The organism is Streptomyces sp. NPDC002888, assembly GCF_042888465.1.
In the GTDB taxonomy this organism is placed as follows: Bacteria; Actinomycetota; Actinomycetes; order Streptomycetales; family Streptomycetaceae; genus Streptomyces.
The window spans coordinates 57,672-113,782 of record NZ_JBIAPU010000026.1; the positions used below are offsets into that span (position 1 = coordinate 57,672).

General features: G+C 72.2%; 52 protein-coding genes and 2 pseudogenes (2 of these 54 cut by a window edge). 24 read left to right on the forward strand and 30 right to left on the reverse strand.

All coding sequences use genetic code 11. The annotated features are described in order from the left end of the window. Both ACFYWX_RS34400 and ACFYWX_RS34405 read left to right on the forward strand, forming a co-directional pair. On the forward strand, window positions 1-59 hold the 3' portion of the coding sequence (locus ACFYWX_RS34400; protein WP_389428746.1) for a SpoIIE family protein phosphatase. 2,023 nt of this gene lie to the left of the window's left edge; the window shows 59 of its 2,082 coding nt (coding positions 2,024-2,082); the start codon falls outside the window, past its left edge; it ends in the stop codon at window positions 57-59. Between the two features lie 75 nt (window positions 60-134). After that, the gene (locus ACFYWX_RS34405) at window positions 135-998 is read left to right on the forward strand and encodes an Fpg/Nei family DNA glycosylase (protein WP_389428747.1); all 864 of its coding nucleotides are present in this window, start codon (window positions 135-137) and stop codon (window positions 996-998) included. 1 nt (window position 999) lies between these two features. On the opposite strand, the gene ACFYWX_RS34410 is transcribed toward ACFYWX_RS34405, so the two are convergent. The 4 genes from ACFYWX_RS34410 to ACFYWX_RS34425 form a co-directional block, all read right to left on the reverse strand. Continuing rightward, complete coding sequence (locus tag ACFYWX_RS34410; RefSeq protein WP_389428748.1) at window positions 1,000-1,206, reverse strand: hypothetical protein; 207 nt, start codon at window positions 1,204-1,206, stop codon at window positions 1,000-1,002. A gap of 54 nt (window positions 1,207-1,260) precedes the next feature. Next, window positions 1,261-1,923, reverse strand: coding sequence for a zf-HC2 domain-containing protein (locus ACFYWX_RS34415; RefSeq protein ID WP_389428749.1), 663 nt, complete (start codon window positions 1,921-1,923; stop codon window positions 1,261-1,263). A gap of 140 nt (window positions 1,924-2,063) precedes the next feature. Next, window positions 2,064-2,579, reverse strand: coding sequence for a hypothetical protein (locus ACFYWX_RS34420; RefSeq protein WP_389428750.1), 516 nt, complete (start codon window positions 2,577-2,579; stop codon window positions 2,064-2,066). Between the two features lie 137 nt (window positions 2,580-2,716). Then, window positions 2,717-3,271 (reverse strand): sigma-70 family RNA polymerase sigma factor, encoded by a 555-nt coding sequence (locus ACFYWX_RS34425; RefSeq protein WP_389428751.1) that lies wholly within the window; start codon window positions 3,269-3,271, stop codon window positions 2,717-2,719. Between the two features lie 211 nt (window positions 3,272-3,482). On the opposite strand from ACFYWX_RS34425, the gene ACFYWX_RS34430 reads away from it, so the two are divergent. Then, window positions 3,483-4,637, forward strand: coding sequence for a CapA family protein (locus ACFYWX_RS34430; RefSeq protein WP_389428752.1), 1,155 nt, complete (start codon window positions 3,483-3,485; stop codon window positions 4,635-4,637). Between the two features lie 54 nt (window positions 4,638-4,691). Here the strand turns inward: ACFYWX_RS34430 and ACFYWX_RS34435 are convergent, their stop codons facing one another. Further along, entirely contained in the window at window positions 4,692-5,153 is a 462-nt protein-coding gene (locus tag ACFYWX_RS34435; RefSeq protein WP_389428753.1) for a universal stress protein, read from the reverse strand. 104 nt (window positions 5,154-5,257) lie between these two features. On the opposite strand from ACFYWX_RS34435, the gene lysX reads away from it, so the two are divergent. Both lysX and ACFYWX_RS34445 read left to right on the forward strand, forming a co-directional pair. Further along, window positions 5,258-8,536, forward strand: coding sequence for a bifunctional lysylphosphatidylglycerol synthetase/lysine--tRNA ligase LysX (lysX, locus tag ACFYWX_RS34440; protein WP_389428754.1), 3,279 nt, complete (start codon window positions 5,258-5,260; stop codon window positions 8,534-8,536). 92 nt (window positions 8,537-8,628) lie between these two features. Further along, window positions 8,629-9,552: a polysaccharide deacetylase family protein gene (locus ACFYWX_RS34445; protein WP_389428755.1), complete on the forward strand. Its 924-nt coding sequence runs from the start codon at window positions 8,629-8,631 to the stop codon at window positions 9,550-9,552. A 43-nt stretch (window positions 9,553-9,595) separates the two neighbouring features. Here the strand turns inward: ACFYWX_RS34445 and ACFYWX_RS34450 are convergent, their stop codons facing one another. Continuing rightward, window positions 9,596-10,264, reverse strand: coding sequence for a class F sortase (locus ACFYWX_RS34450; protein WP_389428756.1), 669 nt, complete (start codon window positions 10,262-10,264; stop codon window positions 9,596-9,598). Window positions 10,265-10,886: 622 nt separating this feature from the next. On the opposite strand from ACFYWX_RS34450, the pseudogene ACFYWX_RS34455 reads away from it, so the two are divergent. Beyond that, a pseudogene (locus tag ACFYWX_RS34455) lies at window positions 10,887-11,506 on the forward strand (hypothetical protein). 114 nt (window positions 11,507-11,620) lie between these two features. On the opposite strand, the gene ACFYWX_RS34460 reads toward ACFYWX_RS34455, so the two are convergent. The 3 genes from ACFYWX_RS34460 to ACFYWX_RS34470 form a co-directional block, all read right to left on the reverse strand. Next, the gene (locus ACFYWX_RS34460) at window positions 11,621-12,145 is read right to left on the reverse strand and encodes a hypothetical protein (RefSeq protein WP_389428757.1); all 525 of its coding nucleotides are present in this window, start codon (window positions 12,143-12,145) and stop codon (window positions 11,621-11,623) included. Between the two features lie 225 nt (window positions 12,146-12,370). Beyond that, the gene (locus ACFYWX_RS34465) at window positions 12,371-13,135 is read right to left on the reverse strand and encodes a hypothetical protein (RefSeq protein WP_389428758.1); all 765 of its coding nucleotides are present in this window, start codon (window positions 13,133-13,135) and stop codon (window positions 12,371-12,373) included. Window positions 13,136-13,150: 15 nt separating this feature from the next. Beyond that, window positions 13,151-13,279 (reverse strand): hypothetical protein, encoded by a 129-nt coding sequence (locus ACFYWX_RS34470; RefSeq protein ID WP_389428759.1) that lies wholly within the window; start codon window positions 13,277-13,279, stop codon window positions 13,151-13,153. Window positions 13,280-14,030: 751 nt separating this feature from the next. Between ACFYWX_RS34470 and ACFYWX_RS34475 the strand changes: the two genes are divergently transcribed. The 4 genes from ACFYWX_RS34475 (at window position 14,031) to ACFYWX_RS34490 (ending at window position 18,697) form a co-directional block, all read left to right on the forward strand. After that, window positions 14,031-15,017, forward strand: a complete 987-nt coding sequence (locus tag ACFYWX_RS34475) for an SCO0930 family lipoprotein (RefSeq protein ID WP_389428760.1) — start codon at window positions 14,031-14,033, stop codon at window positions 15,015-15,017. Between the two features lie 289 nt (window positions 15,018-15,306). Next, on the forward strand, window positions 15,307-16,119 hold the full coding sequence (locus tag ACFYWX_RS34480) for an SAM-dependent methyltransferase (RefSeq protein WP_389428761.1): 813 nt from the start codon (window positions 15,307-15,309) through the stop codon (window positions 16,117-16,119). Beyond that, window positions 16,116-18,260, forward strand: coding sequence for a putative bifunctional diguanylate cyclase/phosphodiesterase (locus tag ACFYWX_RS34485; RefSeq protein ID WP_389428762.1), 2,145 nt, complete (start codon window positions 16,116-16,118; stop codon window positions 18,258-18,260). Before ACFYWX_RS34480 ends, ACFYWX_RS34485 begins: the two co-directional genes overlap by 4 nt. A gap of 50 nt (window positions 18,261-18,310) precedes the next feature. Further along, window positions 18,311-18,697: a DUF4440 domain-containing protein gene (locus tag ACFYWX_RS34490; RefSeq protein WP_389428763.1), complete on the forward strand. Its 387-nt coding sequence runs from the start codon at window positions 18,311-18,313 to the stop codon at window positions 18,695-18,697. 67 nt (window positions 18,698-18,764) lie between these two features. Here the strand turns inward: ACFYWX_RS34490 and ACFYWX_RS34495 are convergent, their stop codons facing one another. After that, window positions 18,765-19,607, reverse strand: coding sequence for a LysR family transcriptional regulator (locus tag ACFYWX_RS34495; protein ID WP_389428764.1), 843 nt, complete (start codon window positions 19,605-19,607; stop codon window positions 18,765-18,767). A gap of 128 nt (window positions 19,608-19,735) precedes the next feature. Between ACFYWX_RS34495 and ACFYWX_RS34500 the strand changes: the two genes are divergently transcribed. Then, a complete protein-coding gene (locus tag ACFYWX_RS34500) occupies window positions 19,736-20,629 on the forward strand; it encodes an NAD(P)H-binding protein (protein WP_389428765.1) in 894 nt (297 codons plus the stop codon). A 7-nt stretch (window positions 20,630-20,636) separates the two neighbouring features. On the opposite strand, the gene ACFYWX_RS34505 is transcribed toward ACFYWX_RS34500, so the two are convergent. Beyond that, window positions 20,637-21,521: a LysR family transcriptional regulator gene (locus tag ACFYWX_RS34505; RefSeq protein WP_389428766.1), complete on the reverse strand. Its 885-nt coding sequence runs from the start codon at window positions 21,519-21,521 to the stop codon at window positions 20,637-20,639. A 120-nt stretch (window positions 21,522-21,641) separates the two neighbouring features. Here ACFYWX_RS34505 and ACFYWX_RS34510 point away from each other — a divergent pair, with 120 nt between their 5' ends. From ACFYWX_RS34510 to ACFYWX_RS34530, 5 genes and pseudogenes are all read left to right on the forward strand, one after another. Beyond that, window positions 21,642-22,313, forward strand: coding sequence for a succinate dehydrogenase (locus tag ACFYWX_RS34510; protein ID WP_389428767.1), 672 nt, complete (start codon window positions 21,642-21,644; stop codon window positions 22,311-22,313). A gap of 2 nt (window positions 22,314-22,315) precedes the next feature. Then, window positions 22,316-24,268, forward strand: a complete 1,953-nt coding sequence (locus ACFYWX_RS34515; RefSeq protein ID WP_389428768.1) for a fumarate reductase/succinate dehydrogenase flavoprotein subunit — start codon at window positions 22,316-22,318, stop codon at window positions 24,266-24,268. Next, on the forward strand, window positions 24,265-25,011 hold the full coding sequence (locus ACFYWX_RS34520) for a succinate dehydrogenase/fumarate reductase iron-sulfur subunit (RefSeq protein ID WP_389428769.1): 747 nt from the start codon (window positions 24,265-24,267) through the stop codon (window positions 25,009-25,011). The genes ACFYWX_RS34515 and ACFYWX_RS34520 overlap by 4 nt, the downstream gene beginning before the upstream one ends. 286 nt (window positions 25,012-25,297) lie before the next feature. Beyond that, window positions 25,298-26,071, forward strand: a complete 774-nt coding sequence (locus tag ACFYWX_RS34525; RefSeq protein ID WP_389428770.1) for a GNAT family N-acetyltransferase — start codon at window positions 25,298-25,300, stop codon at window positions 26,069-26,071. Then, window positions 26,071-26,589, forward strand: a pseudogene (locus tag ACFYWX_RS34530) (lysophospholipid acyltransferase family protein); the annotation flags it as partial. The gene ACFYWX_RS34525 and the pseudogene ACFYWX_RS34530, both read left to right, overlap by 1 nt. Before the next feature lie 246 nt (window positions 26,590-26,835). On the opposite strand, the gene ACFYWX_RS34535 reads toward ACFYWX_RS34530, so the two are convergent. After that, window positions 26,836-27,576, reverse strand: coding sequence for a hypothetical protein (locus tag ACFYWX_RS34535; protein WP_389428771.1), 741 nt, complete (start codon window positions 27,574-27,576; stop codon window positions 26,836-26,838). Between the two features lie 48 nt (window positions 27,577-27,624). Here ACFYWX_RS34535 and ACFYWX_RS34540 point away from each other — a divergent pair, with 48 nt between their 5' ends. After that, entirely contained in the window at window positions 27,625-28,713 is a 1,089-nt protein-coding gene (locus ACFYWX_RS34540; protein WP_389428772.1) for an NAD-dependent epimerase/dehydratase family protein, read from the forward strand. Between the two features lie 41 nt (window positions 28,714-28,754). Next, window positions 28,755-28,952 carry a hypothetical protein gene (locus tag ACFYWX_RS34545; RefSeq protein WP_389428773.1) on the forward strand — a complete coding sequence of 66 codons (198 nt, stop codon included), beginning with the start codon at window positions 28,755-28,757 and terminating at the stop codon, window positions 28,950-28,952. A gap of 30 nt (window positions 28,953-28,982) precedes the next feature. Here ACFYWX_RS34545 and ACFYWX_RS34550 read toward each other — a convergent pair whose 3' ends face one another. From ACFYWX_RS34550 to ACFYWX_RS34585, 8 genes are all read right to left on the reverse strand, one after another. Continuing rightward, window positions 28,983-31,340 carry an ATP-binding cassette domain-containing protein gene (locus tag ACFYWX_RS34550; protein ID WP_389428774.1) on the reverse strand — a complete coding sequence of 786 codons (2,358 nt, stop codon included), beginning with the start codon at window positions 31,338-31,340 and terminating at the stop codon, window positions 28,983-28,985. A gap of 120 nt (window positions 31,341-31,460) precedes the next feature. Beyond that, entirely contained in the window at window positions 31,461-32,648 is a 1,188-nt protein-coding gene (locus ACFYWX_RS34555; RefSeq protein WP_389428775.1) for a DUF2716 domain-containing protein, read from the reverse strand. 80 nt (window positions 32,649-32,728) lie between these two features. Then, window positions 32,729-33,748, reverse strand: a complete 1,020-nt coding sequence (locus tag ACFYWX_RS34560; protein WP_389428776.1) for an LLM class flavin-dependent oxidoreductase — start codon at window positions 33,746-33,748, stop codon at window positions 32,729-32,731. Window positions 33,749-33,782: 34 nt separating this feature from the next. Further along, entirely contained in the window at window positions 33,783-35,168 is a 1,386-nt protein-coding gene (locus ACFYWX_RS34565; RefSeq protein ID WP_389428777.1) for an FAD-binding oxidoreductase, read from the reverse strand. A 130-nt stretch (window positions 35,169-35,298) separates the two neighbouring features. Next, window positions 35,299-36,969, reverse strand: a complete 1,671-nt coding sequence (locus ACFYWX_RS34570; RefSeq protein ID WP_389428778.1) for a LuxR C-terminal-related transcriptional regulator — start codon at window positions 36,967-36,969, stop codon at window positions 35,299-35,301. 166 nt (window positions 36,970-37,135) lie between these two features. Then, entirely contained in the window at window positions 37,136-38,734 is a 1,599-nt protein-coding gene (locus ACFYWX_RS34575) for a cation acetate symporter (protein ID WP_389428779.1), read from the reverse strand. Further along, window positions 38,728-39,162: a DUF485 domain-containing protein gene (locus ACFYWX_RS34580; RefSeq protein ID WP_389428780.1), complete on the reverse strand. Its 435-nt coding sequence runs from the start codon at window positions 39,160-39,162 to the stop codon at window positions 38,728-38,730. Before ACFYWX_RS34580 ends, ACFYWX_RS34575 begins: the two co-directional genes overlap by 7 nt. A 178-nt stretch (window positions 39,163-39,340) precedes the next feature. Further along, a complete protein-coding gene (locus ACFYWX_RS34585) occupies window positions 39,341-40,552 on the reverse strand; it encodes a right-handed parallel beta-helix repeat-containing protein (RefSeq protein ID WP_389428781.1) in 1,212 nt (403 codons plus the stop codon). Between the two features lie 197 nt (window positions 40,553-40,749). Between ACFYWX_RS34585 and ACFYWX_RS34590 the strand changes: the two genes are divergently transcribed. After that, window positions 40,750-41,241 (forward strand): hypothetical protein, encoded by a 492-nt coding sequence (locus tag ACFYWX_RS34590; RefSeq protein WP_389428835.1) that lies wholly within the window; start codon window positions 40,750-40,752, stop codon window positions 41,239-41,241. 14 nt (window positions 41,242-41,255) lie between these two features. Here ACFYWX_RS34590 and ACFYWX_RS34595 read toward each other — a convergent pair whose 3' ends face one another. Beyond that, entirely contained in the window at window positions 41,256-41,471 is a 216-nt protein-coding gene (locus tag ACFYWX_RS34595; protein ID WP_389428782.1) for a dodecin, read from the reverse strand. A gap of 212 nt (window positions 41,472-41,683) precedes the next feature. On the opposite strand from ACFYWX_RS34595, the gene ACFYWX_RS34600 reads away from it, so the two are divergent. Continuing rightward, on the forward strand, window positions 41,684-42,958 hold the full coding sequence (locus tag ACFYWX_RS34600) for an extracellular solute-binding protein (RefSeq protein ID WP_389428783.1): 1,275 nt from the start codon (window positions 41,684-41,686) through the stop codon (window positions 42,956-42,958). Window positions 42,959-42,967: 9 nt separating this feature from the next. On the opposite strand, the gene egtD is transcribed toward ACFYWX_RS34600, so the two are convergent. The 4 genes from egtD to egtA are packed head-to-tail and all read right to left on the reverse strand — an operon-like array spanning window position 42,968 to window position 47,356. Then, complete coding sequence (gene egtD, locus ACFYWX_RS34605; protein WP_389428784.1) at window positions 42,968-43,930, reverse strand: L-histidine N(alpha)-methyltransferase; 963 nt, start codon at window positions 43,928-43,930, stop codon at window positions 42,968-42,970. Then, window positions 43,927-44,718 carry an ergothioneine biosynthesis protein EgtC gene (gene egtC / locus ACFYWX_RS34610; RefSeq protein WP_389428785.1) on the reverse strand — a complete coding sequence of 264 codons (792 nt, stop codon included), beginning with the start codon at window positions 44,716-44,718 and terminating at the stop codon, window positions 43,927-43,929. Before egtC ends, egtD begins: the two co-directional genes overlap by 4 nt. Then, window positions 44,718-46,052, reverse strand: a complete 1,335-nt coding sequence (gene egtB / locus ACFYWX_RS34615) for an ergothioneine biosynthesis protein EgtB (RefSeq protein ID WP_389428786.1) — start codon at window positions 46,050-46,052, stop codon at window positions 44,718-44,720. The genes egtC and egtB overlap by 1 nt, the downstream gene beginning before the upstream one ends. Next, window positions 46,049-47,356 carry an ergothioneine biosynthesis glutamate--cysteine ligase EgtA gene (gene egtA, locus ACFYWX_RS34620; RefSeq protein ID WP_389428787.1) on the reverse strand — a complete coding sequence of 436 codons (1,308 nt, stop codon included), beginning with the start codon at window positions 47,354-47,356 and terminating at the stop codon, window positions 46,049-46,051. Before egtA ends, egtB begins: the two co-directional genes overlap by 4 nt. Before the next feature lie 287 nt (window positions 47,357-47,643). On the opposite strand from egtA, the gene ACFYWX_RS34625 reads away from it, so the two are divergent. Continuing rightward, complete coding sequence (locus ACFYWX_RS34625) at window positions 47,644-48,483, forward strand: TIGR02452 family protein (RefSeq protein WP_389428788.1); 840 nt, start codon at window positions 47,644-47,646, stop codon at window positions 48,481-48,483. On the opposite strand, the gene ACFYWX_RS34630 is transcribed toward ACFYWX_RS34625, so the two are convergent. The 4 genes from ACFYWX_RS34630 to ACFYWX_RS34645 all read right to left on the reverse strand — a co-directional run bounded on the left by ACFYWX_RS34630 (window position 48,468) and on the right by ACFYWX_RS34645 (window position 52,476). Then, complete coding sequence (locus tag ACFYWX_RS34630; RefSeq protein WP_389428789.1) at window positions 48,468-48,914, reverse strand: type II toxin-antitoxin system PemK/MazF family toxin; 447 nt, start codon at window positions 48,912-48,914, stop codon at window positions 48,468-48,470. The genes ACFYWX_RS34625 and ACFYWX_RS34630 overlap by 16 nt on opposite strands. Before the next feature lie 79 nt (window positions 48,915-48,993). After that, on the reverse strand, window positions 48,994-50,475 hold the full coding sequence (locus ACFYWX_RS34635; protein ID WP_389428790.1) for an SPFH domain-containing protein: 1,482 nt from the start codon (window positions 50,473-50,475) through the stop codon (window positions 48,994-48,996). A gap of 133 nt (window positions 50,476-50,608) precedes the next feature. Next, entirely contained in the window at window positions 50,609-50,827 is a 219-nt protein-coding gene (locus ACFYWX_RS34640; RefSeq protein WP_389428791.1) for a hypothetical protein, read from the reverse strand. 35 nt (window positions 50,828-50,862) lie between these two features. After that, window positions 50,863-52,476, reverse strand: a complete 1,614-nt coding sequence (locus tag ACFYWX_RS34645; protein ID WP_389428792.1) for a chloride channel protein — start codon at window positions 52,474-52,476, stop codon at window positions 50,863-50,865. A 321-nt stretch (window positions 52,477-52,797) separates the two neighbouring features. Between ACFYWX_RS34645 and fxsA the strand changes: the two genes are divergently transcribed. From fxsA to ACFYWX_RS34660, 3 genes are read left to right on the forward strand one after another with little or no spacing between them, the layout of a single operon-like run. Then, complete coding sequence (fxsA, locus tag ACFYWX_RS34650; protein WP_389428793.1) at window positions 52,798-52,977, forward strand: FxSxx-COOH cyclophane-containing RiPP peptide; 180 nt, start codon at window positions 52,798-52,800, stop codon at window positions 52,975-52,977. Then, a complete protein-coding gene (locus ACFYWX_RS34655; RefSeq protein WP_389428794.1) occupies window positions 52,974-54,191 on the forward strand; it encodes an FxsB family cyclophane-forming radical SAM/SPASM peptide maturase in 1,218 nt (405 codons plus the stop codon). Before fxsA ends, ACFYWX_RS34655 begins: the two co-directional genes overlap by 4 nt. After that, window positions 54,188-55,405, forward strand: a complete 1,218-nt coding sequence (locus ACFYWX_RS34660) for an aKG-HExxH-type peptide beta-hydroxylase (protein ID WP_389428795.1) — start codon at window positions 54,188-54,190, stop codon at window positions 55,403-55,405. The genes ACFYWX_RS34655 and ACFYWX_RS34660 overlap by 4 nt, the downstream gene beginning before the upstream one ends. Before the next feature lie 24 nt (window positions 55,406-55,429). Here ACFYWX_RS34660 and fxsT read toward each other — a convergent pair whose 3' ends face one another. Continuing rightward, on the reverse strand, window positions 55,430-56,111 hold the 3' end of the coding sequence (gene fxsT / locus ACFYWX_RS34665; protein ID WP_389428796.1) for an FxSxx-COOH system tetratricopeptide repeat protein. The gene runs 3,905 nt beyond the window's last position; 682 of the gene's 4,587 nt are visible here — the last part of the coding sequence; the start codon falls outside the window, past its right edge — the gene reads right to left on this strand; the stop codon is at window positions 55,430-55,432.

The window sequence follows — 56,111 nt, forward strand, 5'->3', positions numbered from 1 at the left end:
GCGTGGAGGCGCGGGGCGGCGGGAAGTGCGTGTGGTGCGAGTTCACGGTGTCCGGGTGAGGCCGATCCGGTCGGCCCCGGATGGCGCTCCCGCCCGGAGCTGAGGCCGGCGGTCCCCGGTGGCACTCTGGACGTATGCCGGAACTGCCCGAGGTCGAAGCGCTCAAGGACTTCCTGACCGAGCACGTCGTCGGTCACGAGATCGTGCGCGTCCTGCCCGTCGCCATCAGCGTCCTGAAGACCTACGACCCACCCGTCACCGCCGTCGAGGGCCGCGAGATCACCGCCGTGCACCGCCACGGCAAGTTCCTCGACCTGGAGACGGACGGCGGGCCGCACTTCCTGACCCACCTGGCCCGCGCCGGCTGGCTCCACTGGAAGGACCGCCTCCCCGACGGCCCGCCCCGCCCCGGCAAGGGCCCCCTCGCCCTCCGGGTCGCCCTGGAGACGGGCGAGGGCTTCGACCTCACCGAGGCCGGCACCCAGAAGCGGCTCGCGGTGTACGTCGTACGGGACCCGCAGGAGGTCCCCGGCGTCGCCCGCCTCGGCCCCGACCCGCTCGCGGCCGACTTCGACGCACGAAGACTCGCGGGGCTCCTCGCGGGGGAGCGCCGCCAGATCAAGGGTGCCCTGCGCGACCAGAGCCTCATCGCCGGCGTCGGCAACGCCTACAGCGACGAGATCCTGCACGCCGCGAAAATGTCCCCCTTCAAACTGGCCGCCTCCCTGACCCCGGAGGAGACGGACACCCTCCACGCCGCCCTGCGCAGCACGTTGACCGACGCCGTCGAACGCTCCCGCGGCCTCGCCGCCGGCCGCCTCAAGGCCGAGAAGAAGACCGGCCTGCGCGTCCACGGCCGCACGGGCGAACCCTGCCCGGTCTGCGGCGACACGATCCGCGAGGTGTCCTTCAGCGATTCGTCCCTCCAGTACTGCGCGACGTGCCAGACGGGGGGCAAGCCGTTGGCGGACCGCAGGATGTCGAGGCTGCTGAAGTAGGTCACCAGTAGGCGCTGCCCACGAGAGAGGTGACCGTCGCGAGCACGCCCAGGACCGGGGCCGGGATCGCCAGGCCCTCCGCGATCGAGGCCAGGGTCCGCGTGGATGACCGGTGGGTCCTCGGGCGGCGGAGTGCGGACGACCACGTCGTGCGGCTCGGTCGGCTGCTCAGGCGGCCGGCACGGCGGCTCCTGGTCGAGCGGACCATCAGTGGCTCCACGTCGGCACTTTCAGTGTCCGTCCGTGGCGGTGGGCCTGCACATCAGCGGGGGGCCAGGGTCACCAGGTGCTCGCCCTCCGCCGAGCGGATCTCGTAGCGGAGGATCTGGTCGGTGTGCAGATCGGTCCCGCCCTGCACGGTGGTGGGCCGGGCGTCGTGCCGGGGCACCATCCAGTTGGTGACCGCCCGTTCGGAGCCGTCCCGGCCGATGACGATGAGGCGGCAATTGCGGGGCCCCGCCCCGTCCTTGACCTTCAGTTCCACCTGGCTGCCCCAGGGCTCGTCCTCGGTCGTGACCTGTGCCCACACACCCGACTTCTCGTCCGTCGCGGTGACCCGCACGGCGTCGTCCCCGCCGCCCGCCCCCGCGCCCGACAGCATCACGAGCGCCGGACCGGCCAGCGCGACGACCACGGAGGCGGCCACGGCGTACAGCAGCCGCCTGCGACGCGCCCGGTGCCGCGCGGCGACCTCGCCGAGCAGCCGGTCCAGGAGCCGGGGGCCCGGCCCCGCGAACGGGTGCACCACCCGCGGCGTCGCCTGCCGGTACAGCATCAACTGCCGTGTCGCTGCACCGAATTCGGTGACCTGCGCCGCGCACTGAGGACACTCCATGAGGTGGTCCTCGAAGCGGAAGGCGTCCACTTCGTCCAGCACGCCGAGCGCGTAGGCGCCGGCGTCGTGATGCCTTTCCTGGGACCTCATGCGCAATCCTCGTGCCGTTGGGTGCGGGTGGGGTTACTCCTTGCTCCCATCCGTACGCACCCGGCACCCGAATCACTCAGCCGTACACACAATCGAGACCAAGATATTCGGAGCGGTTCGGCCCCCGGATTGGTCCGGTTCTAAAAAAGATGGATGGCGAGATGTCCGAGGGGCAGCCCGAGCTGCCAGGCGGGCGTCCACACCTTCGGTCCCTCGTCCTCACCGACCACCGGAGCGCCGCCCGGAACCGCGTTCAGGTCGGGTGCGAGCAGCTCGGTCTCCTCCAGCCAACGCCAGGCGGCAGCGGCCAGTTCGAGGTCGGGCGCCGGGTCCGGGGACGTGGCCGCCTCGGCTGTGAGCCCGGCCATGCGCTCGCGCACCCAGTCCTGCCACGGCTGGTCGTACGCCGTCAGCGACAGCCAGGTCTCCAGCTGGGTGACGACCCGGATGCCCGGGAGCTCGCCGTCGGTGTCGGAGAGGAAGATGGTCAGCGCCAGGGCGTCGCGCCCGGCGCGGAACTCGAACGAAGTCGGCGGCATGAGATCGCCGGTCCGCAGCAGTTCGTCGGCGATGTACTCGGCGTACAACCAGGCCATGGGAACGGTGAGTTCACCGCCGCCGGTGCCGTCCGTACTCTGATGACCTCTGTGCAGCATCCCTTCCTGCCTTCCTCCGGTGCGTGCGCGTCGCCCGAACCCGGGCCCCCCAGTCCGGAACACGGATGAGGACAGCCGATTACTCAACTGGGGTCCTCAGCAAGGCGCTTTACGGAGGTTTGACTATCCCATTGGTTTCACCGCAGGTCGGCCGCGTATCCCGGAAGTACCCTGCGCAGGGCGCGTAGCGCGTAATATGCGCGGGACTTCACGGTACCGGGCGGAATCCCCAGGGCTGCGGCGGCCTCCGCCACACTCGCCCCTTGGAAGTACACGAGCACCAGGACTTCACGGTGCTCGGGAGTGAGAGTCTTCACAGCTTCCCGCACATCCAGGGTGGCGGCCGACCGCTCGGCGTGGTCGGCGCACACCGGCGCGTGTTCGAGCACCGCGTCGCCGACCTCCGCCGGGCGCGCCTGCCGGGCCCGCCGCGCGTCGATCGCGAGCCGCCGCCCCACGGTGAGCAGCCACGGCCGGACGGAGTCGAAGGCGTCCGCGCGCAGGGCCTCGGGATGCTGCCAGGCCCGTACCAGCGTCTCCTGCACGAGGTCCTCGGCGCGTTGCCGGTCGCCGTCACACAGCCTCAGCAGCAGCGCGAAGAGCGGTCGGCCGTGCTCGCGCTGGAGTGCGGCGAGCTCGTGCTCGGCGGTCGTCCCGTTCGTACCGTTCGTGAGGGTGGTTCCGGCCGTCATGCGCGTATGGGACCGCAGGGCGGCGGCCAGGGACAGGGGGCGCACGCGGGTCTGCGACGGACGGTCGATCGCGTCGACGAACGGTTCGACGAACGGTCGTATCCCGCCACTCGCGCACACCGGATGGGTGAGTGGGGGGCCTGAGGTTGTTTGCGACAGCGGCCAAAATCGTACCTATTTGTGCGTAAATATGACCTCAGCGGGGTGAGGAATGATCGCACGCAGACGACAGGTTGCCCTGATCCTGACAGCTCTACTGGCCTCGGCCGCAGCCTGCCAGGCCCACCGCCATCAACCGCCCGCGGAGCCCGGACGGCCGGCACCGGCCGCGGGCACCGCCAGATTCACCCTCGTCGCCTCCGGCGACGTCCTGCCGCACAGCTCGATCATCGACCGGGCGCGCTTCGACGCCGGCGGCACCGGCTACGACTTCCGCCCGATGCTGGCCGGGATCCAGCCCGTCGTCTCCCGCGCCGATCTGGCGCTGTGCCACATGGAGACCGTGTACGGCGCGAACGGCGACTACACCGGCTACCCCACCTTCAAATCACCGCCCGAAGTGGCCGCGGGCCTCGCCTCGGTCGGCTACGACGGCTGCTCCACCGCCTCCAACCACTCCCTCGACGACGGCGCCGCGGGCATCTTCCGCACCCTGGACACCCTCGACCGCGCGGGCGTGCGTCACGCCGGGTCGGCGCGTACGGAGGCCGAGGCAGGCACCGTCACGATCCTGCGCGCGGGCTCGGCGCAGGTCGCCCACCTCGCCTACACGTACGACACCAACGGCCTGCCGTTCCCGCCGGGGCAGCCCTGGGCGGTCAACCTGATCGACGAGCAGCGGATCCTCGCCGACGCCCGGGCCGCGCGGCAGGCGGGCGCCGACGTGGTCGTGGTGTCCCTGCACTGGGGCACCGAGTGGCAGGAGGAACCCGACGCCCAGCAGCAGAGCCTCGCCCAGCGGCTCACCGCCGCCCGCACCGACGGCCGGCCCGACGTCGACCTGATCCTCGGCACCCACGCCCACGTCCCGCAGGCGTACGAGAAGGTCAACGGCACCTGGGTGGTCTACGGGTTGGGCGACCAGGTGGCCGGTGAGATGTTCAACCACGAGGGCGTCCAGGACTCCCGCGGCAACCAGTCCACCGTCGGCCGCTTCACCTTCGCCCCGCCGAAGCGGCCGGGCGGACGGTGGGAGGTCGCCAAGGCCGAGTTCCTCCCGCAGCTCTTCGACGTCGACGCCGGCCGCGTGGTCGACGTCAACCGGGCGATCGCCCAGGGCGCCGAGCTGACCGGGGTCCGCGACCGGATCCGGGACGTCGTACTCAGCCGGGGCGCCGCGAAGGACGGGCTGGTGATGGGGGAGTAGCGACGCGGCGTGACGGGGGAGCAGCGGCGGGGCCCCCGCGCCGACGCGCGGGGGCTACGGCACCACCGTCACCGGCCACCGCCCCGCCTTCACCAGCCGGACCGCCACCGAGCCGACGATCCGGTGCCCGGCCTGCTCCGAGGCCCCCACCACCACCGCGTCCGCCTTCAGTTCGTCGGCGGCCTTCACCAGGCCGCTGTACGGGTCGCCGCGGAAGGTGTGGAACTCCCAGCGCACGTCGAATATCCCCTTGACCCGCTCGGTGGCGTCCCGGATCTCCCGCACGAGGTCCTCGGCGATCGCGTCGGTCGTGCCGGCGACCGGCGCCCCCATCGCCGCGCCCGCCACCATCACCGGCTGTACGTACACGACCGCGAGCAGCGCGCGCTGCCGCCGGGCCAGCCCCGCCGCGTAGGCCGCCGCACGGAAGGACGAGTCGGAGCCGTCCAGACCGACCACGATGACCTTCGGCCCGTCCGTGCCCAGCTCGAACTCATGTGCGTGATGCTTCGTCACGGCTCCGAGGCTATCGGAAGCCGCAGGTCGCCCCGTGCGGGGGCACCAGGTGCCCGGCACCGCTCGACGGGCGAGGACGCCCGTCTGTTCCTACAGTCGAAAGCATGAGTGCCACCGTGGCGGCCACCACGGCCGAGGAGACCCAGGGCCCGATACGACCGCCCCGAGGCGGCTTCCTCAGCCGGGTGCCCCAGGGTTTCGCGGCCTTCTTCGGCGCCCTCGGCCTGCTCTGCGTCCTGCTGGCCCTGATCCCGCCCCTGCGCACCCTGCTGCGCCCGGTGGTCCGCGCCCTCGACCAGATCATCGTCCCGGTCAGCGCCAACCTGGCCTACGCGGTCTTCCTGTTCCTGCTCGCCGCCGCGACCGCCGCCCGTAAGAAGGTCGCCTGGTGGCTGGTCGTCGTCTACCTGGGCCTGCTGGTCCTCGCCGACGTCGTCGGCGTCGCGTCCGGCCTGTACGCCGACTCCATCCCCTCCCTCGTCGTGTGCGCCCTCGCGCTCGCCCTGCTGGTCGTCGCCCGCCGCGAGTTCTACGCCGCCTCCCGCCGCGCCGCCGTGTGGCGGGCGCTCGGTGTGCTGCTGGCCGGCCTCGTCGTGGCGATCCTCGTCGGCTGGGGGTTCGTGGAGCTCTTCCCGGGCACGCTGCCGCGCGGTCAGCGGCTGGCCTACGCCGCCGACCGCGTCTGCGGCGGCCTGGTCTCCGGCGGCACCTACGACGGACTGCCGCCCCGCGCCGTCTCCTTCCTCCTCGGCCTCTTCGGCGCCCTCGCCCTGCTGAACGCCGCCACCACGCTGTTCCGCTCCCAGCGCCTGGAGGCGGCCCTGCACGGCGACGAGGAGACCCGCATTCGCGCCCTGCACAGGCGCTACGGCGACCAGGACTCCCTCGGCTACTTCGCCACCCGCCGCGACAAGGCCGTCGTCTTCTCGCCCAGCGGCAAGGCCGCCGTCACCTACCGCGTCGAGGCCGGCGTCTGCCTCGCCAGCGGCGACCCGGTCGGCGACCGCGAGGCCTGGCCGCACGCCATCGCCGCCTGGCTGGACGTGGCCCGCCGGTACGCCTGGGCCCCCGCCGCGATGGGCGCCTCCGAGGACGGTGCCCGCGCCTTCGCCCGCGCCGGGCTCGGCGCCCTCCAGCTCGGCGACGAGGCGATCCTCGTCGTCCCCGACTTCGACCTCGACGGCCGCGACATGCGCGTGACCCGCCAGGCCGTCCACCGCGTCCGCCGCACCGGCGCCACCTGCCGCGTCCGCCGCCACTCCACCCTCACCGAGGAGGAGATGAAGGCGGTCGTGGACAAGGCCGACGCCTGGCGCGACACCGAGACCGAGCGCGGCTTCTCCATGGCCCTGGACCGGCTCGGCGACCCCGCCGACGGCGACTGCCTCCTCGTCGAGGCCCTGAGCGCCGACGGGCAGCTGCTCGCCCTGCTCTCCTTCGTGCCCTGGGGCAAGGACGGCATCTCCCTGGACCTGATGCGCCGTGACCGCCGCGCCCCCAACGGCGCCATGGAGTTCATGGTCGCCGAACTGGCGGCCGTCGCCCCGAAACTGGGCGTGCGCAGAGTCTCGCTGAACTTCGCGGTGTTCCGTTCCGTCTTCGAGGAAGGCGCTCGCATCGGCGCCGGACCCGTGCTGCGGCTGTGGCGCCGCCTGCTGCTGTTCCTCTCCCGATGGTGGCAGTTGGAGGCCCTGTACCGCTCCAACGCCAAATACCGCCCCGAGTGGTACCCGCGCTTCCTCTGCTACGGCGAGGCCGCCTCCCTCGCCCGCATCGGCCTCGCCTCCGCGATCGCCGAGGGCTTCGTCTCCGTACCGTCGCTGCGCAAACTCTGGGGAAAGGGGCACTCGAAGGGCGGGCAGCGCCCTGCGACCACCGAGGGCCTGCCGCCGCTGTCGGCGCTCGGCCTCGACGGAGGGGACGAGGCCGGGCCCGACGCAGCGGAGCTGGACCTGCCCGAACAGGTCCGCGTCCGGCACCGCAAACTGGAGCGGCTGCGCGCCGACGGCACCGACCCCTACCCGGTCGGCGCCCCCCGGCGCACCCACGCCCTCACCGAGGTCCGCGACGGCGAACAGGTGACGGTCGCCGGCCGGATCATGCAGGTCCGCGACTTCGGCGGCATCGTCTTCGTCCGGCTGCGCGACTGGTCCGGCGACCACCAACTCGCCCTCACCCGCGCCGAATCCGGCCCCGCCCTCGACCACTTCACCGCCGACACCGACCTCGGCGACCACATCACCGCCACCGGCCGCGCCGGCACCAGCGACAAAGGCGAACCCACCGTCTTCGTCACCGCCTGGCAGCTCGTCGGCAAGTGCCTGCGCCCGCTGCCCGACAAGCGCCGCGGCCTCGCCGACCCCGAGGCCAAGGTCCGCCTGCGCTATCTCGACCTCGTCGCGAGCCCCGACGCCCGCGACGTGGTCCGGGCCCGCTCCACCGCCGTACAGGCCCTGCGCCAGGGTCTGCTGGAGCGCGGGTTCATGGAGGTCGAGACGCCGATCCTCCAGCAGATCCACGGCGGCGCCAACGCCCGCCCCTTCACCACGCACATCAACGCCTACGACCTCGACCTCTATCTGCGCATCGCCCCCGAGCTGTACCTCAAGCGGCTGTGCGTCGGCGGCCTGGAGAAGGTCTTCGAGATGGGTCGCACCTTCCGCAACGAGGGCGTCGACCACAAGCACAACCCCGAGTTCACGATGCTGGAGGCCTACCAGGCCTTCGCCGACTACGACGTGATGCTCGACCTCGTCCGCGAACTCATCCAGGGCTCCGCCACCGCCGCCTTCGGCAGCCCGGTGGCCCGCAAGGACGGCACCGAGTACGACATCTCGGGCACCTGGCCGGTCAAGACCGTCTACGGCGCGATCTCCGAGGCACTGGGGGAGGAGATCACCCCCGACACGGAGCTGCCCGCGCTGCTGCGGCTGTGCGACCGGGCCGCAGTGCCGTACGTCGCGGACGACGGGCACGGCGACATCGTCCTGGAGATGTACGAACGGCTCGTCGAGGAGAAGACCCAGCTGCCCACCTTCTACAAGGACTTCCCCACCGACGTCTCCCCGCTCACCCGCCAGCACCGCACCGACCCCCGGCTCGCCGAGCGCTGGGACCTCGTCGCCTTCGGCACCGAACTGGGCACCGCCTACTCCGAGCTGACCGACCCCGTCGAACAGCGCCGCCGCCTGACCGCCCAGTCCCTGCTCGCCGCCGGGGGAGACCCCGAGGCGATGGAACTGGACGAGGACTTCCTCGACGCCCTCGAATACGCCATGCCGCCCACCGGCGGCCTCGGCATCGGCGTCGACCGGCTGGTCATGTTCCTCACCGGCCTGACCATCCGCGAGACCCTCCCGTTCCCGCTGGTACGCCACCGCTGACCGCGAGCGGGGCTGGGCCGGGCGGGTGGAAACGTGCCTCCGTGCCGGTGTCGGTGAGGTGCGTCGGCCTTCCGTCGGGCGACTGATGAGTCATGAAGAAGGATCAGTTGCTCACGCGGCGCCGGGCGTTGCTCGCCGGCGGCGCCGCTCTGGGGGCGGCAGGCACGGCCGGGCTGTTCGCGCTGGGCGGGGCGGGCGGGCCGACCGCTCCCACGGCTTCCACCGGAGGCACCACGACCCCTGCCGGAGGCACCACGGCTCCCGCCGGAGGCGCCACGGCTCCCGCCGGAGGCGCCACGGCTCCCGCCGGAGGGGCCCCGGTGCGCCGGCTCCCGGTGACACCCTCCACATACCGCCTCCAGCCCCTGACCGGATACGGCCCGGTGCGCACCACCCCCGGCCACCCCCGCGTACGGCGTGAGCCGCTGCTGCGCCTGTCCGGACGCGGCCGCACCATGGTGCTGACCTTCGACGACGGCCCCGACCCCCGCTACACCCCCGCCATCCTCGACACCCTGCGCGAGTACGACGTCCGCGCGATGTTCTTCGTCTGCGGGGAGATGGCCGTCGGCAACAAGGACCTGCTGGCGCGGATGGCCGACGAGGGCCACGTCGTCGGCAACCACACCTGGTCCCACCCCTTGCTGACCCGCCTCACCCGACGACGCATCCGGTCCGAGATGGAAAGCACCTGCGACGTCATCGAGGACGCGTACGGCGAACGCCCCCAGTGGTTCCGCGCGCCCTACGGCGCCTGGAACCGCGCCGCGTTCCAGCTCGGCGCGGAACTCGGCATGGAACCGCTCGCCTGGACCGTCGACAGCCTCGACTGGACCACCCCCGGCACCCGCACCATCGTCGACCGGGTCGAGGACGGCGCCGCCCCCGGCGTCGTGGTGCTCTCGCACGACGCCGGGGGCGACCGCTCGCAGAGTGTCCGGGCGCTGCGCTCCTATCTGCCGCAGCTGCTGGACGGCGGCTACCACATCACCGTCCCGCGCCGGCAGTACGCGTAGCGGGCGGCGGGCACGGGCCTTCGCCCGCCCGGCCGGGGAACGTTCAGCGGACCTCGACCAGGCGGGCGAAGGCGACGACGTTCCCGTCGTAGCCGTTCTGCTTGGAGAAACCGCCGCCGCACGTGATGACCCGGAGTTCCGGGGTGCCCTTGGAGGCGTAGACACGGTCGCCCGGGAAGTTGTTCTTCGCGAAAACCTCGATGCCGTAGAACTCGAAAACGGCGGTCTTTCCGTCCCCTCGCGCCACCTCGAGTCGACTTCCCTTCTTCAGCGCCCCGAGCCCGTAGAACACGGCGGGGCCCTGCGTGTTGTCGACGTGCCCGACGATGACCGCGGTTCCCTTCTCACCGGGCGATACGGCGCCGGTGAACCAGCCGGCCAGGTTCGGGTCCTCCGCGGGCGGCGCGCCGACCCAGCCGTCCGAGTCCAGGCCGACCGGCATGACGGGCGCGTCCACCTGGATCGAGGGGATCCGCACCCGGGCGGGCACCGCGTACGGCAGTGCCTGCGGGGTGCCGAAGATGCCCTGCGTGGTACGGCTGTCCGCGGCGGCCGCCGACGCGGGCTGCGGCGGCCCGACGTCGAACTCCCCCGAACCGTTGCGAATGAGCGCGAGACCGGTCAGCAGAACAAGCGCTATCACGCCCCACGGGGCGCGCTTCCTCCGCCGCTCCTCCTCTTCCGCCACCTCGGACAGCTCGAACGCAGACATTCGCCATCCCCTTTCGACGCGGCCGTCGCCACGTCAATTCGCGCATACGAGAACGCTAAGTCCCCCGCGCGCGAGCGGCGACGGGACAGATGCGAACGGGTGGCAGGCGCGCCTGTCGGTGCGCCATCCGAGTCGCTCCGACCAGGAATTTTCTGACGGTCCGTGACCTGCGGTGATATCGCATTACATGCTTTTCTTACGGCGTGTCAGCTCACCAGGACGGACCATTCCCGAAATGCGGTCGGAAGAAAGGCATCTGAGGGTCTATTCGGGAGGCGCTTTCTCGCCGATCGACCGGGGACGGGTCCCGGGGCGCCTTCCGCGGAGGTTCACATGCGTACTCCTCGTGCCCTGGCGGTCGCGGCCGCCGCGGTCTCCGTCCTCGGCCTCGCCGCCCCGGCGGCCGTCGCGGACGGCATGGGCAACAGCGGCGCCAACGCCTACGTCAACAATGGCGGCGACGGCGGCGGGAACGGCTTCGGCGGTAACGGTGGCAATGGCGGTAATGGGGGAGGCAACGGCTTCGGCGGCAACGGCAACGGCAATGGAAATGGCAACGGCAACGGCTTCGGGGGTGACGGGAACGGGAACGGCCGCGGCAACGGCTTCGGGGGTGACGGGAATGGGAACGGGAACGGCCGGGGCAACGGCTTCGGGGGTGACGGCAACGGCAACGGCAATGGGAACGGTCGCGGCAACGGCTTCGGGGGCGACGGGAACGGGAACGGCCGCGGCAACGGGGGCGGGGGTGACGGGAACGGGGACGGGAACGGTCGCGGCAACGGGGGCGGCAACGGCCTCGGTGGCAACAGCGGTGGCAACGGCAACAGCGGCATCGTCAGCAACATCGTCGCCCTGCCCAGCGTGATCGCCCGCGGCGGTCAGCTGACCGTCACGGTCGACGGATGCCCGGGCGGAGGCACGGCCAACTCCCCGGCGTTCACCTCGCCGGTGAACCTGCGCCGGGTCGGCGGCACCAACGGGACCGCGAGCGGAACGGCGACGATCCGCGACAACGCCAACCCGGGGCCGTACAGCATCACGGTCAACTGCAACGGGCGTGCCCCGCTGACCCGCGACGCTGCCTTCACCGTCCTCGGCGGTGTCCGTGGCGGTCTCGGCGGCAGCAGCTCCAGCGGGGCGACCCCGACCGACGTGGCCATCGGCGGTGCGCTCGTGGCCGCGGCGGTCATCGGAGGCGGCGTGTTCTGGATGCGCCGCCGCTCCGAGAAGAGGATCTGAGCCCGCCCCCGCTCACCTCTTTCTTTCCTCGGCGCACGTCGCCCGCACGTGAACAGGCGTCCGCCCCGGCTCCCAGGAACGGGACCGGGGCGGACGCCTGCGTGGTGGTGGAAGTCAGGCGCCGTCCGAGGCGGTGCGGCGGCGGGTGAAGCGGTACGCCGCACCGAGCGAACCGGCGACCAGAGCGGCTCCCAGCGCGACGTCTCCGAGATCGAACCCGGAGCTGCTGCCGCCCGCACCGGCGTGGACACCCCCGGGGACCCGCGACGGGCCGGCCGGGCGGCCCCCGGCGATGGTCAGGTCCTTGACCGCGCCCAGGCCCCCGCACATGAACGTCACCCGGTACACGGCCCCGGGCGTGGCGTCCCGGGCGACCAGGGCCGTCGCCCTCGTCGACCTCGGCGCGATGGTGACGGTGTCGAAGACCTCCGACGACACCGTCACGCGCCCCCGGCAGCCGCTGGTGTCGCGGTCCACGAGCAGGCTGACCTGCCCGCCCGCCGCGATGGTGGAGGGCAGGACGTCGTAGCCGACGGACATGACGTAGTGGTCGCCGTGGCCGGCGACGACGCCCGGGGCGCAGGAGGCCAGGGCGCCGACGCCCAGCAGTGCGGCCGAAGCGACGGGTATCGCGCGCATGGTGGATCCTCCGGGTCTGTGAGGAGCAGCCGCGGACCTGTTCCGGCGGCGCCGAAAACGCACCTCGATGACCGAAACGCTAGGAAGAGGTGCCCGGCACCGCGATCGCAGTCGCCCGAACGGGGCATGCGCGCGGGCCGGACGGGGGAACGGTGTTCCCACGGCCGGGGGACGGCACGGCGTGGTGCCCACCCCTGGCCGGATCCTCGCGCGCGTGACCTCTCGTCAGCCCTTGGCGCCCGGGAAGAGGGCCAGGAACGGCTCCGCGGACGCGGTGATGCCGCGACTGTAGGGCGCGTCGAAGTCCCAGATCAGGAAGAGCAGGAAGGCGATCAGCGCGGAGAACAGCCCGGCGAGGACGAGTTCGCGCGGGGTCCGCCTGATCTGGAGGGCGAAGACCATTCCGATGGTGATCACCGCTCCGGCCAGCAGCCCGAACCACACCACGCCGGGCATGGTCGGCTCGATCGAGTTCGAGCGGGAGGTGCGCGCCTGGTCCGCGGCGGCCACCTGGTCGACGAGCGGCTGGTACGCCTGGGCCTCGAAGTCCGTCTGCGGCTCGTAGTCGGTGATGTCCGCGCGGACGCGCTCCAACAACTCGTCACCGCGCTCCGTGACACGGCCGTCGTCGGCCATCGTCTTCCACTCGGTGGTGACGACGTGTCCGACATAGGTGTTGACGTCACCCCGAATACGGTCGCGGGTCTCGACCGGATAGACGCGGACGCGCTCCGAGATCTCGTGCAGCGCCTGGGCCTCCGCCTGGACGTGGTCCTGGGCCACGCTGCGCGCCTCCCAGACACCGGCGATGGCCAGTCCCAGGACGATGGCGTACACCACACCGATCCACATCGTCATGTACTCGATGACGTCCGGGGTCTCGGACGGGTCCTCGTCCTCGGACACCGAACGGTGCCTCAGGAAGGTGATGACGACCACCACGGCACACGCGGCAGCCATCGCGAGGGTCAGAACAAGCCATTCCGGCAAGGGTTTCTCCAGGGATCAGCGCGGACGGAGCGCGGCGACGGCGACCACCGCGGGCACCGTGATGAGCAGGACGTGGGTGAGGGGCGACGTTCCCCCGTGCGCCGGCCGCTTGCGCGGCGGGGAGTGGTACTGCGGGTAGCTCACCGGCCGCACGGAGGGACGCGGGGCCGGTTCCGGCGTGGGCGGCGGTGTGGGGGTGGGGGTCGCCGTGGGCGGTGGGGGTGGAGTGGGTGGAGTGGGTGGAGTGGGTGCCGGGCGGGGAGCAGCGGGCTGCGGTGCCGGTGGGGGAGGGGGCGGCGGAGGCGGTGGCTCGGGCGTGGGTGTGGGCGTCGGCCTCGGCGGCGCGGGTGTGGACTTGGACGGCGTGGGCGTGGGCGGGGGGCTCGGCGGCGGTGTGGGAGTCGGCGTCGGTGTCGGGCACGGCGGGGGTGTCGGCACCGGGCAAGGCGGAGGCGTCGGCCAGGTGTGGCTTCCGGCGACCGCCACCGCCACGGTGCCGTTCGGGCCCGTCGAGGCGGACGCGCAGGCGTCGGCCGTCGCGGTGCCGGCCGGTGCGCCCACGAGGATCCACGTCAGTGCCGCCAGGGCCAACGCCCGTGTGACGAAAGGGGATCGGGTCGGTTCGGATGCATGCACGACGAGGATCATGAGCCCTCGCGCGCGGGCGCGCGCCCAGGCCGCGGGAAGATTGGTCCGAACGAGCGAAGTTCGGTTCGTGGTGTTTGCCGCACGCTCTTCCGAGGCCCGTCATAGCGCCGTCGGGATCCTCCTTCACAGCCCTTGGAAAGAATTTTCTGCCGCCGTTGAACACAACCGCCACCCCCATGCGTACTCATGACCGTGCGGCGGCTCAGCAGGGCGCTGCAACACCTGTTGTGATTTTGGGGAGTTGACGATGAAGACCTCCTGGCGGAGCGCCTCACTCGTGGCGAGCGCCGTGGCCGTGCTGGCGCTGACGACGGCGTGCGGTCAGGAATCCGGCACCGCGTCGAGTCAGAACGTGGGTGCCACGGCCGCGGCCGGCGCAGGCACTGTTGCCGGTACCGGCGATTACGGAAGTGTGGGCGCGGGCGGTGCCGGCACCGGCGGAACGGTCGGTTCCACCGCTCCTTCCGCCGCCGCCTCCGTGCCCGCGGCGTCGGGTGTCGGGGCCGGGAAGCTGGCCGTCTCCACCAACGCCGAACTCGGCGAGGTGCTGACCGACGGCAACGGCATGACCCTCTACCGTTTCGACCAGGACACCGCGGAACCGCCGAAGACGAACTGCAACGGCGACTGCGCGACCGCCTGGCCGCCGGTGCCCGCGGACGACGCGGCCGCAGGTGAGGGCATCGACAAGTCCACGCTCGGCGAGGTCACCCGCGCCGACGGCACCAAGCAGCTGACCATCGGCGGCTGGCCGGCCTACCGTTACGCCAAGGACAAGTCCGCCGGAGACGTCAACGGCCAGGGCGTGGGCGGCAAGTGGTACGCGCTGGCCCCCGACGGCAAGAAGGCAAAGGTCTCCGACCTGCCCGGGCTGTCCACCCGCAAGGACCCCAACCTCGGCGAGATCGTCGTCGACAAGAACGGCATGACGGTCTACCGCTTCGTCAAGGACAAGGCATGGCCGAAGCCCGTCTCGGCCTGCGTCGGTGCCTGCCTCGAGAAGTGGCCGGTCGTTGCACCGGTCGAGGCCAACGACACCGAGGGTGTCCAGAAGAAGGGCCTGATGAGCTTCACCCGGCCCGACAACAACGTCAAGCAGATGACGGTCAACTGCTCGCCGATCTACACCTTCGCCGGTGACAAGGCCCCTGGCGACATCAACGGTCAGGGCGTCGGCGGCACGTGGTACGCCGTGGCCCCCGACGGAAAGCTGGTCGGCGCGCCGAAGCAGTAGAGATCACCTCCCCAGGGCCGATCCCTCGCCCGCTCCGGTGTGACTGACCCCTGGTCCGCCCCCCTCCGCGCCGCACGGAGGGGGGCGGACCGCTGTCGTGGTCGCCTTGTGTGGAGGTGTCCCTCTTTCGCACCGCTTTTCACGCCGCTTTTCACGCCGCGTCAATTCGGCACGTGCCTCAGGCAGTGACCGGGAACGGACGGTCAATTTCCGTTTCCGCTCGTTCTTTTGGCGGGCGATCAGTAGCCTCTGCTCGAACACCGGATCGCCTAGCGCCTTGGAGAGATAGATGGAGCGTCCCGCCTGGGCCCCACGGAGCATCGACATCTCGGTGCCCAGCGTCTCGCGGATCTACGACTACTACCTGGGCGGTTCGCACAACTTCGAGGTCGACCGGGAAGCAGCCCGCAAGGCCATGGAGTTCATGCCGGGACTTCCGAAGATCATGCAGGCGAACCGGGCGTTCATGCGCCGGGCGGTGCGGTTCGCGGCCGACGAGGGCATCACTCAGTTCCTCGACATCGGCTCGGGCATTCCCACCTTCGGCAGCGTCCACGAAGTGGCCCGAGCGGCAAGCCCCGGCGCGCGCGTGGTCTACGTCGACCACGACCCGGTGGCCGTCGCGCACAGCCAGGCGGTGCTGGCGGACAACGCGGACGCGGACGTCGTCGCGGCCGACCTCCGCAAGCCGCAGGAGATCCTCTCCAGCTCCCAGGTTCTCGACCTGATCGACCTGAATCGGCCAGTGGCGCTGCTTCTCGTTGCCATACTGCACTTCGTGGAAGACGCGGACGACCCGTACGGTGCGGTGGCCGAGCTGCGCGAGGCGCTCGCGCCCGGCAGCCTGCTGATCCTGACGCATGCCTCGTACGAGGGAATCCCGCTGCCGCCGGAGCGGGCCGAGGGCGCGGTGGACGTATACAAGGACATTCGCAACCCGCTGATCATGCGCTCGCGTGACGAGATCGCGCGGTTCTTCGAGGGGTACGACATGGTGGAACCGGGACTGGTGCCGATGCCGCGCTGGCGGCCGGAGACGGCTCCGGAGGACGAGGATCCCTATGCCTTCTCCGGTTTCGCCGGCGTGGGGCGTACGGCGTGACCGCGGAGCCGGACGGGCCGGAGGACAGACTGCGCCGGTTCGCCACGATCTGGAGCCGGGCGGTGTTCCCGGTGACGTCGACCTCCCTGACGCGGCCGGAGTTCGAGGAGGAACTCCTGCCGCTCGCCCGCCGGTTGAGCGAGGCGCTGCGGGCCAGGGCGTTCGACGCCGAGGCCGCGAAGGCGGTCGGCGCCGCACTGGTCGACACGCACTGCACCGACCCCGAGGCGCTCAGCCACAGCCTGGACTGCGTCGACGCCTATCTGGTGCTCTACTGCGGCGAGGACGGCCACCAGGAGGAGCTGCGCACCCGCTGCTCCCGGTTGCAGCACGCCATGGCCGCCGGGTTCGCGCAGGCCCTGCGCGAGCGCACGCTGGCCGAGCAGGAGGCCATCGCGCAGGCCGCGTTGCAGGCCCAGGGCGTGGTGGCACAGGCGCTGCACGCGAGCGAGGCCCGCTTCCGCGCGGTCTTCGAGGGCGCCGCCATAGGCATCGGCATGGCCGACCTCGAAGGCAACGTCCTCCAGGTCAACGGGGCGCTGCTGCGCATGTTCGGCGGCTCCGAGCAGACCGTGCGCGGCCGCAACGTCCGGGAGTGGACGCACGCCGACGACGCCCCGCAGGTCTGGCGGCTCTACGAGGAGCTGGTGACCGGCGAACGCGAGCACTACCACGTGGAGAAGGCCTTCTACCGCCCTGACGGAACGGTCCTGTGGACCAACCTCACCGTCTCCCTGCTGCGCGACGCCGACGGCAGACCCCAGTACCAGCTCGCCCTCATGGAGGACACCACCGAGCGCCGCCTGCTCAACCTGCGGCTGCGCTACGAGGCCACCCACGACGCGCTCACCGGCCTGCCCAACCGCACCCTGTTCTTCGAACGCCTGGAGAAGGTGCTGGGCGCCGGCGAGGGACAGCGGTTCGGGCTGTGCTACCTCGACCTCGACGGCTTCAAGACCATCAACGACAGCCTCGGTCACGCGGCCGGCGACCGGCTGCTCGTCGAGGTCGCCGACCGGCTCCAGTCCTGCGCGACCGCGCCGGGCGAGATGGTCGCGCGCCTCGGCGGCGACGAGTTCGTGGCGTTGACCACCGGTCCCGAGACCCGGCGCGAGGTCGACGAGCTCGCCGCGCGCATCATGAACGCGTTGATCGCCCCGGTCAGCGTGGACGGCCGGGACCTGACCGTGCGCGGCAGTATCGGCATCGTCGAGGGAGCCGCGGGGGAGCGCAGCGCCGCCGAGGTGCTGCGCAGCGCCGACATCACGATGTACCGGGCCAAGTCCGCGGGCGGCAACCGCTTCGAGCTCGCCGACCCGGAGGCCGACGCCCGCGCCATCACCCGCAACGGGCTCACCACGGCGCTGCCGACCGCCCTGGAGCGGGGCGAGTTCTTCATCGAGTACCAGCCGCTGGTCCACCTCGGCGACGGCAGCGTGCGCGGCGCCGAGGCCCTGGTGCGCTGGCTGCACCCGCAGCACGGGGTGCTCGGCCCCGACCGCTTCATCCCGCTCGCCGAGCACACCGGACTGATCGTGCCGCTGGGCCGCTGGGTCCTGGAGCAGTCCGTGCGCCAGGCCCGCGAGTGGCGAGAGCGGCACGGCGGAAACGCGCTCACGGGCCCGCTCCGCGTCAACGTCAACCTCTCGCCCTGCCAGCTCACCCACCCCGGCCTGGTCCAGGACACGGTCGACATCCTGGAGCGCGAGGGCCTGGAGCCGGAGGCGCTCTGCCTGGAGGTCACCGAGTCCGCGCTGATCGGTGCCGACGACGACCTGCTGAAGCCGCTGCGCCGCCTCGCGGAGATGGGCGTCGACATCGCCCTGGACGACTTCGGCACCGGCTACTCCAACCTCGCCAACCTGCGCCGCCTCCCGGTCAGCATCCTCAAGCTGGACCGCTCCTTCACCCAGAGCATGCAGCAGTTCCCGGCCGACCCCGTCGATCTCAAGATCGTCGAGGGGATCGTTTCCCTCGCCCACAGCCTGGACCTCGCGGTCACCGTCGAGGGCGTCGAGACCGGCGCCCAGGCCGAGCAACTCCGCATACTGGGCTGCGACACCGCCCAGGGCTGGTACTACGCCCGCCCGGGCCCCCCGGAACGCCTGCACGAACTGGCACTGGTGGACGCCACCGGGTGACGGCCGTAACCCGGTGGCAGGAGCGGCGGGGGCACAGCGATGATCTTCGGATGACCGATGAAACAGACGCCGTGAACCAGGCGATCGCGGGCGAGCTGGCCCTCACGGACCCCGCCGTCCGCTCCACCCGCGCCCGCTACGAGAAGCTGTTCGACCCCGAGTACGTCGAGGTGGGCTCCTCGGGCCGACGCTACACGTACGAGGACATGATGGCCTGGCTGCCCGACCACGCGGGCAGCTCGGAGGGCGGCCCCCGCTACGCGCCGTCGGCCATCACGGGCGTCGTCCTGGCCCCCGGCCTGGTCCACCTCACCTACGAAACGGACTTCGACGGCCAACGCGCCCGCCGCACCTCGCTCTGGCGCAAACAGAACGAGGAGACCGGCTGGCGCATGTACTACCACCAGGGAACACCGGTACCGCCCGGCGCCGAGTAGCGGCCGCGCCCGCCGTCCGCTCGCTGGCCGGCCGCCCGGGACTATGGGCAGTCGAAGTGCTGGATGCTCAACTCGCCGCGCGTTCGCCCTTCTCGTCCGCCACCGACACCGCCGCCCGTACCAGCGCCGCCGTCGCCGTCGAGCGGGACCGCTGGGGCCAGGCGACGGCCAGGACGGCGGCGGGGGCGTCCCGGACAGGGCGGTAGACGACGCCCGGCCGGGGATAACGGTCGGCGACCGACGCGGGGAGCAGGGCGAAGAGGTCGCCCAGGCCGACGAGCGTGAGGAGCTGGGCGAGGTCCCGGCCCCTGCCGCGGACCTCGTCGATGTACCGGTGTGCCTCGTCGAGCCGCAGGCCCAGGTCGGCGAGGCCCAGCCCGGCCCGGGCCGCAAGGGGGTGGCCCACGGCGAGGGCGGCCACGCGCGGTTCGACGGCCAGGGTTTCCGCATCGAGGCCGGTCCGGTCGTACGGCTCGTAAACCAGGGCGACATCGGCCTCGCCCTGGCGCAGCAGCCGGGACTGCTCCTGCCACGCGCACAGCCGGAAGGTGACCGGCAGCGCCGCCGGCTCCGACGCGTACCGCGCGAGGATGGCCTCCAGCAGCCCCGCGTCCCCGTCGGCCTTCATGGCCAGGACCAGCTTCGGCTCGTCGGCCGCCCGGCGTGCCCGTCGCCCGGCGGCCTCCAACGCCTCCAGCGCGAACCGGGCCTCCGCCAGGAGGACCTCTCCCGCCGGGGTCAGCGCGACGCTGTGAGTGGTGCGCTCGAAGAGAACGGCTCCCAGCTCCGACTCCAGCTGACGGATCGCCCGGGACAGCGGCGGCGGCGAGATGCCCAACCGCTCCGCGGCACGGGCGAAGTTGAGCTCCTCGGCGACGGCGACGAAGTAGCGCAGCGGCCGGGACTCCATGGACCTGCGCCCCCTCCCCTCGGTATTGCCCTGAGGGTAACAAGCGTGAGCGGACCGGTCCTTCAGTTCGGGACGGGCAGGCACCAGGCTCAGGAACATCCCAACAGGTCCTGTTCCAGGAGCAGTTCATGATTGTTGTCACCACCCCGACCGGCCAGATCGGCCGTGAGGTCGTCACCCGCCTCCTCGACGCCCACGTGGGCTCCGCACCGGTCCGGGTGATCGTCCGCGACCCTGCCGCACTCACCCCGCAGGTCCGCGAGCGCGTGGAGGTCGTCCAGGGGTCGCACGCCGACCCCGCCGTACTGAAGGAGGCCTGTCAGGACGCCGACCGCGTGTTCTGGCTGGTCCCGCCGACCCCCGGCGCCGACAGCGTCGAGGGACACTTCCGGGCCTTCACCGAGCCGCTGTGCGAGGTCGTCGAGGCCCGGGGGCCCGGTCGGGTCGTGGCCGTCTCCACCATGGGGCGCGGCACAGCGCGGAGCGCCGGACAGATCTCCGCGTCGCTGGCGATGGACGACGCGATCGCCGCCACCGGCGTCCACTACCGGGCGCTGTGCCCGCCGTCCCTGATGGAGAACGTGCTCCACCAGATCGCCTCGGTCCGCGACGCGGGCGTGTTCTCCACGACCCAGGTCCCCGACCGTGTGCTGCGCCTCTGCGCCACCCGCGATGTCGCGGCCACGGCCGCCCGTCTCCTCCTCGACGACTCCTGGACCGGCCAGGAGGACGTTCCCCTCGCCAGTGCCGACGACCTGACCCCCGAGGGCGTGGCCGGCGTCCTCTCCGAGGTGTTCGACCGGCCCGTACGCGCCCGGTTCGAGGACAGCGCGGACCACAGGGCGAGGATGATCCGCTTCGGGGCGACCGAGGCATGGGCGCAGGGGCTCGCCGACATGATGGACGCCCAGAACGCCCAGGGCATCTACGGCGCCGCCCAGCCGACCACCCCCGACCTCGCCCCCACCGGCTTCCGCCAGTGGTGCGAGGAGGTGCTCAAGCCGGCGGCTCTGAGGCGCTGAACCGCACTCATCGCTCCAGCAGCATCCGCTGCAGCTCCCTTGCCGCCCGCGGTGGTGCCACATCGCTGCGGTGTGCGAGGGCGATCGCACGGTGCAGGCCGGGCCGGGCGAGCGGGGTGACCCGCAGACCCCGGCCCGACCGGGCGGCCACCATCCGGGGCACGACGGCCACCCCGAGCCCGGCCCGGACGAACCCGAGCACCGCGTCCATCTCCCCGCCCTCGACCGCGAAGTCCGGCTCGAACCCCTCCGCCCGGCACGCGGCCACGGTGAGTTCCCGCAGGTCGTAGCCGTGCCGGAACATCACCAGGCGCTCACTCTCCAGATCGGCGATCCGGACGGTCCGCCGCCCGCCGCCCGGCTTCGGCGCCTCGGGGGAGGACACCACGACCAGGTCCTCGCGCAGCAGCTCCACCGTCGTCAGGGCGGGGGACGGCGTCGGCAGCGGCAGCACGACCAGGGCGAGGTCGAGGGCGCCCCGGGCCAGCTGCCGTACGAGATCGTGCGAGCCGCCCTCCTCGATCAGCAGCCGGATGCCCGGGTAGCGGTCGTGGAAGGCACGCAGCACGTCCGGCAGCAGACCCGTGCACAGGCTCGGGGTCGCGCCGAGGCGGACCCGGCCGCTGCGCAGCTGCACCAGCTCCTGCACCTCGTAGCGCGCGGTCTCCGTGTCCGCGAGGATCCGGCGGGCCAGCGGCAGCAGCGCCTCGCCCGCGTCGGTGAGCGTGATGTTGCCCCGTGCACGCTGGAACAGATCCGCGCCCAACTCCCGCTCCAGTGCCCTGATCTGCTGCGACAGCGAGGGCTGCGCGACATGGACCAGTTCGGCGGCCCGGGTGAAGTGCCGGGCCTCGGCCACGGCCACGAAGTACTGGAGCTGCTGGAACTGCATCCAGCCATGATAGGCACAGGCTATGGAAACGAGCCGGACCATGTCTTGGACCGATGAGGGGTACCGGCTCTAGCGTCTTGAACCATGGCTCTGGCAACGCGGACGGACCGACGGTCGTCCATGGCACGCACCGTGTGGGACTCCACCGTCGGCAAGAAGACAGTGATGGCGGTCAGCGGGCTGATCATGCTGCTGTACCTGGTCGTCCACATGATCGGAAACCTCAAGATCTTCTTCGGTCCGGGCGAGTTCAACCACTACGCCCACTGGCTGCGCACCGTCGGCGAGCCGTTCATGCACTACGAGTGGACGCTCTGGCTCGTCCGCGTCGTGCTCGTGGCCGCCGTCGTCGCCCACGCCACGTCCGCGTACCAGCTCAGCCGCCGCGACATCAGGGCGCGGCCCAGCAAGTACGTGCACAAGAAGCCGCGGGCGAGCTACGCGACGCGCACCATGCGCTGGGGCGGGATCATCCTGGGCCTGTTCATCGTCTGGCACGTCCTGGACCTGACGACCGGCACCGTGCACTCGGGCGGCTTCCAGGAGGGCCACCCGTACCAGAACGTCGTGGACACCTTCTCCACCTGGTACGGCAACGTCGTCTACATCGTCGCGATGCTCGCGCTCGGCCTGCACGTCCGGCACGGCTTCTGGAGCGCCGCCCAGACCCTCGGCGTCGGCAGCCGCACCCGCGACCGCGCCCTGAAGACCGTCGCAGACGTCCTCGCGCTGCTGCTCACGGCCGGCTTCATCGCCGTACCCGTGGGCGTCATGACCGGAGTGGTGAGCTGAAGATGACCGCTGAGTACACGAACTACGCGACCGGTGAACCGGTCCTCGACGCCAAGGCCCCCTCCGGCCCCGTGAACGAGCGCTGGGACAGGCGCCGTTTCGAGGCCAAGCTGGTCAACCCCGCCAACCGGCGCAAGCACACGGTGATCGTCGTGGGCACCGGACTGGCCGGCGGCTCCGCCGGCGCCACCCTCGCCGAACAGGGATACCACGTCGTCCAGTTCTGCTACCAGGACTCCCCGCGCCGCGCCCACTCGATCGCCGCGCAGGGCGGCATCAACGCGGCGAAGAACTACCGCAACGACGGCGACTCCGTCCACCGCCTCTTCTACGACACCGTCAAGGGCGGCGACTTCAGGGCGCGCGAGTCCAACGTGCACCGGCTCGCCCAGATCTCGGTCGAGATCATCGACCAGTGCGTGGCGCAGGGCGTGCCCTTCGCCCGGGAGTACGGCGGTCTGCTCGACACCCGCTCCTTCGGCGGCGTCCAGGTGTCGCGGACGTTCTACGCCCGCGGCCAGACGGGCCAGCAACTGCTGCTGGGCGCCTACCAGGCCCTGTCGCGGCAGATCGCCGCCGGCAACGTGGAGATGCACCCCCGCACCGAGATGCTCGACCTGATCGTGATCGACGGGCGGGCGCGCGGAATCGTCGCCCGGGACCTCATCACCGGCAAGATCGACACGTACTTCGCGGACGCCGTCGTCCTGGCCAGCGGCGGGTACGGCAACGTCTTCTACCTGTCGACCAACGCCATGAACTCCAACGCCACCGCCATCTGGCGGGCGCACCGGCGGGGCGCCCACTTCGCCAACCCCTGCTTCACACAGATCCACCCGACCTGCATCCCGCGCACCGGCGACCACCAGTCCAAGCTCACCCTGATGAGCGAGTCGCTGCGCAACGACGGCCGGATCTGGGTACCGAAGGCCAAGGGCGACGACCGGCCGCCGCACCGGATTCCCGAAGACGAGCGCGACTACTACCTGGAGCGCATCTACCCGTCCTTCGGCAACCTGGTCCCGCGCGACATCGCCTCCCGCGCCGCGAAGAACGTCTGCGACGAGGGCAGGGGAGTCGGCCCCGGCGGTCAGGGCGTCTACCTGGACTTCGCGGACGCCATCAGGCGGATGGGACGCAAGGCCGTCGAGGCCAAGTACGGCAACCTCTTCGACATGTACCAGCGGATCACCGACGAGGATCCGTACGAGGTGCCGATGCGGATCTACCCCGCCGTGCACTACACGATGGGCGGCCTGTGGGTCGACTACGACCTCCAGACCACCGTCCCCGGCCTGTTCGCGATCGGTGAGGCCAACTTCTCCGACCACGGCGCGAACCGACTGGGTGCCTCGGCCCTCATGCAGGGCCTCGCCGACGGCTACTTCGTGCTGCCGGCCACCATCAACGACTACCTCGCCCGCCACCCGCACGAGGGCGAGGTGAGCGACGAACACCCCGTCGTGCAGGAGGTGTTGGCGGAGACCCAGGACCGGCTCAACCTGCTCCTGTCCGTCGACGGCGACCGCACCCCCGATTCGTTCCACCGCGAGGTCGGCGAAATCATGTGGGAGTTCTGCGGAATGGCGCGCACGGATGCCGGGCTGCGCAAGGCACTCGAACGCCTCCCGCAGATCCGCGAGGAGTTCTGGCGGCGCATCAAGGTGCCCGGCACCGGCGAGGAGTTCAACCAGTCGCTGGAGAAGGCCAACCGCGTCGTCGACTACCTGGAGCTCGCCGAGCTCATGTGCCTCGACGCCCTGCACCGCGCCGAGTCCTGCGGCGGCCACTTCCGCGAGGAGTCCCAGACGCCGGACGGCGAGGCCGCCCGCAGGGACGACGAGTTCTCGTACGCGGCGGCCTGGGAGTTCAACGGGACGGGCGAAGCCCCGACCCTGCACAAGGAAGACCTGGTCTTCGAGTACGTCCACCCCACCCAGCGGAGCTACGCATGAGGCTCACCCTGCGCGTCTGGCGGCAGAAGAACGCCGACGCCGACGGCGCCATGTCCACGTACGACGTGGACGGCATCTCGCCCGACATGTCCTTCCTGGAGATGCTCGACACGCTCAACGAGGAGCTCATCCTGCGGGGTGAGGACCCGGTCGCCTTCGACCACGACTGCCGTGAGGGCATCTGCGGAGCGTGCTCCCTCGTCATCAACGGCGACGCGCACGGGCCGGAGCGCACCACCACCTGCCAGCTGCACATGCGGTCCTTCGAGGACGGCGACACGATCGATGTGGAGCCGTGGAGGGCGTCGGCGTTTCCGGTGATCAAGGACCTGGTGGTCGACCGGACGGCGTTCGACCGGATCATCCAGGCGGGTGGGTACGTCACCGCGCCGACCGGTTCCGCCCCGGAGGCGCACGCCACTCCGGTGCCGAAGCCGGACGCCGACTTCGCGTTCGAGCACGCGGAGTGCATCGGGTGCGGGGCGTGTGTGGCGGCCTGCCCCAACGGGGCGGCGATGTTGTTCACGTCGGCGAAGGTGAATCATCTGAACGTGTTGCCGCAGGGGGCGCCGGAGCGGGAGACGCGGGTGCTGGACATGGTGGGGCAGATGGATGCGGAGGGGTTCGGGGGGTGCACGTTGGCTGGGGAGTGTGCGACGGCTTGTCCCAAGGGGATTCCCTTGGTGTCCATCACCAGCATGAACAAGGAGTGGCTGCGGGCTGCGCGGAGGGTGAAGCGGTAGCGCCGTAGGAGGAACTGTCGTCTTCGGGGTGCGGGTGGGGTGTGGCTGGTCGCGCAGTTCGCCGCGCCCCTTGGGGCGTTGAAATGAACGTTCGCCGAGAAGTGCGGACGGGCGGGACCGGGAGTGGTGCTCATCCCCGGTCCCGTCTGGCTTCTCCGAGGTGACCCTGGCATTCAACAACCGCACATCCGCTCTCCTGGCACCCGTCACGTCCGCGCCAACCGGGGTCGGGAGAAACGAGGGGTAGCGCCACCGTCCCCGAAGTGGCCCGTCCCTGGAGTGAGCCATGACCGGCGTTTCCACGCTCGACCGTCCCTCGCAGAACGTGGCACCCACCCGCTACACCGTGACCCTCGCCCGCGACGAGGCCGACGTGCGGGCCGCGCAGCGGCTGCGGCACGAGGTGTTCGCCGGGGAGATGGGAGCCCTGCTGAACTCCCCGCAGCCGGGTCTCGACGTCGACCCGTTCGACGCGTACTGCGACCACCTGCTCGTACGGGACACCCTGACCGGCCAGATCGTCGGAACGTACCGGCTGCTGCCGCCGGAGCGCGCCGCGGTGGCCGGGCGGCTGTACTCGGAGAGCGAGTTCGACCTCACGCCGCTGGACGCGATCAGGCCGGGCCTCGTCGAGGTCGGCCGCTCCTGCGTGCACCCCGACCACCGGGACGGCGCGGTCATCGGCCTGATCTGGGCCGGGATCGCCCGCTACATGGTGGACCGCGGCCACGAGTGGCTCGCCGGCTGCTGCTCCATCCCCCTCGCCGACGGCGGCGCCCTCGCGGCCGGGGCCTGGGACCGCGTACGGGAGAAGTACCTGGCGCCCGAGGAGTACCGCGTGCGACCGCTGCTGCCGTGGGCGCCGAAGGAGACGGCCGCCGCTCCCGCGCGCACCGAACTCCCCGCCCTCCTGCGCGGCTACCTCCGCCTCGGTGCCTGGGTGTGCGCCGAGCCCGCGCACGACCCGGACTTCGGGGTCGCCGACCTGTACGTGCTGCTGTCGATGCGCCGGGTCAACGCGCGCTACCTGCGGCACTTCCTCTCCCTCGTGCCGGCCTGATGAGCGTCTGGCTGCCCAGCGCGCCCTGCACCCCGCGGGCGTGCGTGGAGGCGACGGGGTCCGCCGCGGCCGTGCCGCGGGCCGTTCTGCGGCTCGCGGCGGTCGTGGCGCTGGTCCTGGCCGGGGTCGTGCTGACGCCACTCGGCGGGAGGATCCCCGCCGGGGCGGTGCGCTGGTGGTGCCGGGCGATCGTGCGGGCCGCCGGGGTCCGGGTCCGTGTCACCGGCGGCGCCGCGCCCAAGGGCGGGCTGCTGCTGGTCGCCAACCACATCTCGTGGCTGGACATCCCGCTCCTTGCCGCCGTCCGCCCGGCCCGGATGCTCGCCAAGGCCGAGATCCGGCGGTGGCCCGTGGCGGGTGCGCTGGCCGCGCGCGGCGGTGTCCTGTTCATCGACCGCGACCGGCTGCGGGCGCTCCCCGACACGGTCGCGCGCCTCGCGCGGGCGCTGCGTGCCGGGGAGGCCATCGCGGTGTTCCCCGAGGGAAGTACCTGGTGCGGGCGCGCCCAGGGCCACTTCCGCCGGGCCGTCTTCCAGGCCGCCCTCGACGCGGGGGTCCCGGTCCAGCCGGTGCGGATCCGCTACCGGCTCGCCGGGGGAGCGGCCAGCACGGCGCCCGCCTTCGTCGGCGACGACTCGCTCCTCGCCTCGTTGTGGCGGGTGGTCGCGGCCCGCGGTCTCACGGCCGAGGTCGACGTGCCGCCCGCGCTCGGCGCGGACGACCACACCGACCGCAGGGCGCTCGCCCGGGCCGCCGAGGAGCGCTCACTGGGCGGGACGCATCAGGCGCAGGTCGTCGCCCCAGCCGTCCAGCACCGCGCCGTGCCCGGCCCGGCGGGCCATCCCCTCGACGCGCGCGAAGAGCGCCCGCTGGGCGGTCACGTCGGCCGTCGCCGCGATGTGTTCCAGGCTGCCGAGGAGCTCGGTGGTGTCCCAGTCCGGCAGCGGGTGGTGCGCGAGCTCCCACCGCAGGTACTTGTTGTAGGGGCGGGGGCGCCGGTCCAGGGCGAAGAGCAGCTCCAGGAGGTGGCTCAGGCTGTCGGCGGCGTCGAGACGGGCGGCGAGTGACTCCCGGTCCCGGGCGTTCTTGACCGACCGGTAGTGGGCGTTGGCGTACGCGTCCAGCCGGCCGCCCGCGGCCCGCAGCGCCTCCTCGACGCCCAGGCGTGCCTTGGCGGTCAGGATCTTGTCGAGCTCCCCGTCGAGCCGGTCGAACACGACCCGCGCCCGGGCCAGCGCGTAGCGCTCGAAGCCCGGCATCCCGGCGGCCCGGAAGTCGGCGAGCGGTACGACCAGCACGTCCAGCCGCGGCGAGCGGTGACCGGCGAAACGGGCGAGGTCGGTCTCCGCCCCGTCCGCGACGACCACGTACAGATCGTGGTCGGAGTGCTCGGTGGCCATGCCCTCATGGGCCTGCGAGCCCTTGAGCACCAGACCGACGACGGCGGGGTCGGCGGTGGCCCGCTCGACGAACTCCTGGTATGTGAGGGGTTGTTGGGCGGTCATGGTGAGATCATGACAGACCAGGTCCGGATGTCGTGAGGGGGAGCGCGCGTGAGCAACGGTCCGGTCGGCGAGACGGTTCTGGTGACAGGGGGCAGCGGCTTCGTGGCCGCCCATCTGGTGCGGGAGCTGCTGGAGCGCGGCTACCGGGTGCGCACCACCGTCCGCGGCACGGCGAACGCGGCGAAGACGGGCCCGCTGCGGACGATGGGCGCACACCACCCCGGCCGACTGGAGATCTTCGAGGCGGACCTGCTGCGCGAGGGGTCGTTCGACGAGGCCATGAAGGGCTGCGCGGTCGTCTTCCACGTGGCCTCGCCCTTCCTCATGCCGGAGAAGATCAAGGACGGCCGGCGGGACGTCGTGGCGCCCGCGCTGCTGGGCACGCGCAACGTACTCGCGAGCGTGGAGCGGACGGAGACCGTCGGCCGGGTCGTCTTCACCTCCACCGTGGGGGCGATCTTCGGCGACTACTCCGACGTCCTGGACATGGACGACCGGATCCTGTCGGAGAAGTACTTCAACACCACGAGCACCGTCGAGAACAACCCGTACCACTACGCCAAGACGATCGCGGAGCGAGCCGCCTGGGAGGCGGAGGCGGCCCAGGACCGCTGGCGCATGGTCTCGGTCAACCCGGGCCTGATCCTCGGCCCGTCCCTCACCCCGGCCTCGGACTCGGGCAGCCTCTTCCTCCTGGACGAACTCCTCAAGGGCTACTTCTGCTACGGCGCCCCGGACTTCAGCTTCACCACGGCCGACGTACGAGACGTCGCCCTGGCCCACATCGCGGCGGCGGAACACCCCGAAGCGCACGGCCGCTACATCGTGGCGGCTCAGGAGATGACGTCCTTCCACCAGATGGCCCGCATCCTCCTGGGGCACCACCCCCGCAACCTCCGCCTGCCCCGAACAGCCCTCCCGCACTGGCCCGTTCGCCTCCTCGGCCCCGCCTTCGGACTCACCCAGGACTACATCCGCAAACACCTCGGCATCAGGTTCCACGTCGACAACACCCGCAGCGTCACCGAACTGGGCCTCACCTACCGCCCGATCGAGGAGACGCTGGTGGACCACTACCGGTCCTGGCGTGAGCAGGGAAGAGGGCGGGCCGGAGGAGTGTCCGGGGGATCACCCTGACAGGATGGCGCGGACCGGCAACGCAAGAAGGGGGATCAGCCATGGATGTGCTCGTACTGTCGTGTGTCCTCGTGCTCGTCATAGGAGGATGCGTCTGTGTGGTGTGGGCGGCGCGGGGCGGCCCGCGCTGGGTGCGCGCGGTGGCCGTCGCCACCCTCGCCCTGGGCCATGTGGTGAGCCTTGCCGGGCGCGGGAGCCGGAACTCGAGCGGCAGCACGGGCGACGACTCCGACGGGTGAACCGGCCCGGCGGCCCACTCGGGGCGGCGGTCAGCCTCCCGACCGCACCTCCCGCCTCAAATACGGCGCCGTCGCGCTCCTCTCCGCCGCCGCCACCTCCGCCGGCGGCCCCGCGGCGACGATCCGGCCGCCCGCGTCTCCGCCGCCCGGGCCCAGGTCGACGACCCAGTCGGCGCCGGCGACGACCGACATGTCGTGTTCGACGACGATGACGGTGTGACCGGCGTCGACCAGCCCGTGCAGTTGTCGCAGCAGCACCTCCACATCGGCGGGGTGGAGACCGGTCGTCGGTTCGTCGAGGAGGTAGAGGGTGCGGGCGCGGCGGCCGCGCTGCAGCTCGCTCGCCAGTTTGATGCGCTGGGCCTCGCCGCCGGACAGCTCGGTGGCGGGCTGGCCGAGTCGCAGATAGCCGAGGCCCACGTCGAGGAGGGTGGACAGGCTGCGGGCCACGGCCGGGGTGTCCGCGAAGAACTCCGCGGCGCTCTCCACGGTCAGGTCCAGCACCTGCGCGATGTTCCGTCCCCGATACGTCACTTCGAGCGTCGCGGGCTCGTAGCGCGCGCCGCCGCAGTCGGGGCACGGCGCGTACGTGCTCGGCAGGAACAGCAGCTCGACGCTGACAAACCCCTCGCCCTGACAGGTCTCGCAGCGGCCGCCGGCCACGTTGAAGGAGAAGCGGCCGACGCCGTAACCCCGCGCCCGCGCCTCGTCGGTGGCCGCGAAGACCTTGCGGACGACGTCGAAGAGACCCGTGTACGTCGCCAGGTTGGAGCGCGGGGTGCGGCCGATCGGCTTCTGGTCCACGGCGACGAGTCGGCCCACGCCCGCCAGGTCCTGCGTGATCTCGCCGATGAGCGTGGACTTCCCGGAGCCCGAGACACCGGTGACCGCGGTGAACACGCCCAGCGGGAACTCGGCCGTCACCCCGCGCAGGTTGTGCCGGGTGACCGGACCGACCTTCAACTGCCCTCGGGCGGTGCGGACTTCACGTGCGGGCGCGGGGGAGTGGTCGAACAGGTAGCGGGCCGTCGCCGACTCCGTGACGGCGGCCAGGTCCGCCACCGGCCCGCTGTGCAGCACCCGTCCGCCGTGCTCGCCGGCCTGCGGGCCGACGTCCACGAGCCAGTCGGCGGCGCGGACCACGTCCAGGTGGTGCTCCACCACGAACACGGAGTTCCCCGCGGCCTTCAGTCGCTCCAGCACCGTGAGCAGCGCCTCGGTGTCCGCCGGGTGCAGACCGGCGGACGGCTCGTCGAGGACGTACACGACCCCGAACAGCCCGGAGCGCAGCTGCGTCGCGAGGCGCAGTCGCTGCAGCTCGCCCGCCGAGAGGGTGGGGGTGGCGCGGTCCAGGCTGAGGTAGCCGAGGCCCAGCTCGACGACGGGCTCGATCCGGGCCCTGAGATCCTCCGTGAGGACCCGTGCGGCCTCCGAAGACCTGTGCGGGGTCTCGGCATGCTTCGCCGGCTCAGCCAGTTCCGCCAGCGGCAGCGCGGCCAGCTCGGCGATCGTGCGGCCCGCGAAGGTGACCGCCAGCGCCTCGGGCCGCAGCCGGCTGCCGCCGCAGGCCGGACAGGGCGCGCTGGTGAGGAACCGCTCCGCCTTCGCCCGCAGGGCCGGGCTCCTGGAGTCGGAGAACGTCTTCATGACGTACCGGCGGGCGCTCATGTACGTGCCCTGGTACGGCCGTTGGATGCGGTCGGCGTCCCGGACCGGATGCACGGTGACCACCGGCTGCTCGTCCGTGAACAGGATCCACTCGCGCTCTTCGGCGGGCAGGTCGCGCCACGGGCGGTCCACGTCGTACCCCAGCGCGTCGAGGATGTCGCGCAGGTTCTTGCCCTGCCAGGCGCCCGGCCACGCGGCGATCGCGCCCTCGCGGATCGACAGGGACGGGTCGGGGACGAGCGACTCCTCGGTCGTCCGGTGGACCCGGCCCAGGCCGTGGCACTCCGGGCAGGCCCCGGCCGCCGTGTTGGGGGAGAAGGCGTCCGAGTCGAGGCGTTCGGCGCCCGGCGGGTAGTCCCCGGCGCGGGAGAACAGCATCCGCAGCGAGTTCGAGAGGTTGGTGACCGTGCCGACCGAGGAGCGGGACGTCGGGGCCGAGCGGCGCTGCTGGAGGGAGACCGCGGGCGGCAGACCGGTGATCTCGCCGACCTTCGGCGCACCGACCTGGTGGATCAGCCGACGCGCGTACGGCGCCACCGACTCGAAGTAGCGGCGCTGGGCCTCCGCGTAGATCGTGCCGAACGCCAGCGACGACTTGCCCGAACCGGAGACGCCTGTGAACACGGTCAACGCGTCCCGGGGGATGTCGACGTCCACGCTCCGGAGATTGTGTTCGCGGGCGCCTCGAACGCGGACGAACGAGTCGTGTGAGCCGGGCATGGGCGGAACTCCGTACGGGTCTTCGACTGCGGCGGGACAAATTCCGGAGTCTAGGCGACCGGAGTGTGTCACGCCCGGTGACCGCGTCGCCCCCGGGCCCCGGGACCCCGGCGGCCGTTCTCAGGGGCCAAAGCTCCACACGTTGCCCACCGGACGGCCGTCGCGCCGCAGGACCGTGCCGAGGAGGCCGGTGAGTTCCTCCTCGACCTCGGCCACCAGGTCCGCGCCGAAGACGCACAGGGACTCCTCCACGAAGTTGCCGTACGTGCCCATGCGCAGGTCCGCGGTGACCTGGATGACGTTCTCGTCGGCGAGGTAGGAGTAGCCCACCCAGCGGGGCTGCCCCGGGCCGCCGACCCGCGTCGGGTCGCAACGGGTGCTGCTGATGTACCACTTCAGGCGGTAGAGCCGGTCCCCGGGCCGCCCGCAGGCCCGCAGCCCTCGGGCGACCACGGCCTCGACCTCGGCGAGCAGCGGGTCCCGCGAGTCCTGCACGGCCGCCATGTGCCAGGTGACGGAGCCCGGGGGCTCGGCGATGCCGTCGTAGGCGGTCTCGTACGTCACCTCGAAGCGCTTCTCGAACCGCTCCCAGATGTCCTCGCGTTCCGGCTCGGGGATCCAGCCCGCCGGACGTTCCCGCGCCGGCTCGCCCGGTGGCGCCCACCGGTACGTGGTGACCCGGGATACCTCGTGGAACCCCGCCGCCCGATGCACCGGCACGAAGGCGTCGGGCGCCTCGGCCACCATGAAGCGCGATCGCAGAGCGGCCCACCTCGCCGCCGCGTGCAGCAACTCGGGGCGCGGACCGGTCATCCCGTCGATCGCGAAGAAGTCGGTGCCCACCACCTCCTGGTACCAGAGGGCGTCCAGGGGGCGCCCCTCGTGTTCCAGTACCAGGACGTCCCAGGGTCTGCCGTCGGCCTCCGTGTCCGCGAGACGTCCGCGCTGTTCGGGAGCGGCCGCGGCCAGCCGGCGCAGGGACTGGCGGCGCGGCTCGTCGTAGATCGAGAAGTGCGACCGTACGGAGGGGGCCGGGTGCTGGGACACGTCGGCGACGTCGGCGAGCAGCAGGGCGCGCGACGGGCTTGCTGTGAAGCCGGCCGCGGACAGCGCCTCGGCGAGGTGCGGCGCGTCGGGGTCGTGGGAGTACACCTTCCACTCGACCGGTTCGACCCGCGAGGCGAAGGCCTCCTGTTGGCGGCGGACCAGCGGCCCCAGGTCTCCCTCACCCTTCACCTGCTTGTGGACCACGGCTCCGTGGGTTCCGTAGTGGACCCGTACGAGCGGCCCGTCCTGCTCGGTGACCACGCCCAGGGGGCTCCACGGCAGGTCCGACGGCGCGACGCCGCGCAGCCGGTTCTCGTACTCCGACAGCAGTGCTTGTGCGGTCAGGTGGCGTTCTCCCCGTTCCCGATGTTCACGATCCCGGCCAGTCGCCGGTAGGAGTCCAGCAGCGCCGTACGGTCGTAGGTGCTGGTGGTGACGAGGATCTCCTGCGCGCCGGTGTCCTTCAACACGATTTCCAGCTCGTCGGCCACCTGCTCCTCGGTGCCCGCGATGTGGACGGTCAGACCGGAGTCGTAGAAGCCGCGCTCCTTCGCGGTCATCGACCGGGCCTCGACCTCCTCGGCGGGCGGCAGCGGCGGGAAGGTGCCGTGGGTGCGCGAGTACGCCATGGACCAGGCCTCGGGCAACAGGAGCCGCCGGGCCGCCTCGGGTGTCTGTGCCACCGCGATCGTGCCGGAGACGACGACGTACGGCTCGCTCGCCCAGGGCGACGGGCGGAACCGCTCGCGATACGTGTCGATCCCGCGGCGCATCCTCTCCCGGTCGCGCAGGTCGCCGATGACCATCGGCAGGCCCGCGCGGGCCGCGATCGTCGCGCCCTCGCCCATGGCCAGCACGAACGGCGGCACGGCCAGACCCTCCGAGGGACGTGCGTGCACGCCGGTCGGGGAGGTGCCCCGGAACCAGCCGAGGAGTTCCCGGAGCTGGCCCGCGAAGTCGTCGGCGTCGTCCTTGTCGCGCCCCAGGGCCCGGCGCACCCCGTCGGTGAAGCCCACCGAGCGGCCCAGGCCCATGTCGATCCGGCCCGGGAAGAGGGACTCCAGCACCCCGAACTGCTCGGCCACGACCAGCGGTCGGTGGTTGGGCAGCATGACCCCGCCGGTGCCGACCCGGATCGTGCGCGTGGCGCTCGCCACGGCGGCGGCCAGGACGGTCGGCGCCGACCCTGCGACGCCGGGCACGCCGTGGTGCTCCGACACCCAGAAGCGGTGGTAGCCGAGCCGCTCCACTTCCTGCGCGAGCCCCACGGTGTCGCGCAGCGCCTCGCCGGCCGGGCGGCCCTCGCGGGTGCGGGAACGGTCGAGGACGGAGAAGCGGGCCGAGGCGATCACGGAGCTCATACAGGGTTCAACACGGGGGAGCCCCCAGGATTCCTCAGGGCGCGATGTTGTGGTTGAGCCGGAACAGGTTCCCGGGGTCGTAACGCCGCTTCAGGGCCGTCAACCGGGCATGGTTGCCACGGTAGTTGGCCGCCACGCGGTGCTGGTCGTCGCCGTCCATGAAGTTCACGTAGGCGCCTTCCATGGAGTGCGGTTCGAGCGCGCCGTGGAAGGCACGCACCCAGGGCTTCTGGGTCTCGCACTCCTCACGGGTGGGCAGGGTGGGGCTGAGCGCGATCGAGAAGTCGGCGTCCCGGTAGGAGAAGGCGGTGTCCTCGGGGCCGACCCGGTGGCAGGCACCGTCGATGGGGAAGACGACCGTCACGCTCTGGATGGACGGGGTCGTGGGACCGTACTCGACGAACGCGTCGACGACGCCGTCCGGCATGCCCTGGGTGAAGGCGCCCTTCCAGTAGTGGCAGAGGCCGGCGGGCACGAGGTCGTCGAAGAGCGTGTTGATCACCGGGTAGGGCATGCGCTCCACGTGCCGGCCGAGCACCGGTCCCAGAGCGGCGAGCCGGTCGCGGATCCGGTCGTCCTCGCCCTCCGCTCCCGTCCAGCAGGCGACCACGCCGCACAGCGGCCGCCCGTGCCAGCGCTCGGGCAGGAACGGCACCGGCGGTCCGAGTCCCACGATGAGCAGGGCACCGAGGCGCTCGTCGCCCTCGGCGACCAGTTCCCGGTACCGGCGGATCACGTCGCCGTCGAGCGGATAGAACGTCGGCCCGCCCAGGACGTCGGCGACGGGGTGCAGCCGGTACTCGAAGGACGTGACGACCCCGAAGTTCCCGCCGCCCCCGCGGATCGCCCACATGAGATCGCTGTTCTCCTCGTCCGTGCAGGTCACGAAGTGCCCGTCGGCCGTCACCAGGTCGACCGAGGCCAGGTTGTCGCAGGCCAGACCGCAGCGCCGGGCCAGGTGGCCCATGCCTCCGCCCGTCGTCAGGCCGCCCACACCGGTCGTGGAGACGATCCCGCCGGTGGTGGCCTGACCGAAGGCGTACGTGGCGTGGTTGACGTCCGCCCAGGTGCAGCCGCCCTCGACCCGCGCCGTGCGGGCGTCGGGGTCGACGCGGATCCCGCGCATCCGCCCGAGGTCGAGGACCACGCCTCCGTCGCAGGTGCCGTAGCCGGGAACACTGTGGCTGCCGCCGCGCACGGCGAGCGTCAGGCCCTGGTCGCGGGCGAAGTCCACGGTGGCGATGACGTCGCCCGCGTCGACGGCCCGGACCACGAGCGCGGGCCGTTTGTCGTGCATGGCGTTGTAGACCGCGCGCGCCTCGTCGTAGTCCGGGTCGCCGGGCTCGACGATCCCGCCGCGCACGGCCCCGCGCAGCCGCTCCAGCAGCCGGTGGTCGAGGGTGGGGGTGTAGGTGGTCATGGCCGCCACCTGCTCTCTGGGTGAGGGTGCCTGTGTCATCGGTGTACGCCCGTGCCGGGGCGCCCCTCATCGCCGGAACCGCCCATTCCCCGCGCACCAAACATGGGCAGAACGGCCCATGCCCGGCCTGTCACGCCAGCCCGTGCGTGTACGCGTACGCGGTCGCCGCCGCCCGCGAGGACACATCGAGCTTGGCGAAGATGTTGTTGAGGTGCCGGGCGACGGTGTGCTCGCTGATCACCAGTTCCGCGGCGACGGCCCGGTTCGTACGGCCCGCCGCGACCAGCCGCAGCACCTGGATCTCGCGCTCGGTGAGCCCGCCCGGCTGCCTCCCGCGCAGGGCGGTGAGCAGGGCCGCCGCCCTACGCGCGTCCGGTACGGCGCCCAGCTGCTCGAAGGACCGGTGGGCCGCCCGCAACTCCATCCGGGCCCCCTCCTCGTCACCGGTGGCCCGGTCGGCGGCGGCCAGCGTCATCCGCGCCTGGGCCGCCTCGTACGGCACCCCCAGCTCCAGCCAGAGCGCCACCGCCCGGTGCAGCATGGTCTGCGCACGGACGGGGTCACCGGCCGCGAACGCCACCGCGCCACCCGCCGACGCGGCACTCGCCTCCGGCAGGGCCGTCCGCGAGCCGCGCAGCCGCCGCCACTCCCCGGCCAGGGCCTTGAGCTCCTCGGCCGCCCCGCGCGCCTCGTCGAGCCGCCCGAGCGCGAGGGACACCTCCACCTGGGCGGCGAGCAGCCGACAGCGCACCAGAGCGCCCTCGCCGTGACCTGCGAGAGCCGGACGCAGGGCCGCCGCCGAGGCCTCCGCCTTCCCCTCGGCCAGCCGCAGCAGGGCGAGACCGGGCTGCGGATCCCGGCCGAGCCCGTGCGCCCGTTCGTACGACTCCTCGGCCGCCTCCGCCTCGCCGCGCCGCCGCTGGATCTCCCCGACCAGGTAGAACACCTCGGCGGTCAGCCGCCCCTCGTACGGCAGCAACTCCTCGCAGGTCCGTACGGCCTCGGTGAGCGCCCGGGCCCACCGGCCGCGCAGCTCCAGCACCTCCACGCGGTGGATGCGGCACAGCCCCCGGAAGTTGTTCTCCTCCGGCATCGACGCGCACCACCGCATGGCCGCGTCGGTCCACTCGGCGGCGCGCTCGAGATCGACGCACGCCATGCACTGCTGCAGCCCCAGGCAGTAGACCCACCCCGTGAAGAAGGCGCTGAGCTCGCCCGCCGCCGCCGAGCACATCGAGTCGTCCAGCAGATCGAGCCCCTCCGCGACCCGGCCCCGGGCCACCAGGACGGACGCCTGCGCCTGGACGCTCATCGCGTGCAGGTCGAGGCTGCCGCAGTGCCGGGCGATCGCGGCCATGCGCCGCGCGGAGGCCATCGCCTCGTCGAACGCGCCGCGTGCTTGCGCGTCCTCCGTGTCGACCAAGGCGAGATAACACTGCTCCGCGCACTCGGGCTCACCGTCGAGGTGCCGCCGGGCCCGGCGCAGCCAGCCTGCGGCCACGGCCGAGTGCCCCGCGAGCTGGTGCTCGTAGAAGAGCAGCCAGGCCATGAGACCCGCCCGCCGGCCGGCGCCCGCCGCCGCGTACCCGGAGTAGGCCCGCATCCGCCGGCCGATCGACTCCTCGACACGGCTCGTCCACCACGCGGCGTCGGCGAACGCGGCCCAGTCGTCGGGGGTCAGCCGGGCGGCGTCCAGCCCGGACAACAGCCGGTAGGCCTCGGCCCACGCCTCCCGCGCCACGGCGTCCCGCGCCTCCCGCAGCGTGCCCGCACCCGTCCGACCGACCGTCCGCTCCGTCACACGCGGCTCCCTTCTCGCGCTGGGCGAGCAGGAACGTCCTTCCTCAGGATAGTCAGGACGCGGAGGCCCGGAGCGGGCCGGATTGCTCGTGATCGCGGGCGGCGGAGGGCTGACCGGGACGAGCCGTGGCGTGCCCATCCCTGACGCCCCTGACGCCCCCGCCGCCTCACTCCTCCGCGACGCCCACCAGCATCCGCACCTCGAACTCCTCGTACGGGGCGCTCTCGCGGCGGTCGCTCAGTACCGTGCCGAGCCAGCCGAGGAGGAAGCCCGCCGGGATGGAGACGATGCCGGGGTTCTGGAGGGGGAACCAGGCGAAGTCGGAGGACGGGTACATCGAGTCCGGTGTGGACGAGACGACGGGCGAGAACACGACGAGCAGGACGGAGCAGACCAGTCCGCCGTAGAGGCTGAGCAGGGCACCCTTGGCCGTGAAGCGTTTCCAGAAGAGGGTGTAGAGGAGCGTCGGCAGGAGCGCGGACGCCGCGATGGCGAAGGCGAGGAAGGCCAGCGTCGCGGTGTTCGCCCCCCAGGCGACGAGGGCGAGCAGCATGCCCAGGACGCCGACGAGGACCCCGGCCAGCCGGGCGACGGTCAGCTCCTCCCGCTCGCTCGCCCGGCCCTTGCGGATCACCTCCCCGTACAGGTCGTGGGCGAGGGACGAGGCCGCGGCGAGGGTGAGGCCGGCGGCGACGGCGAGCAGCGTGACGAAGGCCAGACAGGACAGCAGGGCGGTGAGGACGCCGCCGCCCAGTTCGTGGGCGAGGAGCAGGATGGAGGCGTTTCCGGTGCGGTCCGTGTCCGCGATGGTCTCCCGGCCGACGAGGGCGGTGGCGCCGAGGCCCACGATGCCGGCCGCGAAGCAGACCAGGCCGACCAGGCCCACGGCCCACACGACGGAGGAGCGCAGCACCCCGATGCTGCGCGGGGCGAGCAGCCGCATCAGCACGTGGGGGAGGGCGGCGAGGCCGAGGACGATGGCCAGCTCCAGGCTGAAGAAGTCCAGTTTGCTGGTGGTGCTGCCGCCGTAGCGCAGACCGGGTTCGAGGAACTGCAGGCCGTTGCCGCTGCGGTCGGCGGCCGCGGAGAGCAGCGCGCCCGGGTTCCAGCCGTAGTGGTGGAGCACCCAGCCCGCGGTGACCGTGATGCCGACCACCAGCATCACCGCCTTGATGATCTGGATGACCGTGGCGCCGGGCATACCGCCGAGGGAGGCGTACATGATGACGACGGTGCCGATCACGACCACGCACAACGTGCGGGTGGCGGGGCTCGGTTCGCCCGTGAACTGGGTCAGCAGGGCGACGCTGCCGACCAGTTGCGCCACGAGGTAGAGCGTCGCGATGGCCAGGGTGCACACGGCCAGGGCGAGCCGCACCGGCCGCTGCTGCCGGGGCATACGCAGCGCGACCGTGTCGCCCAGCGTGAACTTCCCCGTGCGGCGCAGAGGTTCGGCGATCAGCAGCATCACCATCATCCACGCGACGGTGGTGCCGCCGAGGTACATCAACCCGTCGTAGCCGGTCAGGGCGACCAGACCCGTACTGCCCAGCAGGGTCGCGGCGGACAGGTAGTCCCCGCACATGGCCAGGCCGTTGCGCAACGGCGACATGGTGCGGTTGCCGAGGTAGAACTCGCCGATCTCGTCGCGCTGAGGAGCCGTCAGCAATGCCATGAACAGGGTGGCCACGACCACCGACAGGAACAGGACGAACGTCAGCTGCAGGCTGAAGCTGTCGACGACACCGGCGGAGGTCGTCACCACGTGCCGTACCCCCTCGTGCCCTGGGCCTGCGTGACCGTGCTGCGCGCGGCCGGGCGGGGGCGCAGGGGTTCGTGCCGCAGCTGGGACCGGAAGTGGCCGGCGAGCGGGTCGACCTTGGTGCGCATGTGCCGGACGTAGAACCACGCGGTCGCGGCCATCACGGCGAACTGCCCGAGGCCGAGGGCGAGTCCGAGCGTGAAGTGGCCGATCAGGGGCTGGTTCATCACACCGGGCGCGAAACTCGACAGCAGCACGTACAGCAGGAACGCACCGACCGACAGGGCCGTGGCCCGTACCCCGAACCGCAGCCGGGCGCGGCGCAGCGAGCGGAATTCCGGATCGTGGGATATCTGCTGCGGACTTATCGGTTCGGTGTGCGGAGCATGAAATGCGGACGAGTTGTCGGGCCACGGTGAAAATTCGGGCACAAACGCACCTTCTTTGCTGCTGTGTGCCCCGCACTGTGCGGGTTTTGTGAGGGGATCGTGAATCCGAATTCCCTGGTGTTCGGATTCGCTGCTCTTCCGATTCCTCTGGGTGTCCGAGGTCGAAAGCGGAGTATTGCAGCGGGGCACTTGAGCAATCAACCGCCTGCGTGAAACGGAGTCAGAACCGGGCGCCGACAGCCGCCCCGTTGCGTGGGACGAGGAACGACGGCGCGGACGGCAGTGAGCCGTCGGTAGCGCGGGAGCCCGTGAGTGGGGCCGGGTCCGTGCTGAGGACGGACGAGGCGTTCCATGTGCCGCCGAGGTTCCAGGAGTTGCCGCTGGCGACCGTGCCCGATCCGACGGCCGCGGCTCGCGCGTCGGCGACGGACAGGTTGGCGGTGACCACGGCCTTGCCGCCCGAGGTGTCCACGTCGAAACCGGTGCCCCCGTTGCCGTACGTGCTGTTCCTGCTCAGGGCGAGGGCGCCCGTGTTGCCGTTGTCCGTCAGGCCGTGCGCCGCGTTCTTGAAGGCGGTCGAGTTGCGCACGGTGTGGGCCACCGCGGGCGCCGGGCTGCCGCCACCGAGCTTGAACCCGTTGCCGTCGCCCGCGAAGTCGGGGAAGCCCCAGCGGTTGAAACCGTTGCCGTAGGCGACGGTGTTCTCGATCAGAATCGGAGAGGTGAACTTCCAGGCGTCGAAACCGTCGTCGACGTTGTTCCACAGGCGGGCGCCGCGCACGACGTTTCCGGTGCCGCTGCCTTCCTTGACGGCCAGCCCGTCCGCGCTCTCGCCGTTCTTGCGCGGGTCGCGGTTGCCGTAACTGTCCAGGTTCAGGATCTGGTTGTTGCTGGAGGCGCCCTGGAGCTGGAAGCCGGACTCGTAGTTGTCGTGCGTCGAGAGGCGGGCGAAGACGTTGCCATTGCAGCCGTCGCAGTACACGCCGTACGGCCCGTTGACGATCTCCAGGTCGGAGATCCGCCAGTAGGAGGCCTCCTGGTGGACCGCCCCTCGCTCGGCCCGCGGGATGCTGCCGCCGACCGGAGTGTGGCTGGCGGGCAGCTTCTCGCCGTCGACGACCACGCGCTCGCCCTGGTAGGCGCCCAGGGTGATGGGCTGGGACGCGGTGCCCGAGGTGGCGATGGTGATGTTGTCGGTGAGGGCGTACGTACCGCCGCGTACGGCGATGACGTCGCCGGGCTTCGCCAGGTCCACCGCCCGCTGGATCGTCTTCAGGGGGCGGGTGAGGGTGCCGGGGGCGGTGTCGTCGCCGTTCGTGGCGACGACGAGGGTGGTGGCCGTCGTGGCGGCCAGGGCCGTGCTCGCCGGCCCCCAGGCCGTCACCAGTGCCGCGCTCGCCAGTGCCGCCGTCCAGATCGCCGTGTTGCGCATGGGGTCTCCCGCCTCCGCCTGCCTGCCGGTGTCAGCCGTCGTCGGCTGTCGTCGCACAGCAGTGGCCGCCCGAGGCACGAAGGTTGCCGGGGTACGAGGGGTACGAGGGGTGCCGCGGTGCGTAGGGTGGCCGTGTGACGAACAGCAGCAGCCGTGCGACGAACAGCGGCCGTGGGGCGGCCGGCAGCCGACGCCCGGTGACGGCCGGTGGCAAACGCCCGCTCGCCGTGTTCGACCTCGACAACACCCTCGCCGACACGGCACACCGTCAGCGGTTCCTGGAGCGCAAGCCGCGCGACTGGGACGCGTTCTTCGCGGCCGCTCCGCAGGATCCGCCGCTCCCGGAGGGCATCGCGCTGGCCGTGGAGAGCGCACGGGAGTGCGAGGTCGTCTACCTCACGGGGCGGCCCGAGCGGTGCCGTCAGGACACGCTCGACTGGCTCGACGCCCACGGGCTGCCCGCGGGGCGGGTGTACATGCGGCGCAACGACGACCGCAGGCCCGCCCGGCGCACCAAGCTGGAGATCCTTCGCACGCTCGCCCGCACCCGGGAGATCCGCGTGCTCGTGGACGACGACGAGCTGGTCTGCGCGGACGCCCAACGGGAGGGCTTCACCGTCGTGCTCGCACGCTGGGCGACGCCCTCCGCCGAGCTGAAGGTGGCGCAGGAGCGCGAAGGACGGACCTGAGGTCGCCGTGAGCCTCAGTCCGTCTCCTCCAGGCGGAAGCCCACCTTCAGTCCGACCTGCCAGTGTGCGATCTCCCCGTCCTCGAGCTGCCCGCGCACCTGCGTCACCTCGAACCAGTCCAGGTTGCGCAGCGTCTGTGAGGCGCGGGTGATGCCGTTGCGGATGGCCGCGTCGACGCCGTCCGGGGAGGTGCCGACGATCTCGGTGACCCGGTAGGTGTGGTTCGACATGCGGGTTCCTCTCCGTGAGTGCTCACGTGTGTCACGCGTCACTCCACCGTGCCCCAAGCTGCGGCGCCGCGCGAGACGTCGGGCCAACTCCGGAATACCTCTTGACCCTCCGCATTGGTCTATACCAAAATCCAGCCCACCCGTTCGAGCGCCGTGCTCGTCCCCCACGCCGGGCCCGTGACCCCTGTCCGCCAGACAGAAACAGGACCCCCGTGAGACGTCACCACCTCCCCCTCGCCTGCGTGTTCGCCGCCCTCCTCGCCTTCGGTGCCGACGCCTGCGGCCTGGTGCCGCACATCGGCGGGGACGAGCGGCACACCGTCACCGTGTGGCTGATGAAGGACAGCGCGTCGCAGGACTTCCTGCGCCGCTTCACCGAGGACTTCGAGCGCACCCACCCGGACCTCGACCTCGACATCCGCATCCAGGACTGGACCGGCATCGGCGCCAAGGTGCAGTCCGCACTGGAGGCGGACACCCCGTCCGGCCCCGACGTCATCGAGGTCGGCAACACCCAGGTCCCGCAGTACGTCGACGGAGGCAGACTGCTCGACCTGACGCTGGAGTCGGTGCGGGACTGGGGCAGCCGCGACTGGCTGCCGGGCCTCGCCGTGCCGGGACAGCTGAGGAACCACCAGTACGGCATCCCCTGGTACGCGGCCAACCGCGTCGTCATCTACCGCAAGGACCTGTTCGAACAGGCCGGTGTCACCACCCCGCCCCGGACCCGTGCCGAGTGGCTCGCCGCCACCGAGAAGCTCGATACGGACGGAAACCAGGGCATCTACCTCGCCGGACAGGACTGGTACACCCTCTCCGGCTTCATCTGGGACGAGGGCGGCGACCTGGCCACCCAGGACAACGGTCTCTGGGAGGGCACGCTGGACACCCCGGCCGCCCTGCGCGGCATGGACTTCTACCGTCGGCTCCAGGGCCTCGGCGACGGCCCCGTCGCGGCCGACGAGGAACACCCGCCGCAGGCCGCCGTGTTCGCCCGGGGCAAGGTCGCCCAGATGGTGGCGGTACCGGGACTCGCCCGGGCGGTCGTCCAGCAGAACCCGGACCTCGCGGGCAGACTGGGCTTCTTCCCCGTCCCCGGCAGGAGCGCGGCCAGGCCCGGTGCCGTCTTCACCGGCGGCTCCGACCTCGTCGTACCGAGGAGGACCGACCAGCGCGACGGCGCCGTCGCCGTCGTCAAGGCGCTCACCGGCGCCAAGTGGGACACCGAGCTGGCCCGCGCCATGAACTACGTGCCCAACAAGCGCACGCTCGCCCGGGCGGTCTCCGGCGAGGAGGGGGTCGCCGCCATGGCGGCGGGCGCCGCGCAGGGGCGGGCGACCCCCAGTACACCCGAGTGGGCCGCCGTCGAGGCGGACAACCCGATCAAGGACTACATGACGAAGGTGCTCACCGGGGCCGACCCCGCGACGGAGGCCCGCCGCGCCTCCCGACGCGTCACGAAGGCGCTGGAGGTCTCCCTCGGCTGAGGCCCCGGGTCACCGCACCGTGCTCAGCGACAACGCGAACCGCCCTTCGGAGTCGGTCCACCAGTGCGTCAACTCCATACCGGCCGCGGCCAGTTCGGCGCGCACCCCGTCTTGGCGGAACTTCGCCGACACCTCCGTGCGCAGTTCCTCGTCCGCCGCGAAGTCGACGGCGAGGTCGAGGACGGGGACCTTCACCGTCTGCGCGGTACGGGAGCGCAGGCGCATCTCGATCCACTCGTTCTCCGCGTCCCACAGCGCCACGTGGTCGAAGGCGTCGGGCTCGAAATCGGCGCCGAGCTCACGGTTGACGACGGCCAGGACGTTCTTGTTGAACGCGGCCGTGACACCGGCCGCGTCGTCGTACGCCCGGACGAGCACCTGCTCGTCCTTCACGAGATCCGTGCCCAGCAACAGCGCGTCGCCGGGGGAGAGCAGCGCCCGTACGGAGGCCAGGAACCCGGCGCGTTCGAGCGGCAGCAGGTTGCCGATCGTGCCGCCGAGGAACGCCACCAACCGGGGCCCCGGCGTGTCCGGCAGGGCCAGCGTGTCGGTGAAGTCGGCGATCAGGGCGTGCACGGTCAGCCCCGGCCGCTCGGCGATCAGGGCGTGGCCGGCCCCCGTGAGGGCGCTCTCGCTGACGTCGACGGGGACGTAGGTGCGCACGCCGGTGAGCGCGTCGAGCAGGTGGCGGGTCTTGTCGGAGGAACCGGAGCCCAGTTCGACGAGGGTGCGGGCGCCGGTCGCGGCGGCGATCTCACCGGACCGGGCGAGCAGGATCTCCCGCTCGGCACGGGTGGGGTAGTACTCGGGCAACTCCGTGATCCGGTCGAACAGTTCACTGCCCCTCGCGTCGTAGAACCACTTCGGCGGCAGCGTCTTGGGCATGGCGGTCAGGCCGCGCAGGACGTCGACGCGCAGGGCGGTGTCCGTGGCGTCCTCGGGCAGGGTGCGGGTGACGTGGAACGGATTCACGTGCTTGGCTCCTCGGACGGTGCGGGTGCCGCGTCCTCGCTCAGGTCCTTGAGGGGGGTGAGCAGGACGTCGGCGCGGCTCGCCGTGAGCAGGGTGCGGTCGGGGACCTCCTGCCAGCGAGGGTCGTCGTCGTAGGGCTCGGAGGCCACGACCGTGCGCCGGCCGGGCTCCGAGAGGTACCAGAGGGTGTCTCCCCAGGCGGTCGCGGCGATGGTCTCGCCGTTGGTGAGCAGCAGGTTGAGCCGGGCCGCGGGGGCCGCCGCGGCGACCTCCAGGACGGTGTCGGCCAGTGCCTGGCCCTCGTGGTCGCCGGCCCGTAGTCGTGCCAGGACCAGCGCCCACACGAGCGCCGAGTCGTTGCGGGCCTCCAGGGACAGCAGGTCCGCCGCGGGGAGGGTGGGCGCGAGTGCGGCCAGCGAGTGCGGCCAGCCCGGGACGGCGCCGTTGTGGCTGAACAGCCAGGTGCCGGTGGCGAACGGAGCCGCCGCGGCCTCCGCGTCCGCCCCCGCCAGGGTCGCGTCCCGGACGGCGGCGAGCAGGGCGCGGGTGCGCACGACCCGGGCCAGGTCGGCGAAGGACAGGTCGGCCCAGATCGGCCCGGCCCGGCGGTAGCGCGCGGGCACGGGGTCGCCCGGCGCATACCAACCCACGCCGAAACCGTCGGCGTTGACCGTCCCGTGGCGCTGGCGCCGCGGCGCCCACGACTGCCGGTACAGCCCGTGCGGGGGCTCCACGAGGATTCGGCCCAACGGCTCCTCGGGGCCCAGGTAGGCCACGTGACGGCACATCAGACGTTCACCGAGCGCGCGGTGCGAAAGCCGGAGAAGATCTGCCGCCGGATCGGGTGGTCCCAATTGCGGAACGTGCCCCGGCAGGCCACCGGGTCCACGGCGAACGAACCGCCCCGCAGCACCTTGTGGTCGGAGCCGAAGAACACCTCCGAGTACTCCTTGTACGGGAACGCCTGGAAGCCGGGGTACGGCAGGAAGTCGCTAGCCGTCCACTCCCACACGTCGCCCATCAACTGCCGTACGCCCAGCGCGGACTCACCGGCCGGGTAGCTGCCGGCAGGCGCCGGACGAAGGTGCCGCTGGCCGAGGTTGGCGTGCTCGGGCGCCGGGTCGGCGTCGCCCCACGGGTAGCGCGTCGAGCGGTCGCCCGCCGGGTCGTGCCGGGCGGCCTTCTCCCACTCCGCCTCGGTGGGCAGCCGGCGTCCGGCCCAGCGGGCGTAGGCGTCGGCCTCGTACCAGCACACGTGCAGCACCGGCTCGTCGGGCGGCACGACCTCGGTGACGCCGAAGCGGCGGCGCAGCCACTGCCTGCCGTCGCGGTGCCAGAACAGCGGGGCGTACAGGGAGTGCCCGCGTATGTGCGCCCACCCCTCCGCGCTCCACCAGCGCTCGTCGTCGTAGCCGCCGTCGTCGATGAACGCCTGGTAGGCGCCGTTCGTCACCGGTGTGGTGTCGATGTAGAACGGCGCCACCTCCCGCCGGTGCGCGGGCCGCTCGTTGTCCAGCGCCCACGGCTCGGTGGAGGTGCCCATGGTGAACGGGCCGCCGGGGACCAGGACTTCGGCCGGTCCGGTGAACAGCGGCGCGGGTTCCGGGTCCGGGGCGGTGAGGGCCTGCGGGCCCCGGCGGAGCTGATGGGTGATCAGCATTGTCTCGTCGTGCTGCTGTTCGTGCTGCGCGATCATCCCGAAGGCGAAGCCTGCCTCCGTCAGCCGCGTTCCGTGGAAGTCGGCGCTCTCCAGGACGTCCAGGGCCCGCCCGCGCACCTCCGCCGCGTACCGGCGTGCCTCGTCGGGCGGCAGGAGCGGCAGCGAGGGCCGTTCGGCGCGGGGATGCTCGAAGGCGTCGTACAGGCCGTCGATCTCCGGACGCATCGCCTCCCGGCCGGCGACCGCCCGCAGCAGCCACTGTTCCTCCTGGTTGCCGATGTGCGCCAGGTCCCAGACCAGGGGCGACATCAGCGGCGAGTGCTGGGCGGTGAGGTCGGGGCCGTCGACGCAGGTGGTCAGCAGGGTGGTGCGCTCGCGGGCGGTGACGAGCGAGGCGACCGCCCGCTCACGGACGGAATCGGCGTCGACGGCGGGCTCGGCGTCGAGGGCGGGCTCGGTCATGGGTGGATGTCCTTCCCGTGCGCGCGACCATCGCCATCGCGCAGTTGTTCGAGTAGATCGTCGGCGGGGCAGCGTCCCGGGCGGACGTAGCGGTCGAGGTACGCCGTGACGACGTCCATGACCTCCGGGGTGGCGCCGAGCCGGGGCAGGGCCTCCAGCGCCGTCGTGAAACACGTGACGGCGATGTCGTGCAGTTCGGGGTCGGCCAGTCCGTGCCGGGCCGCGTCGATCCACAGCGGGTTGTGCGGCGCCGGCAGGGCCATGGCGCGCTCGGCCAGGGGTTTCACCGCCCGGTACGCCGTCTCGGCGGCCTCCTGGTCGTCGAACAGCGCCGTCGTCACGGCGAGCGGCACGATCCACCCGTCGTCGCCGGGCTGCGCGTCGATCATCCGCAGCTCGAGGTGGCCGCGCGGCCGGATCGGCGGGAACAGCGTCGTGATGTGGTAGTCGAGGTCCTCACGGGTCGGCGCCCCCGACCTCGTCCACTCCCGGAAGGTGAGTTTGTCGGGCACGTCCCACGGCGTGCCGTCGCGCCGGATGCACATCACCGGGGCGTCCAGGACGTGCCGGGCCCAGGCGCCGCGCGGCTCGGCGTCCACATCGGGCGCGCCCGCGCGGCCCGCGCCGATCTCCGTCCACAGCAGTTGGCGGGTGGAGAGCCAGCCGGTGGGCTCATGGCCCAGCAGCGGGGAGTTGGCGAACGCGGCCACCAGGACCGCGCCCAGCGTGTGGGCCAGCCACCAGCGCCGCCCGACCCCGAGCGGGCCGGGATTCTCGTGCCCGGCGTCCAGGCAGACCTGGACGGAGGCCGAGGTGCACATCATGGCGCGGCCGGCCGGGCCCGTGCGGTCGAGGGCGGCCTCCATGGCGTCGTAGCGCGGTTCCCGCAGGAACCGGCGGGGCGGGTGCCAGGGGTCGGCGCCGAGGCCGACGAGGGTGAGGCCGTCCCGGCGCAGGACCGCGCGGACGGCGTCGAGGTCGGCGGAGACGGTGCGGACGCAGTCCATCAGGGAGGGGGCGGGCGGCGAGCTGAGCTCCAGCTGGCCGCCGGGCTCGACGGTGAGCGCCGACCTCAGGGGCACGGTCCGCAGAGCGGCGTAGGCCGCTCTGAGTCGTTCGGGTGTTACGGGGAGCCGCGGCTCACGCAGCTCGTGGACGAGCCATTCCACTTCCACCCCGACGGTGCGGGGCGGGCCGGTCTTGAAGCAGATGCCCCGGACCAGGGCCTCCGCGTCGGCTTCGGTGACTGCGGTGCGGTGCTCCGTACAGTCCCCGGCCGAACCATCACTTGGCGTATCCGACATGTCGGGATCCTCCTGAGATTCCACCATGCCACCGGTCCGGCATCGAAGAGAGCCGGACCGGCATCACTCGTCCCACCCAAGCTCCTGCAGCCGATTCGTACAAGGGTACAAAACGGCACTTCCAGGACCTGGAAAAGCGGCTTCCAGGGTGTTCTCGTACCCGGGAAAACTCCGTTGCACCGCACGACCAGCATCCCTCACGATGCGTTCATGAGCACGACGGGGGAGACGGACGGGACGGGAGAGGCCGCGCGGCGCGCGGTCGCGGCGCCCACGGGGGTGGCGCCGTGAGCGCGCGTCTGCGCGGCCTCGCCCGCGAGACCGAGCAGATCGTGACGGCGGGCGCGTACCGCGCGCCGGACGGGCGCGAGGTGTCCCTGACGGCGACGATCGAGGCGGCCCGGCAGGGGACGCGGATGGTGGGGCCGGACCCGGTCCCGGTTCCCGAGACCCCCGAGGCGGACCCGCGCATCGAGGTCACCCCAGAGAGCAGCACCGAGGCCGCCCGCAGACTGGCCCAGGACGGCCCGGTCGCCGTCCTGAACTTCGCCTCCGCCCGAAACCCCGGCGGCGGCTACCTCAACGGCGCCCAGGCCCAGGAGGAGGCCCTGTGCCGCGCCTCCGCGCTGTACACGTGCCTGTTGGAGGCCCGGGAGTTCTACGACCACCACCGCGCCCACCGCGACCCCTTCTACACGGACCGCGTCATCCACGCACCGTCCGTGCCCGTCTTCCGCGACGACCGCGGCCACCTGCTGGACGAGCCGTACACCGCGGGATTCCTGACCTCGGCCGCGCCGAACGCCGGCGTGGTCCTGCGGACGGCACCCGAGCGCGCGGCCGAGCTGCCGCGGGCCCTGGCCGTCCGGGCCGAGCGGGTGCTGGAGACGGCCGCCGCCCACGGCTACCGGCGGCTGGTGCTGGGCGCCTGGGGCTGCGGGGTGTTCCGCAACGACCCGGCACAGGTGGCGGGCGCGTTCCGGGCGCTGCTCGACGAGACCGGCGGGCGGTTCGCACGCACCTTTGAGCACGTCGTGTTCGGCGTGCTGGACCGGACACCGGGGAACGTGGTGCGAGGCGCCTTCGAAAAGACGTTCGGCGGGAGAAGTGCTCAGGTCCAGCCGTAGCGCTCGTGCAGCCGGTGCCGCACCAGGTTGAACCTCATCCGGTCCAGCGCGCACGCCTCCCGGCGCATGCCCGCCTCGTGCAGTCGCAGCACGCGGTCGACGTCCACCCAGGAGTCCCGCCCGGAGCGGTCCCACGGGCCGCTGCCGATCGCGACCCACTCCCGGTCGCCGTCGTGCCGCTTGCTGCTCAGCTGTACGGCGAGGAAGGTACCGCCCGCCTCGCGGGCGACGACGAGCAACGGGCGGTCCTTGCCCCGGCCGTCGTTCTCCTCGAACGGGACCCACGTCCAGACGATCTCGCCGGGATCGGGGTCGCCGTCGTGCGCGGGGGAGTACTCGGTGCGCACCCGGCCCACCTCGCGGGGATCGGCCTCGGTGGTCGCGGAGGGGCCGAACCGGCCCGGGACGTTCTCATCGGTAAACGCAGTCACGGGGGCACCCTAAGGGGTCCTAGCGCCATGCCCGATCAGGGCAAGGACCCCTAAGAGCCGCCCCCGTGACCACGGGCCCTCACCTGTCCTCGACCGGCACCTTCTGCGACGGCGGGCCCGCGGCCCCGTTGAGGGACGCGGTCCCGTTCGGGGTCTGCCCGTTCTGGTTCATGGACGCCAGCAACTGCCGCGCCAGGCCCAGTCCGGTCCCACCCATCGTGAGCGCCTTCGCGAACACGTCGGCCATGCCGTCGGCCCCGTTGAGCAGCACCATGTTGTCGACGTTGCCGAACGCGGACGCGCCGGCCTGGACGATCTCCGGCCACTTCTCCGCGAGTTGCTGCGCGACCACGGCCTCCTGGTTCTCGGCGAGGGCGGCGGCGCGGGCCTTGATGGCCTCCGCCTCCGCGAGCCCCTGCGCCCTGGTCGCCTCGGCCTCCGCCAGACCCCTGGCCTGTGCGGCGGCGGCCTCGGCCTCACCGGTGGCCCGGGTCGCGGCGGCGGTGGCCGCACCCCGGCTCTTGGTCGCCTCGGCCTCGGCGCCCGCGGCCGCCTTGACCCGTGTCGCCTCGGCCGCCGCCGCGAGCTCCGTCTCCTTCGCCTTGGCCTGCGCCGCCGAGATCCGCGCGTCGCGCTCCGCCTCGGCGAGCGTGCGCTTCTCGTAGGCCTGCGCGTCCGCGGGCTTGCGGACGTCGGCCTGGAGTTGCTGCTCGCGCCGGTGCGCCTCCAGCTCGGCGACCCGGGTCTCCTGGACGACGACCTCCTGGCGGGCGGCCGCGTCGGCGAGGGGTCCCGCCTGGCGGGCCTTGGCGCCCGCCTTGTCCCGCTCGGCCTGGTAGCCGGCCTGGAGGATCTCGCTGTCCCGGGTGGCCTCCGCCATCCGGGCGAACGACGCCTGCTCCGCCTCCGTGGCGAGACGATTCGCCTCCGCCTGCGCGATGCGCGCGTCCCGCTGCACGGCCGCCGCGTGCGGCATCGCCAGGTTCTGGATGTACCCGGTCGGGTCCTCGATCTCGTGGATCTGCAGCGAGTCCACGATCAGGCCCAGCTTCTCCATCTCCGTACCGCACGCGGCTCTGGTCTGCCCGGTGAGCTTCTCCCGGTCACGGATCATGTCCTCGACCGTCAACCCGCCCACGATCGACCGCAGATGACCGGCGAACACGTTGTGCACCCGCTCCGACATCAGCTTCTGCTGGTCGAGGAAACGCCGGGCCGAGTTGGCGATCGACACGAAGTCGTCGCCCACCTTGAAGATGACCACGCCCCGCACCTTCAGCGGAATGCCCTGGTGGGTCACGCAGTCCACGTGCAGTTCGGTCTCGTTCAGGTCGAGCGAGAGCTTGCGCACCACCTGCACCCCGGGCAGCACCAGCGTGCCGCGCCCCGTGACGATACGGAAGCCCATCCCCTCCTCCAGGCCCTCCGTGCGGTGCTTGGAGCCGGAGATGACGAGTGCCTCGTTGGGTTCCGCGACCCGCCACATCATCTTGAACAGACCGATGAGAACGAGGACGGCGGCAGCCGCCACCCCCGCAACGACGCCGACAACCATCGGCATACGCCCCCTTTGCATGGTGCCCTTTCGGCACCGAACGAAGGGAGTGTGCGCCTGCGCAACGCCGGGGTACAGACGCTGACGGATCCTTGTCGAAACCTTGACGCGTGCCGCTCTCACCTGCGCAGGGGCGGTCTCAACTGTCGTACGCCTCGGTGACGTAGACGGTCCTGGGCGGCAGATGCTCCACGACCATCACCACCGTCCCGGGCGGGATACGGCCCGTTCCGTTCGCCGGATACGCCAGGAAGTGCTCGGCCCCGCCTCGCACCCGCACGATCACCTCACCGACGAGCCCGGGCCCGACCGTGCCGGTCACCCGCCCCATGAGCCCGACCAACGACGCGTCCTCCATGGGCACAGCGTAAGGGCCGGTGCGCCCGCAGGACCTCAGTCCGGCACGTGATCCGTCGACTTGACCACCATCGGCACGTGATCCGTCGGCTTGGCCGCCATCGCGACGTGATCGGTCGGCTTGACCGCCCTCGGCGTGTGGGGACGAGGCTCCCGTACCAGGGAGACCACCGTGCGGTGCTCCGGCGTGTGGGGGCGCGGCTCCCGTACCAGGGAGACCACCGTGCGGTGCTCCGGCGCCTTCACCCGGAGCGGGGACGGTGGGCCCATTCGGCCGCCGGGCTCGTCCACGAGCCGGTCCACCTGGCTCCGGTACAGCGTCACACCCCCGGTGACCGCCTGCGCGCACAGCACCGCCAGGATGCCCGGACCCAGGAGCGACGCGTTCCCCAGCATCTCCGCGACCATCACGAGCACTCCGAGCGGGGCATGGGCCACCGCGCCCAGACAGGCCGCCATGCCCACCGCCACCGGTACCAGGGGGCTGCCCGGGGCGAACCCGACCGGCTCCGCCAGCCGCCACACGGCCGCACCGACTCCGGCGCCCACCACCATGCACGGACCGAAGATGCCGCCCGACCCGCCCGAGCCCACCGTCAGCGCCGTACCCGCGATCTTCGCCACCGGAATCGCGAGGACCACCAGCAGCGGCAGGTCCAGCAGCAACTGCCGTGAGGTCAGCGCCTGCATCAGGCCGTACCCGGTGCCCAGCACCCCCGGCACCAGCAGCCCCAGCCCGCCCACCAGCAGCCCCGCGACCGTCGGCGCCGCGATCCGGGACAGCGTCCCGCGCGCGCGGGCCTCCACCCGGGTGTGCACCGCGTAGAAGCACACCGTGTACAGCCGCCCGGCGACACCGGCGGCCACCCCCACCACCGCCACGAGGACCAACCCCCGTACGCCACCCAAGCCCTGGCCCGCGTGCGTGCCCAGCGCCGGCCCGAACCCGTGGAACGCGCCGAACACCAGCCAGCCCGCGACGGAGGCGATCAGCGCCTTCGGCAGGACCCTGGCGTCCATGTCCCTGCGGTACAGCAGTTCCGCACCGAGGAGCGCCCCGCCGAACGGCGCCTTGAAGATCGCGCCCACCCCGGCCGCGAGCCCGATCACCAGGGCCGTGCGGGCCTGTTCGCGGGACATTCCGGTGCGCCGGGCGATGACCGAACCGAACGCCGCCGAGATCTGCGCCGCCGGCCCCTCCGTGCCGCCCGAGCCGCCCGAGCCGATGGTCAGGGCCGAGGACACCAGTTTCACCACCGTCACCCGCCCCCGCATGCCCGCCGGATCGCGGTGCGCGGCCGCGATGGCGGCGTCCGTGCCGTGGCCGCGGGCCTCGGGCGCCAGCCACACCGCGAACGCGGTCGCGGCCAGGGCACCGCCGGCCGCCACCAACGGCACCAGCCACGGGTGATCGGAGTCGGCCAGAACGCGGAAACCGCCCTCCGCGGTGGTCCGGTAGGGCCGGTAACCGGCCACCGACTCCAGGAGCCAGCCCGTGCACAGATGCAGCAGTCCGAAGAGCGCGACCGCCCCCAGCCCTGCCACGACCCCGATCAACGCGGCCGGCAGGACCCATCGTCGCAGTGAGTCGTCCGCGCCGTTCGCCGGCAGAAACCGTGCGGCGCGGGCCCGTAAGGACCGCCGTGCCACACGCTCTCCCCTGCCTCGAGACTTCGTCTCCACCCGCACACCCCCGCACCCGACACCATCCGTTTCCTGAGAGGGTGACGGTCCGTCGACACAAGGTCAACCGCGCCACGGCACAAGGGAGATGGGAAGTGGGGGCGCAGTATTGACGTACTGTCAGACCATGACAACGCGCCCCCGGCGCAGCCGTCATCACGCCCGGATCGCGGGCTGACCTGCGCACGATCCTCTGGTTATCCTCAAAGCTGGATCAACAGACCGTCAGGTGGCAGCGACAGGGGGCTGAGGCCGATGCCCAACGGGGCCGTTGAACGCACTGCGGACATGCCGGATCTGACAGGGCTGCCCCTGGAGGAGATTCTCGAAGGCACCGACTCGGCCCTGTCCGCGGCGCTGCGCCGCGTCCTGCGCCACCTGGCCGGGGAGGAGGTGCCCGTGGCCGCCTACGACTCCGGAGGCGACAGCTCCGAAGGCCCCCGCCCGCGCACCACGCCCCACCCATGACCTCGCCCCCCGGCCGGTGGTCCGACGACCTCCTCGACGTCGGCACCGCACACCCGGTCGGCCAAGCTCCGCTCCCTTTCCGGGAGTTCGTGGTCAAGGTGCACAGCCGCTGCAACCTCGCCTGCACCTACTGCTACGTGTACGAAGCCACCGACCAGCTCTGGCGCACCCAGCCGCACACCATGGCCCGGCCCACGGCCGAACAGGTGTGCCGCCGCATAGCCGAACACGCCGAACACCACCGGCCGAGCTCCCTGCGGGTCGTCCTGCACGGCGGCGAACCACTGCTCGCCGGGGTCCCCCTGCTGCGCGGCCTCACCCGAACCCTGCGCGAACTGCTCCCCACGAGCACGCGCGCCGAAGTCGTCGTGCAGACCAACGGCACCCTCCTCGACGACGGCGTGCTGCGCCTGTGCCACGAGGAGGACATCCGGATCGCCGTCAGCCTCGACGGCACCCCGCAGATCAACGACCGCGCCCGCCGCGACCACGCCGGACGCGGCAGCCACGCCCGCGTCGACGCCGCCCTGCGACGCCTGACGGCCCCGGAGCACCGCGCCGTCTGGGCCGGCATCCTGTGCACCGTCGACGTCACCGCGGACCCCCTCGCCGTCTACGAACACCTGCTCTCGTACGACCCGCCCGCGCTCCGGCTCCTGCTGCCCCTCGGCAACTGGACGCACCGGCCGCCCGAACGCACCGACGACGACTCCCGTACGCCCTACGGGAAGTGGCTGGCCGAGGTCTTCGACCGCTGGTACCACAGCCCCGGCCCACCCGTGAGCATCGCGTTCTTCGAGTCGATCCTCGACCTGCTGCTCGGCGGCGTGACCCGCACCGAGACCATCGGCGGCGCGCCGTCCCAACTCGCCGTGGTCGACACCGACGGCGCGCTCACCCTCTCCGACCAGCTCAAGTCGGCGTACGAAGGGGCCGACCGCACCGGTCTCGACGTCCACCGCCATCCCTTCGACGCGCTCCTCGACCATCCCGGGGTGGTGGCCCGCCGGCTCGGCGCGCGGGGGCCCGCCGCACCGTGCCGCGCCTGCCCGGTGGGCGCGGTGTGCGGCGGTGGCCACTACCCGCACCGCTACCGCGCCGGACACGGCTACCTCAACCCGTCCGTCTACTGCCCGGACCTGATGGCACTGATCCGCCACGTGGCTGCGGTCGTCCGCGCCGACCTCGCCCGTGTCTCCGGAGCCCGTCCTTGACGCTCGACGGCCGGGCAGCGGGGCCCGCGGTCGCGGCCGTGCCCGCCCTGCCCGCCGGCCTGTGGCGGCAGATCGCCCGCGGCACGCCGGACCCCGGCACGCTCCGCCTGCTGCGCACCGCCCGCGCGGGCCGCGACCTCCTGCTGCTGCGTGCCCTGCACCAGGAAGCACGCGGAACGGCCGGTTGGGACACCGGCATCGCGGTCCTCACGGCCGTGCGCCGGCACGCCCCGGGCGTGTTCGACTCGCTGCTCTCGGACCCCGCCACCGGGACCGTCCTCGCGGCCGCCGTACGAGGCGACGGCCCCGACGAGGTCGTCGCCCTCGCCGCCGTCGCCGGGCACCGCGCCGGCCTCCCGTTCCGGCTGCGCGTCCCGGTGCGCGACGGCACCCTCGTCCTGCCCGGCCTCGGCCACGCCGTCCTCGGTCCGGGCAGCGACACGGTACGGGTGGAGCGCACCCCGTACGGCACGACCGTCACCGCCCCGGGAGGGCGTACCGCCGTCCGCGTCCCGGACAGACCCGGGGAGGCCGCACCCGGCTGGGAACCGGCGCCCGTTGTGCTCCTCACCGCATACGGGGCCCGGCTGACACTCCGCCTCGACTCCCAGGGGCCCTTGGGCGCGCGCGTCGGACCGGCCGAGGCCGACCGGTGGCGGGACCGGCTCGGCGGCGCCTGGGAACGGCTCGTGAGCCGCCACCCCGACCGGGCCGCCGCCGTACGCGGCACGGTCCGTGCCGTCGCCCCCCTCGCACCGGGACCGTCCGTCCCCGGCGCCCGCGCCCCCTGGCTCAGCGCCTCCTTCAGCGACGCCTTCGGACTCGTGGCCCTCGCGCCCCTGGACGACCCCGCCGAGCTGGCCGCCGCCCTCGTCCACGAGACCCAGCACTCCCTCCTCTACGCCCTCCAGGACCTCACCCGCCTGCTCGACGCGGCGCCGGGCGCACTCGGCAACGCCCCCTGGACCGACCGCCCCCGACCACCTTCGGCCCTGCTCCAGGGCGCGGCCGCCTTCCTCGTCACAGCGAGCTTCTGGCGCACGGAGGCCACCCACGGTCACCCCACCGCACCGGCCCCCTACGACCGATGGCGCCACACCGCCCACCGAGCCGCCGACGAACTCGCCCACCACAACTGGCTCACCACCAGCGGCCGCCTCCTGCTGGACGCGATGCGCGAGGTCCTCGCGGAGTGGGTGGAGACGCCGGTCTAGAGGGGGCGGGGCCCAAGAGCGGGGTCAGATCGGTGGTGGTTCGACGTCGCATTCCGCGCGTGTTCCCGCGACCGCGGCGCGGCTCTCCGGGTGGTCCGGGCCCAGGGTGGCGACGTAGCGGCGTTGTACGGAGGTCAGGAGTTCCTCGCCGGCCTCACGGTGGCCGGTCTCCGTCAGGTCCAGGGCCAGGTTGGTGAGGGCGGCGAGGGTCGCCGGATGCCGGTCGCCGTAGCGGGCGTCGAGCTTGCCGGCGCAGTCCTCGCCCAGGGCCCGGGCGGCCTGCGGATTGCCGTCCAGGGCCAGGTCGGTGGCGAGGTTGACCCGGGCGAGCAGCAGCCAGGGATGGTCGTCGGGCAGCGCGACGGCCAGCGCGGTCACCGTCTCCTGGTCGACCTGCCGGGCCTCGGCGTACTCACGCGCGGCGCGCAAAGCCGCCCCGTGGTTCACGCCCGCGGCCCCGGTGAGCGGGTGCTGCGGACCGAGCACCGCGCGGTAGCGGTGCAGCGCGTCGGCGCTGTGCTCGCGCGCCGCCTGGGGATCACCCGTCATCCGCAGGTCGTTGGAGATGTTGGTCAGCGCCGCCAGCGTGTCGATGTGCTCAGGCCCGAAGTGCTCCAGGTACAGCTCCAGCACCTCGCGCGCCAGGGCGAGGCTCTGCTCGAACTCCCCGGCCTTGCGGCACGTCACCGACATGTTCTTGATGGCG

Bases quoted from the DNA above. Each gene is read 5' to 3' on its own strand.
- ACFYWX_RS34405 (WP_389428747.1), top strand. From the start codon at position 135: ATGCCGGAACTGCCCGAGGTCGAAGCGCTCAAGGACTTCCTGACCGAG.
- ACFYWX_RS34410 (WP_389428748.1), bottom strand. From the start codon at position 1,206: ATGGTCCGCTCGACCAGGAGCCGCCGTGCCGGCCGCCTGAGCAGCCGA.
- ACFYWX_RS34415 (WP_389428749.1), bottom strand. From the start codon at position 1,923: ATGAGGTCCCAGGAAAGGCATCACGACGCCGGCGCCTACGCGCTCGGC.
- ACFYWX_RS34420 (WP_389428750.1), bottom strand. From the start codon at position 2,579: ATGCTGCACAGAGGTCATCAGAGTACGGACGGCACCGGCGGCGGTGAA.
- ACFYWX_RS34425 (WP_389428751.1), bottom strand. From the start codon at position 3,271: ATGACGGCCGGAACCACCCTCACGAACGGTACGAACGGGACGACCGCC.
- ACFYWX_RS34430 (WP_389428752.1), top strand. From the start codon at position 3,483: ATGATCGCACGCAGACGACAGGTTGCCCTGATCCTGACAGCTCTACTG.
- lysX (WP_389428754.1), top strand. From the start codon at position 5,258: ATGAGTGCCACCGTGGCGGCCACCACGGCCGAGGAGACCCAGGGCCCG.
- ACFYWX_RS34445 (WP_389428755.1), top strand. From the start codon at position 8,629: ATGAAGAAGGATCAGTTGCTCACGCGGCGCCGGGCGTTGCTCGCCGGC.
- ACFYWX_RS34450 (WP_389428756.1), bottom strand. From the start codon at position 10,264: ATGTCTGCGTTCGAGCTGTCCGAGGTGGCGGAAGAGGAGGAGCGGCGG.
- ACFYWX_RS34460 (WP_389428757.1), bottom strand. From the start codon at position 12,145: ATGCGCGCGATACCCGTCGCTTCGGCCGCACTGCTGGGCGTCGGCGCC.
- ACFYWX_RS34475 (WP_389428760.1), top strand. From the start codon at position 14,031: ATGAAGACCTCCTGGCGGAGCGCCTCACTCGTGGCGAGCGCCGTGGCC.
- ACFYWX_RS34480 (WP_389428761.1), top strand. From the start codon at position 15,307: ATGGAGCGTCCCGCCTGGGCCCCACGGAGCATCGACATCTCGGTGCCC.
- ACFYWX_RS34490 (WP_389428763.1), top strand. From the start codon at position 18,311: ATGACCGATGAAACAGACGCCGTGAACCAGGCGATCGCGGGCGAGCTG.
- ACFYWX_RS34495 (WP_389428764.1), bottom strand. From the start codon at position 19,607: ATGGAGTCCCGGCCGCTGCGCTACTTCGTCGCCGTCGCCGAGGAGCTC.
- ACFYWX_RS34500 (WP_389428765.1), top strand. From the start codon at position 19,736: ATGATTGTTGTCACCACCCCGACCGGCCAGATCGGCCGTGAGGTCGTC.
- ACFYWX_RS34505 (WP_389428766.1), bottom strand. From the start codon at position 21,521: ATGCAGTTCCAGCAGCTCCAGTACTTCGTGGCCGTGGCCGAGGCCCGG.
- ACFYWX_RS34510 (WP_389428767.1), top strand. From the start codon at position 21,642: ATGGCACGCACCGTGTGGGACTCCACCGTCGGCAAGAAGACAGTGATG.
- ACFYWX_RS34515 (WP_389428768.1), top strand. From the start codon at position 22,316: ATGACCGCTGAGTACACGAACTACGCGACCGGTGAACCGGTCCTCGAC.
- ACFYWX_RS34520 (WP_389428769.1), top strand. From the start codon at position 24,265: ATGAGGCTCACCCTGCGCGTCTGGCGGCAGAAGAACGCCGACGCCGAC.
- ACFYWX_RS34525 (WP_389428770.1), top strand. From the start codon at position 25,298: ATGACCGGCGTTTCCACGCTCGACCGTCCCTCGCAGAACGTGGCACCC.
- ACFYWX_RS34535 (WP_389428771.1), bottom strand. From the start codon at position 27,576: ATGACCGCCCAACAACCCCTCACATACCAGGAGTTCGTCGAGCGGGCC.
- ACFYWX_RS34545 (WP_389428773.1), top strand. From the start codon at position 28,755: ATGGATGTGCTCGTACTGTCGTGTGTCCTCGTGCTCGTCATAGGAGGA.
- ACFYWX_RS34550 (WP_389428774.1), bottom strand. From the start codon at position 31,340: ATGCCCGGCTCACACGACTCGTTCGTCCGCGTTCGAGGCGCCCGCGAA.
- ACFYWX_RS34560 (WP_389428776.1), bottom strand. From the start codon at position 33,748: ATGAGCTCCGTGATCGCCTCGGCCCGCTTCTCCGTCCTCGACCGTTCC.
- ACFYWX_RS34565 (WP_389428777.1), bottom strand. From the start codon at position 35,168: ATGACCACCTACACCCCCACCCTCGACCACCGGCTGCTGGAGCGGCTG.
- ACFYWX_RS34585 (WP_389428781.1), bottom strand. From the start codon at position 40,552: ATGCGCAACACGGCGATCTGGACGGCGGCACTGGCGAGCGCGGCACTG.
- ACFYWX_RS34595 (WP_389428782.1), bottom strand. From the start codon at position 41,471: ATGTCGAACCACACCTACCGGGTCACCGAGATCGTCGGCACCTCCCCG.
- egtC (WP_389428785.1), bottom strand. From the start codon at position 44,718: ATGTGCCGTCACGTGGCCTACCTGGGCCCCGAGGAGCCGTTGGGCCGA.
- egtB (WP_389428786.1), bottom strand. From the start codon at position 46,052: ATGACCGAGCCCGCCCTCGACGCCGAGCCCGCCGTCGACGCCGATTCC.
- egtA (WP_389428787.1), bottom strand. From the start codon at position 47,356: ATGTCGGATACGCCAAGTGATGGTTCGGCCGGGGACTGTACGGAGCAC.
- ACFYWX_RS34635 (WP_389428790.1), bottom strand. From the start codon at position 50,475: ATGCCGATGGTTGTCGGCGTCGTTGCGGGGGTGGCGGCTGCCGCCGTC.
- ACFYWX_RS34640 (WP_389428791.1), bottom strand. From the start codon at position 50,827: ATGGAGGACGCGTCGTTGGTCGGGCTCATGGGGCGGGTGACCGGCACG.
- fxsA (WP_389428793.1), top strand. From the start codon at position 52,798: ATGCCGGATCTGACAGGGCTGCCCCTGGAGGAGATTCTCGAAGGCACC.
- ACFYWX_RS34655 (WP_389428794.1), top strand. From the start codon at position 52,974: ATGACCTCGCCCCCCGGCCGGTGGTCCGACGACCTCCTCGACGTCGGC.